The sequence below is a fragment of the Aquimarina litoralis genome (genome assembly GCF_039523995.1).
GTDB lineage: Bacteria > Bacteroidota > Bacteroidia > Flavobacteriales > Flavobacteriaceae > Aquimarina > Aquimarina litoralis.
In genome coordinates, this window is the sequence record NZ_BAAAGE010000001.1 from 1,367,727 (window position 1) to 1,425,397 (window position 57,671).

The following is a 57,671-nucleotide window of genomic DNA, read 5'->3' on the forward strand; positions in this document are numbered from 1 at the left end:
GTTACAAAAAATATTTATCTCTTTTTGGCTTATAGAAACGCCTTGTCTACGGGTTCCCAGAGCTCAATTTTATTTCCTTCAGGATCTAGAATCCAACCAAATTTTCCATAGTCGTACTCCTCAATTTCTCCTACTATTTGGACTCCTTCTTCCTTTAAGACCTTAAGAAGTTCTTCTAAGTTTTCTACCCTAAAATTCATCATGAATTGCTTTTCGCTTGGTGCAAAATAACTAGTATCTTCTTTAAAAGGACTCCATTGGGTAGAGCAATCATTATTTTCTTTGTCTTTCCACCAAAAAGTACAGCCGTAGTCATCAACTGGTAATCCCAAATGTTTTCCATACCATTCTTTGGTAGCCTTTGGATTCTTTGTTTTAAAGAAAAATCCTCCTAATCCAGTTACTCTTTTCATAATTATATGTTTTTAGTCATTCCCTTGAATAAGGGAATCTTATAAAATTGTTATTGCTTACTTCTTTTTTATATTCGCTTCATATAATTCTATCCATTGTTTTGGAGTCATTTTAGAAGCAAGTTCGCCAATTAATTCCATAGGTATGGTATCAATTTTTTTAAATCGAACGCAACTTTTGCCCATATCCAGTCTTGTTTTTACATATTTAGGGTATTCTCCAACAAACCAATCCATTAAATTTTTATCTGCATACATACCAGAATGATATACCGCAATAAAATTCTTTTGAGACGCAATATTCATAAATGGTAGTGGTAATTTAGGGTCACAATGATATCCATTAGGATATAGCTCATGAGGAACTACATACCCTATCATTCCATAACTCATTACTTCGGAAAATCCATCTGGAAGATTCTCCAAGATTACTTTTCTAAGGGTTTGCATGACCTCTTTACGTTCTTCTGGAATGGCATTGATATACTCTTCTGGTGAGTTTGCTTTATACTGCATGATCTAGTTTTGTTTTAGTTATTGGTGGTTGATTTTCTTTGTAAAATGAGACCTGAAATTAATGAAATTATAAATCCTATGATGAGAACAGTAAATGACATTAATAAAAAATTCATGACCGGACTTGAGAACAACTCCTTTTCGGCTTCAAGTTCTGCAAGTTTAATTTTAAACTCTTCTTCAGGAAGTGTTGTTTTCATTTGCTCTACCATATGGCCATAATATTCAGCAGCAAAATCTGGATTTATATATAAAATATAGATGAGATCGATAATCCCAAATGCCAATGCTGCAAATAAGGATATCAGTATTCCTATGAGTAGGGCTTTTCCAAAAGAAACAAAACCATCATTCTCATGATCTCTATAATGTTTGATCCCAAAAAAAACGAAAAGTAAAGAAACGACCATGCTTGTATAACCAATAACTTCTTGTGCGAAATAGGAAAGATCTTTACCCAAAGTAAGTGCTAATAGAAACAATATGGATATGGTGATGGCACCATAAATTCCGTAACGAATAACTGTGTTTTTCATTTGTATATGTATTTATAAGGTTGAGCTCAAAAGTAAATTAGGCTCCCAAAAAACTACTCATACTAAAGTATGAAATCTTATTTTTAGCTAAAAGTGGTGATATTGTTTGTAGTGTACTTAGTAGTACTTTAGTACTAAACATCTTTAAAAAGGGATAATTTTTAACTCTTTAGCAATTTGTATGGCTTGGGTTCTTCGTTTGGCGTCTAATTTAACCAGAATGTTAGATACGTGTGTTTTTATCGTACTTTCGGAAACAAAAAGTTTATCGGCAATTTCTTTATTCGATAAACCTAAAGCTATTTCGCATAATACTTCATACTCTCGTTTACTCAATCCAAGCTGTTTGATTTTTTTATGATCAATTTCTTTACCAGAAGTTTTATTTTTATGAAGCACCTTTCTGTTGATCATTACTCCAATAACAAAAAAGATAATTGCTATAGCAGCTAGAATAAATTCAATAGAGGTATTGCCTGAAACAAAACTGTATTTACTTAACTTAAATAGGGTAAGCAATGCCAGTACTAAAGCACCAAAAATAAAAACGGTTTTCTTCACACTATAAATGTAACAAAACTAAAGCGTAATTGTTTACAGAAATTTCCTTGCTAATTTTATTTTGAAAGGATGGCAATTTCCTTTTGAAGATTTTCTTTTGCTTGCTTTTCAAAATTATCAAAGAAATAATCGGTCTTATAAATACGAGGCATTTTTAGGAAATGTTTTAGCACCTCAATTCTTCCTTTGTTGTACATAAAATCTAGATAGTATTTGTACTCTTTTCTTACCTGTTTATAATAGATTTCATAATCATGCCAACTACTCCCTAAAATTGAAAGATCGGCATCGGTAAAGTAATTAATATCATTGATTTTAGATATTTGATGTCCCTTTGTTGCGATGATGATTTCTGTACAGAGTTCAATTCTTTGTGGATCTATTCCTAATGATTCTAGAACTTCTTTTGCCTTTAAAGCACTTTGTTCTTCATTATCTTTTTTGAGAACATTATAAACATAATCATGATAGAAAATGGAAAACAAAATCATATCCCAATCAGCTATTTTGTCTTGTACAACTAGTAATTTCTGATATACATTTTCTAGGTGTGATACGTTATGATAATAGCGATTTTTCTTATTGTGTTTTTTCAATATTTGACTCCAAAGAGGGTCTATGACTTGAGAGTCATTAGTATAAGTAGAAACCAGTGTTGTGAAAATTTCTTTTAACAAAATTGGGCTTTGATTTTATCTACAATTGTTTGTGCTAATTTTTCTTTAGATTCAATAGTCCACCCTGCAATATGCGGACTTAAGATAACATTATCGAATTGTAATAATTTTTTTAGAGGCTCTGGCATTTCGTTTTCTGAGGTAAATAGGTTTTCGAATGAAGATTTTTCATATTCTAACACATCCAATCCTGCACCTAAAATTTTTCCTGATTCCAAAGCATTCACCAAATCTTTAGTAACTACACTTCTTCCTCTTGCTGTATTAATAAGCCAAAATGGTTTTTTAAAGTTATCGATAAACGAAGCATTGACCATTTTATCGGTTAATGGAGTCCAAGGAGTATGTAGGCTCAACACATCTGTTTTCTCAAAGAGTTCTTCTAAGTCTACTTGTGTAGCATCACTATTTTCTACATCTTCTTTAATATCATAGCAAATTACTTCTACATCAAATCCTCTTAGTTTACGAGCAAATGCTCTCCCCATATTTCCGTATCCTATAATACCAACAGTTTTTAGATCCAATTCAATTCCACGATTCTCTTCTCGATTCCAAGCTCCTTTTCTTACCTGTTGGTCTGCGGTGTTTAATTTATTAAAAAGAGATAATAACATTCCTAACGCATGTTCTCCAACAGCATTTCGATTTCCTTCAGGTGCTGAAAAAAGTTGAATCCCTTTTTTCTGAGCATACTCTATATCAATACTTTCTAAACCGGCTCCGACACGTCCTATGAATTTTAGATTTGTTGCTTTATCTATGAATGTTTTGTCAATTTTAAATCTACTTCTTATAATTACGCCATCATATCGATCTATTTTTTCTTCTATTTCAGATTTTATCGCTTCATAATCCTCATCATTTTGAAATCCTAGCGCTTCTAATTGTTTAATAAGTAAGGGATGATTTTCATCTATGTGTAATATTTTCATGAATAACTATTGGTTGACTTTTGATTTTGTAAAAAGACACTTCGATGCTCAAAATACTTTTAGTTATACTCCAGCATCCACTTGGTCTACAAGATAAATTAATTTGTAAGGTATTCTTAAAAGGTCGAAAAATAGTTAATAAAAGATTAAAAGTATAACGAGTGTTAATTTTGTTGTATTCCTATGTAGCTGAGGGAATAAAAATCGTTTTTACTCTATCTATGATTCCTTGGAGAATACTAAAAATTGCATCCGAAGAAAATCCTCCTATTAATGCTAATAAACTTTTATTAAATAGATTGATATTCTTACCATCTTCCTGGTAAAATGAAATAATTTCTGACGAAATAATTCCAGCGATTATACCTAATATAATAAGAGCAGCATAATATATGGTGTCTTCGGGAACTAGAGTTCCGTTTTTAACTGCTGTACTTGCATTTTTTAGCAGATAAAAAAGTACTCCTAATCCTGATATGGATGTTAAAAAACCAAGGTTGAGCAATAAAGAAATACCTTGATTCTCCATGATGCCTTTGTCTAGCGAATCATTATTTACTTCAGGAGAAATTCCGGTAACAATAAATGCGACTAGAAAGATTAAGGATAACAGTACTAGGTTTCTTAGAATCGGTAATTTACTAAGGAAATTTTTCCCTTTACCTTGCTCTCTAATTTTTCTTATAAATTCAATGGATTTTGGAGTAGCAGGAGCAACGTTTTTGCATAATAAATTATGAGCATTAATAAGATCATCCACAGAGCTATTTTGAATTAGTGTGTTTACTTCCGTATTAATTGTAATACCATTAAAAATGGCGTAGGATAACATATTATTTATTTCATCGCTAAGAGTTTGAATGATGTTTTCCGATATTCCAGGAATTATTTTTGTTGCATTTGTCTCATTAGATGTATTAGAGGTAGGATTTTTTTTAACTGTAGTAGTCATATGGTTTTGAATTTTGAGCGTAGGTTTTAATAAGGTTAAAACTATAAAATAAGAATGAGGGAAAATATCGTATTTATACGTGTTTTTAGCGTTATGAAGATTATGCTTTTGAATAATAAGTAGTTTATAAAAACAATAGTAATAAAGAGTTTATTCAATAAATAAAGGGTATATCAAAGATCTAAGTTCTGGAGCTTATTTTGTGCGATTAGATATACCAAATAGCAAAACATATAAGTTGATTAAGAACTAAAGAAAACCGCATTTTGGTAATTATATTTTTACCAGTAGTGTTATAAATAAAAAAGAATTGCTAGTAAACCATCTAAATCTTTAGATGGTTTATATGTTTTTAAGAGGGTTCGATGAAGAAGTTGCCATTTTTTAACATATTATAAAAAAACACTACCTAAGTTATGTGAAACAAGTAATTTTATTTTGTAACTTGACCGAGAATTATAAAAAATAGCGGAAATTTCAGTTTTTTTTCACTATACTTAGCTTATAATGTACAAACCCAAAATTACTATACTATGAGAATACTACTACTATTATCATTTGTTTTATCACTACTTGTTTCTTGCAAGTCGCAACAAAAAAGCGAAGGCCTTACTGAAAATGAAGGCATAGAGGAAATAACCGAAGATGAATTACTTACAGGAAAAGTTTTAGGTAAGCGTAAAAAGAAAATCCAGTATGTTGCTGTAAAATTGGTTGTAGACGAGAATACCTGTATGAAAGCCTATACAGACGAAGATGGATTGTATGACTTTTTGGTAAACCCTAGTAAGTTAAATGAGAATAGTTATTTCGAATTTGTATACAAGGGATATGTAAAAAAACAAGTTCCTTATAGCGAAATAGCAAAAAATGGAACGGTTAGATTAAGTACAAAGGGAAACGTAGTAACTACTACAGATTATCGACTTTTTTATGAAGCTGTAAGATCTTGTAAAGAGGAGTTATAAATTCTTTATCAGTGTTGTCTTATTGTTTTTAGTATGAGCATAATAGGTGTTAACTTGTTATGTTAAGGATATTTTATGTTTAGTTTTAGCTGATTTATAAATAGCTTCCACAATTCTAATATCTTTAATTCCTTCTTCTCCCGGAACAATCATATCAGTATTGTTTATGATAGAAAGAGCATCATCATCCATTTGTTTCGCTTGCTGGTTAGCGATATAGGCATCCAACTTTTTCCCATCACTTGTCGTTCCCTTTACGCCAGAATACATAGAAAATGGTTGCAATTGATACCAGCCATTAGCTGCATCAACATGAAGTCTATGCATATCATGACCTAAACTTGTTTTTCCGTATGCGATTGCTCCTGATGGGAACTCTAGTGTAAAATGAGTAGTTTCATCAGTTTCTGTAAATATGTTTGGTCTAGTAGTCATTTGTTCAGCTATTACAGAAATAGGTTCTTCACCGGTAGCATATCGAGCAGCATTTAAGGAATACACTCCTAAATCATACATTGTTCCACCACCTAATTTTGAATCCAATCTCCAGCTTTTTTTTGGATTTCCTACGTAATAACCTATTTCAGCATGAACGGTTTTTATTTTACCATAAGGTTTAGTCGATGCCCATTGTATAACTTTTTGAGTATTAGGTTCATGCTGCATACGATATCCAATAGCTAGTTTCACTTTATTCTTTTGACATGCTTTTATAATGGATTGACATTCTTCTTCTGTTTTTGCCATAGGTTTTTCACACCAAACGTGTTTTCCAGTATTAGCAGCTTTAATTGCATATTTTGCATGTAAACCTGTGGGTAAAACGATGTAAATAACATCTATATCTGGATTGTTCGCTATGCGATCCATCGTTTCGTAGTTGTAAACATTTTTGTCCGGTATGCCATATTTTTGTTGCCAAATAGGAATTTTAGAAGGCGTTCCAGTAACAATTCCTGTAAGTTTGCAATGCTTGGTTAATTGCAAAGCAGGTGCTAACACAGTGGTACTATAGTTTCCAAGCGCAACAAGACATACGCCTAACTTTTTTTCAGATGAATTAGCAAGTAAATATTGAGAAGGAATAAGACTATATCCAGCAGCTAAACCAATGTTACGTATAAAAGTTCTTCTATTTAAACTCATAACCCCTATAATTTAAGATTCAAGATAGATGCTTTTTATAAATCAAAAGCCTTTTCTAAATATCAATATATTCAGATACAGTTCGTTCGGAAATGGTTTCTCCAGTATGTTTAGTGCTTGCCTTTTCAAATAATAATAGGTGTACTTCTTCATTATCTTTTGTGGTTGGGCAATGTTCAACACCTTTGGGTACCACAATAATTTCACCAGCTTCAACCTTTACAGTTTTATCTCTAAATTTCATGTAAAGAGTACCTTTTACTACCTGAAACAGTTCATCTTCATCATCGTGCTTATGCCATACAAAATCACCACATACTTTTGCTAGATAAATTTGATTATCATCAACGGTTGCAATACGATGCGGATGCCATTGCTTATTAAATTGCGAAAGTTTGTCTTTTATGTTTATTGCTTCCATGTTTTCGATTGATAAATTATTGATATGAAAACAAGGTACTTATTTCTTCGGTGATTCTTGTGGGTCTTAACGTTTCTTTATGTAGTAAGCACCAAGAGGTTTTGGCTGTTATTATCACCTTTTTGGTTGCTTCATTTATGATTTTGGTATGTCGTTCGCTTTTTGCACCACGATGATGATCAATCCAGGTGGTTATGATCAACTTTTCATTTTCAAAAGAGGGGTGATGATATTCTATATAATGATTAAGGACAACCCAAACATAGGTGTTTCTTAATTGGTTACTCGTCTTCGCTTCCCAATGTTTTTTGGCAATATCTTGTACCCATTGAAGATAGGTTACATTATTTACGTGATTCATATCATCAATTGCCGACGCAGGAACAGTAATATTATATTCAAATATTTCAGTATTCATATCATAAAGAATGCATTGTTCTAATGGAATAAGATACAATACTTAGCTGAATGTTATGGCTAAAATTCGAGGATTAATTTGGCAATATAAAAGAATAAGAAAATTCCAAAAATATCATTACTAGTGGTGATAAAAGGTCCGGTAGCAATGGCGGGATCTATTCCTCTTTTGTCTAAAATAATTGGTACGAAAGTGCCTATTAAAGCAGCTACAATAATTACGCTCATTAGCGAGATAGCAATGGTAAGACTAAAGGATATTTCGTATCCCATGATCATACCAAAAAGAATAATCAATAAAGCAAGAGCAGCACCGTTGATTAAGCTTAATCCAATTTCTTTTAATAAACGGTTCCAAAGACTTCCTTTTACGTTGTCGTTGGCTAAACCTTGAACGATAATAGCAGAAGACTGAACGCCTACGTTACCTGCCATAGCGGCAATAAGAGGCGTGTAAAAGAATAGGTCTCGTATTTGAGGGTTGTTCATGACATCTTCAAAATCTTGCATGATAAACACACTACCTAAACCACCAAAAAGTCCTAAAACTAACCATGGTAATCGTGCTCTTGTAAGCTCCCATACATTATCATCGGCTTCTACATCCTGAGAAATACCAGCTGCCATTTGATAATCTTTTTCGGCTTCATCTTTGATAAAATCAACCATATCATCAATGGTAATTCTACCTAATAAAACGGTCTCATTATCAACAACCGGAATTGCCTCCAAATCATATTTTTGCATAATCCTAGCAACTTCTTCTCCTTCAGTTGCTACATTTACATAATCTACTTTTGGAATATATACATCTTTAATATATGCCTTGGCAGAAGCAGTAAGTAAATCCTTTAGAGATAATCGTCCTTTAAGTCTACCTTTTTTATCAACTACATAAATAGAATGTACTCGGGTAACTTTTTCTGCTTGCCTGCGCATTTCACGCACGCAACCCGCTACTGTCCAAGTTTCTTTTACCTTCACTAATTCTTTAGCCATTAACCCACCAGCAGTATCTTCTTCATATAACAGCAGTTCTTTAATATCTTCTGCATGTTTTTCATCTTCTATTTCGGCAATTACTTCTTCTGCACGATGATCAGGTAATTCGGCAATAATATCAGCGGCATCATCCGTATCCATTTCTTCTAACTCTTCTGCAATTTCTTTTACAGATAAGTTTTCTAAAATACGTTCACGAAAATCTTCTTCTAACTCCATAAGAGCCTCAGAAGTTTTTTCACTATCTAGTAGTTTTATAATGTAGGTTGCCTGATAAAGGTTGAGTTCGCCTATTATTTCTGCGATATCCGCAAAATGAATTTCCTCAAGCATTTCTTGCAAATGAACATCCCCTTCTGTTTCCACAAGGTGCTTCACTTGGTCAATAAATTTATCGGAAATCTCAAATGCCATAGGATATTCGTTTATAGGAATTCTTTACAAACGCTCACAAAGATAACCAAAGAAATGAATTGCACTTTACAATGATGTTAAATGAATTAATTCACCGTTTTTTCTATGAGTAAGGTAAGTTCTATAAATTGAGTAACATCTAATTGTTCAGGTCTTTTGGTGAATAAGTCCATCTCTTTAATATCATCAGGTAATTGAAATGTTTTTAAACTATTTCTTAAAGTTTTTCTACGTTGGCCAAAAGCCGTCTTTACTACACTAAAAAATAGTTTTTCGTTACATGGCAATGTATAGTTTTCCTTTCTGATCAAGCGCAATACGCCACTATCTACCTTTGGAGGAGGATTGAAAACAGATGGAGGTACGGTAAATAGGTACTCAGCATCATAAAACGCTTGAGTTAATACGGATAAAATACCATACGTTTTACTTCCTGGTTTTTCACAGATACGTTGGGCAACTTCTTTTTGAAACATGCCCGTAAATTCTGGAATTCTTTCTTTCCTTTCTAAGGTTTTAAAGACTATTTGTGAGGATATATTATAAGGGAAATTCCCAGTTATCGCAAAAGGTTCGTTATCAAATAAAGTATCAAGATCAAATCGTAAAAAATCCGCTTCGATCACTGTAAAGCTACCTTTTCCATTCTTTATTTCTGGATGTTCTAAAGGGAAATTTGTATTGAGATACGCAATAGATTCTGTATCCAAATCCATAGCAACCAGATTGAGATCTTTCTGGAGTATGTATTTGGTGAGTACGCCCATTCCAGGACCAATCTCAATAACATTAGTATAGTTATTTAGCGTTAGAGTATCACCTATTTTTCTCGCTATATTTTCATCTTTTAAAAAATGCTGGCCCAAATGTTTTTTAGCACGTACAGCAGTTTTCTCATAGTTGGTTTTATCTTGAGAACCTTGCTTTTTATTTTTTTTAAATTTAGATGACATGCTATGATGGATTGATTTTCTCTACAAGAGTCTTTTCGATTTCTAATCGATCTTTTTTTCTAAACCAGGAAATTTCAAGATCAATCTTATGACCCTGTTTGGTTAGTAAATACGGTTCTGAACCTCCTTTTGCGCTATGAAAACTAGCTATAATTTCATATGGAATTTCCTGACGTCCAATACGCATATACTTCTCGTGAAAGCTTATCGATGGATTGTTCGATCTAATAATTAAAAATGCAGCTATTAAAAATGAAATGGTAAGAATGCCAACAACAATTTTTTCGAATAGTGAACTTTCTACAAAAAATGAGACGATATTAATGAATAGGCTTATAATAAATACCGCAAAGCCAGCACAAACAATGAGACCGAAAATTTTGATAGCATATAGTATGGACGCATGATATGTCTTCACAAATCTATTTTTAATTTTTTTAGGTATGAATTAGTGTTCACTAATAATTTCTAGTTCCGTTCTGAAAGCAACAAAGTGACCAGCAAATCTGTTAGATTTAGCACGCAATTGCTCTGCATTTTCTTGATAGTATTTCTCTAAAGTTTGCTTGCTATCGGTAGTGTACTGCACCGAATAAGTAATACCACCCATTTCCTCATCTACCAAAACTTTAGTCATTAGTGCTTTGCTAAATTTTCCTGTTGCTAACATATCTGGAATATGCTCACTTTTCATCCATTGTAACCACTCTTCGTTTTTGGATTCTTCAATATTGATAGTTACGTTATATATATACATGCGAATATTCTTCTTTACTATTGCTACTCCAAAAATTATTAATAGCAGACAAAGGTACAAAGAAGCTAAGACCTACTATTACTTCTTAGTTAATATTTAAAGTGACAAGTGATTAAAAGCGAATCTAATTTATAGCATCACCACGTAGTGCACGATATTTTTTTCTCGCATCTACAAAATAGATACTATCTGCATGATTAAAAATGAGCTTTTCATACAATTCTTTTGCTTTCTCAGGTTGGTTTAGTTGGTTTACATAGAGCTCAGCCAACCAATAATAAGCATCATCTACTAAAATGTCATCAGGATAGAATTCTATAATTTTTAGATAATTCACCTTCGCTTTTTCAAATTCCTGTTCTTTTTCGAATAATTTAGCTTGTCTCAGAAAGGCTTCATCTTCTATCTTTTCTCCTTTATGATTGACCAAAATTTCTTCATATTTGGCAATAGCTTCCAGGTTTTTATTCTGAAAAGATAATAAGTCTCCTTTGGCAAAAATCTTAAGAGCTGTTTGTGTAGAATCTTCTAATGAATTGTCACTAATAATGAGACTCAATTCCATTGCATCATTTGCAATCAACTGAGAAGTTGATGATTTTAAAACATCCAGTTGTGTTTGCGCCCATGCAAAATCCCCTTTATAATAGCTGGTTTTTGCCACTTTAAAACGTGCATCTTGGGCAAGAAAATTATTTTTTAGGGCATTTTGTACCTGAGAATAATAAATTAATGCTTGGTTAAACTTTTGATCCAATACCAAGATATCCGCAATTTTCATTTTTGCTCTAGATGACTGAAATCTAGATAGTTTTTCTTCCTTTAATAGGCGTTTTAAAAAATCAATTGCTTGTTGCTTTTCATCCTGATTAAAAGCTAAGAAATGAGCATAGTCTATTTGTAATCCGATAGTCTCTCGAGATTTTCCATAGGTCTTAAATACTTCTGTATACTGCTTATTAATTTCTTTATAGTCTTTTTTTTCTGCCAGATCTGTTTTTGCTTTTAGAATAATCTTATGGGCAGTAAGTTTCATGTCGTTTCCAGCGGGAGCTTTAAGGATATAATCCAAAATTTGCGTTGCGGATTTGATGTCTTTATCGCCTATGGCAATTCTGGCAAGCCCGATAATACCTTGCAGACCTTCATCTTTACGTTTGTAAATTGCTTTTTCTTGCACAAAAGCTTTTTTAAAATCCTTTTGCTGTACAAAAAGCCAACTGAGCATTTCGTTATAAATGATATCTGGATTTTGTTGTAGTTTTTTAATCAATAATTTTCTGAAGATAACATTAGCTTCGTTAAAAGGATCTTCAGTTATATATTGACTAAAATTTCGCTGTACAATATTTTTGTAATTGGGTTGTAAAATGAGCAGAGAAAGGTAACTATTGAACATCTTTTCTAGTTTTCCTTGTTCTCCATAGATCTTGGCAAGTTGTACGTTGAAATTAGAACCTGGATTAGAGGCCATACCTCTCTCATAGATCAAAGCAGCTTGATCCAAAAGGTTATATTTTTCAAAAGTCTGAGCTAAAGAATAAGCAGCATTTACATTATTACTATTAAATATTTTAATAGCCTTATCATAATACATTTTTGCTTTTTCCGGGTTTCCCTGAACTTCATAATGATGCCCAAGTTCCACTAACAATTGCGCATTACTAGGTTTTCTCTCAATCTGCTTTTTCAGAATTTCTTCTGCTTTATCAAATTGTTCTAGCTGCTGGTGAGCTTCTACAAGACCTAATAAATAAGTAGTTCTATTTGGGTTTCTAGAATGAAGCTTTTGATAAATAGAAAGTGCTTTTTCATATTGACCTTGCTGTACATAGTTCTTTGCCAATTGTTCGGATTGACCGAAAACAGGCGTTAAGAAAGCTAAAAATATAATGATAGCAATAAAGCGCATTCTGCAAGTTTTTTTGTAAATATAGCAAAATGCGCTTTGATATAATGTTATAGATACTGTTAAACTAGTATGCTAACTATTCATTATAGTATGTGTTAATCAATATATTCGAATCCACAATAAGGAACCAACACATCCGGAATTTTAATTCCATTAGGTGTTTGATAGTTTTCTAGAATTCCAGCAAGTACTCTCGGTAGAGCTAAAGAACTACCATTTAGCGTATGCGCTAATTGGTTTTTACCATTACTATCTTTGTATCTAAGTTTTAAACGATTCGCTTGATAAGATTCAAAATTTGATACAGAACTAATTTCTAACCAACGATCCTGAGCGGTAGAAAAAACTTCAAAATCGTAAGTGAGTGCAGAAGTAAAACCAATATCGCCACCGCATAATCTTAAAATTCTGTAAGGTAATTTAAGTTCGTTCAGAATTTCTTTTACATGAGCGACCATTCCATCTAATGCTTCATAAGAGTTTTCTGGTTTTTCAATACGAACAATCTCTACTTTGTCAAATTGATGTAAACGATTTAACCCTCTTACATGAGCTCCATAAGATCCAGCTTCTCTTCTAAAACAAGGTGTGTATCCAGTACAAGTAATTGGAAGATCATTTTCATTTACCAAATTATCTCTAAATAAATTTGTTACAGGCACTTCTGCCGTAGGTATCAGGTATAGATCATCTGCAGTTACATGATACATCTGTCCTTCTTTATCTGGTAATTGACCAGTTCCATATCCAGAAGCTTCATTTACCAAATGAGGTACTTGGTACTCTTTATAACCAGCCGCCGTGTTTTTATCTAAAAAGTAACTAATTAGTGCACGTTGTAATCGTGCTCCTTTTCCTTTATATACTGGGAATCCGGCTCCTGTAATCTTTACACCAAGCTCAAAATCAATAATATCATATTTCTTCGCTAATTCCCAATGAGGTAATGCCCCTTCTTCTAACACAGGAATTTCTCCTTCTCTAAATACTTCTTCATTATCTTCATCACTTTGTCCATTAGGAACAGAATCATGAGGGATATTCGGAATCGTATACAAAAGTTCAGTAAGTTCCGTTTTTACCTCTGGAAGTCGATGTTCCAAAGAATTCATACTTTCCTTTATTTGAGAAGCTTTTTCTTTTAGAATATTAGCCTTTTGTTGTTCTCCATTTTTAAATAAAAAACCAATTTCTTTATTTAATTTATTAGAATCAGCTTTTATGGTGTCTAATTTTGATTGCGTAGCACGACGCTCTTCGTCTAGACTGATAACCTTTTCTAATATCTCAGCAGCATCAAAATTTCTTTTGGCTAGAGCTTTAATGTACTCCTCTTTATTGGCTATGATTTGTTGTGCAACTAACATTGTTTTTGTTTTGGGCGATTCCACTCGTCTCCTCGTGGTCGGGCTATTCGCTATATCTTTTGTTTTTTCATTCTACAAGCTCAGAATTAAAAAACAAAAGGATGCCGCTAGTATCCCTTTCGCATTAAAGAAGCAAATTTAAATAAAGATAGAAAACGAGCATAGTATTATGTGAGTAAAAATTAGTAGGAGTCGATGAAAATTTTAATCAAGTAAACCAGACTTTATCTTTTTATATTTTTTGACAGCATTTTAGGGATAACATTTTGATATTATTGTTTGTTTAATCGATAAAAAATGTATTTAATCGATAAAATTATTTTTTATTTTGAAGTTTTTTCTTACATTTACGTAAAGAATAATCAATACACACCCCCAACATGAAACCATTATATTTTTTATTTACCGTATTTTTTATTCACACAATCTCTGCTCAGAATCTGGATGATAAAGACATAATTATTGCAGATTTTACCAAAGGATATAATTATCTTTCTCCATCAATGATTTTTGATTTATTAGACGAAAAGTATCAAGAGAAAATGACTATGGAAGAAATTGATCGTTTTCTAGACAGTACGAATCAGACCTTAGGAATGATAGAAGACTGTCGAATGATTTCAGAAAAAGATGGAGAAAAATCATATATCATGCAAGCAGAAAAATCTTCGATGATTATGAAGTTTGAGTTTTCTGTAGACAATAAAATTACGCACTATGAGAAGGAAGTTTTAGCAGCTTCTATTCCTACATTTTGAAGTTCGGTTAACAATATTTATTGTTCATATGTATCGAGATCTTTCAGTAATCTTTTAGCTTTTTGATCATTAAAATAAGAATTCTTAATTATAATTTGTAGTATTTGTTCGCATTTCTCTAGATCTTTTGCTTTTAAATATAAAAGAGCTTTGTACCAATATCCTTTTTCTGAATCAACAAGATCACTATGAATGAAAATATCCAAACTAGCCTCGGACATGGCAAATTCTCCTGTTTCGGTTAGAGATATTGCCTTATACAGATATAATGTGCTATTTTCTGTATCTACTTTGAGTAATCTATCAACGTATAGTAATGCTTCTTTATAGTTTTTATTTTTGAAATTTCTTTCAGCTAAGGTTAGATCTTTTTGTACTTCTTTGGAATTTCTAGTGACAAGAGAGGGTAGTTCATCTGTATTATAATTTGCATATATTTCATCGATAGTGAATGACTCGTCCTGAGGATAAAAGTTAATAAGTACAGCAAATATTACAGCTGCTGCAACAGCAGAAAAGAAAGTCAATCTTCGTATTTTGACTTTACGCTTTTGGGTGGTTGTAGCTTTTTGAATTACGTGCTTTAATCTATCAGAATTATCACGAAACAATGTAGCATATTCTTCTACTTCAGTGGTGTTTATTTTTGAGGCATAACTCCATTCTTTTTCATTTAGAGTTTCAAAAAGTTGTTTCTCTAAAAGAAACTTTTCTCTTAAATCAAGATCAATAGTAATTTTATCTAAAAAATCATTTCGTTCCTCTTCAGAAAGTTTATTTCTTAAAAAACGCTCAATTAATATGTCTTCTTCTAAACTCATAATTCTTTAAGTGAATTATACCTTTTATCTTTTTTAATTAACTCCGTCAGTCGTTTCTTACATTTAAATACTCGTTGTCTTACAACCAATTCGGAGGAATATTCTGTTTTGGCAACAATTTCCTCATAGGGTGTTTTTGCAAAGAAGAGTGTTAAGATCTCTTTACAATTACCAGTAATTTCCGCAAATTTTTCGATAAATAATTCTTGTCTCTTTTGCTCAATAAGTGCATATGAATTATCTATATATTCATCATGTACTTCAACTTTTTCTACATTTGTTACCCTCTTTTTATGAGAATTTAACTCTCTGCGCCATAAATTTTTACAAATGGCTATTAAATAAGCATCAAAACTACCAGAGATAGTAAATTTTTCTTTCTTGTATCTAATTATTATTTGAATAAGACCTTTCTGAAATATATCCTCTGCATCTTCAGTATTTCCACTATTGAGAAGGATAAACTTTTTAATTGAAGGAAAGTTTTTATCGTATATCTGTGTAATTATTCTCGAATCTTCTTTCGCAAGCTCTTGTAGAAAAAAATTACCGTCCATAAATAATTGTTAAAACGCAAAAATAAAATTTTATACTTTTGCTTGGGTAACTTTTCAGTTTTTTATGAAGAGTAGGGAAATAAATAACGTAAAAAAAATGAGGAAAAACATTATTTTAGGAGTGCTAAGCTGTCTGTTCTTGTTTGCTTGTGAACAAAACGAAGAACTTACAGAGACTGAAACGATTACCACAAAGAATTTTAGAAACCCCGGAGGAAATACTAATTCTGCATTTCCAGATTTAACCTTTGTAGATGGCACTCCTGTGCAGTATACGATCGAAGATATAGAAGTGGTGGTAATTTATGAAGCAGGAGCTACCGAAGCTCAGAAAGCAGAAATTAGAGCTAGACACGCGACGGAGCATGGACCAGTTACTGTAACAGCTTGTTCGCTAAACGCTAACGGAGAAACTTGGAGTTATCGAGATTTAGTTATACACAACTGGGAAGACGCTCCATATCAAGATTTGAATCGAAGAGCTACAGATCCTATTGAAGCTGAGGATCCTGTAGAAAAATCAGTACTTATTAAAATTGATTATAGAACATATACAATTAATGATCCAAATATTGTTTGTGATTAATTAAATATTGAGAATAAACAAGATTAAATATCTCATCTACTTTTGGCTGCTTATAGGATACATAGTACCTATGAGTGGCCAAAATTCTTATGAAGAATTTGTAAAACTCAAGAAAGACAAAAGGGTAGTTAGAGAGATAGAGAGTGATCGATTCTTACACTTTGCGAAAGATACTGCACATATTATAGAAATGGCGCATTTTTTTTCTGTACAATGGTACAATAAGAAAAAATACGATCTAGCTATAAAATATGCGAAGATTGAGATAAGGCATTTCAATGACCAACAAAAAAAAAGTGCTTTTTATGAAAATGCTCTTTATAATTTAGGGAGATTTTATTTTAAAAATAGAGAGTTTGGAAAAGGAGTTCATTGTTTTAAAACTGTAATAGAAGCTAATATTACACAAATAAAGGTTGCGAAGTCCTATGATGAACTTGGTAAGTATTATAGACGAAAAGGAGAATTATATAAAGCTTGGGATTATTCTAAAAAAGGAATTTACTTATTAGAAACAAAGGTAAATAAGAACTATTCATTAGAATCAAGTCTCTTATCTCTGTATATCAATACTACAATTATTTGCAATGAGCTAGATACCAAAACATCTACAAAGCATGGCATCGAATTGTTAAAAAAGGCGGATAGCTTAATTGAATCAAACCAAAGACTGCTATTTGCAAATAAATTTTATTCCTTTAATGTTACTTACGCTAATTTATATGCTAACAGTTATTTGAATGATTTTAGTAAAGCTAAATATCATTATACAAAAAATTTACAAAGAGGGATAAAAGAAAATGACTCTTCTGTGATTTCTAATTCTTACGTTAATCTCGGAGAGTTATACTATCGTCATCAAAAGGATAGCGCATTATTCTATCTACAGAGTAGTTTGCAATTTAATAGCAATGATAAAATTCGAAAAGCTGAAAGCTATAGAAATATTTCTGATTATTATAGGGAAAAAGGGAACTATAAGTTAGCATTAAAGAATATTGAAACTTCTTTGAGTTGGAGCTTTGGGCAAAATGGAAATATTACTAGTGACATTCCTTCACAATATCAATTGTTTGAAACTGGAGATCGAAGAGATGTTTTTAAGGCAATTAAAATCAAAATAAATATTCTGTTTCAGTTATACAAAAAAACTAAAGATTCTAAGTATCTGAAAGAAGTTATCCATACAGTAACAATTAGTGATCGACTTGTAACTGTTATTTTAGAGAATAGTTTTGAGATTAATACAAAATTATTATGGCGAAAAGAAGCATCAGATGCTTATGTCAAGGGTGTGCGTGCAGCTTGTCTTTTAGAGGATAAAGATGTAATGTTTCATTTTATGGAAAAGAATAAGGCTTTATTGCTAATACAAAGCATTAAAGAAAATACAGTTCAATACGATTTACCAAAAGAATTGTTGGACAAAAGATTAGCACTAAAAGAAAGCATTTTAAATCTAGAAGATAACATAAACCAAAACCAAGATGTCTATACCAAGGAGAAAGATTCTTTATTCGAATTAAAAAAAATCTATCAAGCTTTTAATGATTCACTATACAAAGTAAATCCAAAATACTTTGATGAAAAATTGAGAATAGAACAGATTTCATTGTCAGAGGTAAAGAAAAATTTAGATCCGAATACGGTAATTATCGAGTATGCCTTAGATGAACAAAATAATGAAGAGAAAAATATATTTGGACTTGTTATTACTTCTAGAAATACATTTAGTTTCGAAGTAAAAAACACTAATGACTTATTAATTAAGTTAGAGCAATATCGAAGTTTAATATCAAGACCTTTAAAGAAGAAAAAAGAACTAAACGCTTTTAGAGAAGTTTCATACTTATTATATCAACAACTTTTTCCAGGAGAACATCTTAAAAAATTGATTAAGAATAAACATTTACTATGTATTCCGGATGTTACAATGCAAAACATTCCTTTTGAAGCTTTTAACGTAAGTAAGGAATCATTAGAGTATTTAATTGAGCAAAATGACATTAGTTATGCGTACTCTGCATCTTTTTTAGAATATAACAGTAAGACTAGAAGAAATACAAACACTGATTTTATTGGTTTTGCACCGATTCAATTTTCCAATGCAAATCTTTCTGAGTTGAGTACCACCGAAAAAGAGGTTTTGTCTATAAGTGCCGTGGTAAAAGGGGAAACGTATTTATTGGATCAGGCAAGTAAAGAAATGTTTATGAAGAAGAGTGAAGAAGCTAGAATAATCCATTTAGCTACTCATGCAAACTCTGGAGAAAAACCTGAGATTTACTTTTTTAATGATACAATTAAACTTCACGAACTTTACACATATAAAAATAATTCTGATCTCGTAGTATTAAGTGCATGTCAGACCAATCTAGGAAAAATTAATAAAGGTGAAGGTGTCTTCAGTTTAGCAAGAGGTTTCTTTTATTCTGGTGCAAATACAGTTGTTTCATCTTTATGGAATGTGAATGACACATCTACTTCCAATATTATGAAAGATTTCTATGAAGATCTAAGTACTTCTTCTTCTAAAGTTACTGCACTAAGTAATGCTAAACGAAAATATCTAAAAGAGCATTCTTTATCTGAAGTTTCACCTTATTATTGGGCCTCTTTTGTGTTAATCGGAGATACGAATCAAATCTTTGAAAACAACTTCATATACTACTATATTGTAGGACTTCTAGTCCTTATCTTCTTTATTTTCATTTTTTTCAAAAAAAAAGGGTAACAAATTTCAAAAGTGTGAAGAGTAGGTAAACGAAATTCATTTTGAAAAGATTCAATAAAGATTCAATACCGTTTTATGAAAGGAATAATTTTTTAGGAAAAATCAATTTTCTAGTGCTTAAGAAAATAATTAGCTTCTTAAATGTGGTCTTCTTTCTTAGTGATTTTTGAAAACAAAGGGAATAATGAAAAAACAAAACACAGTTTATCCTCAAAGCAAAAACCAGAATATAATACTTATTACTATGTGGTAAGTGCAATATAAATCTGGAAATGCCAAATCTAGAAGGTACCTGGCTAGAAACGGCAAAAGGAGGGGAATCAAAAATCAATAGTCGTATAAGTATTACGCAGCGCAGGATTTGTTTTGTGCTTGGATGGGTATTGTCTTAGTTGTACTGGATAATTCCATAGAAAAGAAAAATAATTAACGGTTTGGTAATCGTATTGACACAAACTCTGGGTGTCATTAAATGTTCAGAGAAATTATTCAAATTTAAATTATCTATTATGAAAAAATCATTGTTAAACTTAGGAAGAGCTTTAAACAGAAATGAACAAAAAGGAATCAAAGGAGGTATTTCTTTTACTGACTCTGAGGATATTTGTGCAGGTGGTGGAGATATATACAGACCGGGACGTTTAAGAGGTTGTGCTTGTACTAGCGACTCTCAATGCGGAACTGGCAGGTGTGATACGTCTGGTTTTTACGGAGGAGTTTGTGCTTAATATTCTTAATTAAACTTTTAAAATCAGGAAAAAAAGTTGATAGAATTTGGTAAAACAATCAGTAAATCAGAACAAAAAGATATTCAATGAAGAGTGACCTTAAATTACACTAATGGTGGAGGTACACTTGGAAGAGGAAGTCTGTGTCTTAAAAATGGTTCTTACGTTTATCAAAGATGTAATGAAGGTTTACGATGTGATACTGAAGGAACTTATGCAGTTGTTATTTGCGGATAAATAGATTTTAAAAGGATGAAACATCTACTTTTAGGAATGATTTACCATCGTTCCTAAAAGTTTCTCTAACATAAGAGATGTTTTTTGAAATATAAAATTGACATACGCCTTGATTGTCATAAAATGTTCAGGGATTTAATCATTTTATTAAAATTATTACTAATGAAAAAATCATTGTTAACCTTAGGGAAAGTATTAGACAGGAATCATCTAAAACAAATCAATGGTGGTCACTTTGATCATTTAGAACACGAAGATGATGACGAGTACACTAGTGATTGTGAAGAAGGTCACTGTCATTTTTATAGAAATGGTTTAGGGTATTGTTATAGATGCTAAAGGTGACTATAAGCAATCATCATTAAACCACAGAAAAACTCTAAATAGAGAAGAGTTAAAGCAAATTAATGGGAAAGGCAATATCTAATGGTGTGCTGGGAGAAATTCATTCCCAGAAGGGTATTGTTTTGGTAGTGTTGTTATTAGACAATGCTGCGTTTAAAACTATATAATTCTTAATTAACAAATAAACTATTAAAACCATGAAAAAGTCATTATTAGAATTTGGTAAGAAACTGAGCAAATCAGAGCAATTACAAATTAACGGAAAAGGAAATATCTACTGGTGTGCTGGAGGAAATGCACATACTACAAATAGATGGTGTCCTGTGAGATGTTTTAAAGGTAATTGTCTATTATAGTTTAGTGAACAAGAGCTTCATATGTTGAAGCTCTTGTTTTTTGTCATAGCTATATGATCATCTACCATACTTGTTATTAAGTTTTGTTATATCCAACAATAAACAGGTTTTGAATTAAAAACCAATTAGGATAATAGAATTATCAAAAGTTAAGTGAATCAAAATAATCAGACTGTTACAATGATGTTTTTGTTCCTTTGTTTTTTTATAAATTATTATTTAAAAAGCATTTTTTACATTCATTTAACGTACATTTTCCAAACTATTATCAAATAAAAAGGTACCACATCTTCTTTTGGTACGATTTTCAGGGAATTTACACTTTACTTCGAAGAGTTTTACGTTTAGATCAGAATAATTATTCTTATAAGTTTTTTGCATAGAATTACTTTTGAGATACTATTATGAAAGATAAAGACACAAACCCCAAGTGTCATGAATTGTTTGGGGAAATTAATTTTTAAAACTTTTGTAAATGAAAGAATCGTTAGCAAACCTAGGGAAAACCTTAAGTAAAAATGAACTTAAACAAATTAATGGAAAAGGAAACATTTATTATTGTTCAGGAGGAAATGCTCATACCACAAATCAATGGTGTCCGGTTAGATGTTTTATGGGGAATTGCCTTCTTTAATAAACTCTGAAAGTAAATATTAATTTTAAATCTTAAATATGAAAAAACAGTTATTGAGTATAGGTGAAGTGTTGACTAGAAATGAACAAGAGCAAATAGTTGGTAGTGGGCTAATTGCCATTATCAAAAGTTGTACAGGAACAGGTACTGGTGGTGTTGGATCTGTGGGTTACTCAAGTGCGTGTGTGGGTCGCGAAAAAGGAGAGAATTGTACCATCAATGGGTACGCTGCAGCTTGTACTGGTGCAGGTGGAGGTTTTTGGTTTTATTAATAAAAAGGCTAAGTCTCTTTAATAAAATACTGTTTTGAAAGATGGTAATTATTAGGGATTGTTATGCGAAATGTTTTAATAATAAATAAACTAGTACATCATGAAAAAATCATTATTAAGTTTCGGAAAGGTGCTTACTAAAAATGCTCAAAAACAAATCAATGGAGGTTTTTCGCAAGATTGCCCAACCGTAGATTTTATTTGTGATAATGTAAGTTGTTGTTACCTTTTTAACGATACTGCATCTATTCAGTGTATTCCAGAATTTTGTTTGTATTCCTAATAAGATTCATTATCAAATCATCAAACAACAGTAATTATATACAAATCATTAATTCATTACTTATGAAAAAATCAATTCAGGCTTTAGGCAAAATTTTAGAAAAATCAGAACAAAAAAATATTAATGGAGGGTTACTTCCTATAGCAGTGGACAGATGCAGAGCACCATATTTTTCTTCGGATGGTACTTGTGAGCCTGGCTATTATATCACAGGGCATTGTATATGTTGTAAATTATAGTAGGAGAATACTTTAATTTATCATTGCCGCCTGCTGCATGTAGGCGGCTTTTTTGTGCAAAAATATAGTAAGCGTTGAAATTTATCAGAGTTGTTGTATTACAATTTCTTTAAGTCGTAATTACTCTTTGTTTTTAAAACTTGGTTTCTAAATTTTGAAGGTGTAATTTTTTCAAAACGTTGAAACGTTCTATTAAAACTAGTCTTAGAGTTAAAACCACATTCTAGAGCAATTGCTAACAATGTGTATTTAGAAAAAGAAGGGTTCACAATCTTTTTCTTTACTTCTTCTACTCTAAATTGATTTACGTAGTCATAAAAACTAATACTCATGTGTTGATTGAGTAAATAGGAAAGTTTTTTGTCAGAAATGTTAAGTTTTTCAGATACTGATTTTAAGGTTAATTCTGGAGTTAGATAACATTTTTGTTGACGAATTAATCTTTCTAATTTTTTGAATAAAATATCCAATTCTTCAGGATTATGTTTGATTTTGGTTTGATTGGAAATGATTCTGGTTTTGTTTGTATTATTTTTATAAGGGATATCCTCTTTTTTTAATAAGAAGTCTGGGAGTAGAACTTTTGTTTGTGAAATTCCTTTGTATGCCAAATAAACGATTAAAAAAACTACGAAAAGAGCAATAATTCCGATTGCAGAAGTAATATCACCAATTAGTACTTCATAAATAGTAATGGAAATATCGATACCAATAATAACTATCGTACCGTATAAAAAAATCTGGAGCCAGGCGAAATCATTAGAGTTGATATCTGAATAATAAAATTTCACTAGATTTTTAGTTTTTGATAAAATGATAAGTGTCAGTATACAATAAATTAGTGAATATATATTGCTAAGTGCCCAAAGGTTTTCAAGTCCAATCCTAAGATGACCAAAAGGTTCAGAACTATTTATGAGACTCATTAGTTTAGGAATACTAGCAAAAAGAAGATAGAGAAGAGGAAGTATAAAGTGTTTGTAATTGTTTTTGAAAACTTGTTTGTTCGAAAAGAAGATTGTTTTTACATATAAATATAGGCAAGGACCTATGCTTGTTGGAAGCGTATCCTGAAATAAAAACATAGAATAAAAAACAACTTTACTTTCATTAATAAATCCTAAAAAACTTATTTGTGTAAGAAGTATCCATAAAAAGATGATGAAAAGTACTTTAAAATGAAGTTCTTTTTTACCATTTTTCCATAAAACATAAAGCAGTAAAGAGTTGGAAAGAATTCCTAAGTGTAGCGTGAAAATCATTTAAAATTTGTTCAAAATATGAATGCGATAGGTTTTTAATAATAACATACTTAGTTAACAAGCGATATGTTATAGACAAACTGTTGTAATCTATTACACCAAGCTTATTAAGGAGATCTTTAACAAAGGCCTACTTTTAGTTTATGCAAAAACCTAATAATATGTTACTGTAAATTTCCCCTTTTTGTGTTTTGGGATTTTTATAGAAGAATAATATTGAAAATTCACCTTTGTTAAAGAGGATTAAAAACCCCTATAAAGTCATGCGTAATATTGCTCTTTAAAATAGCTGTGTTTTAATATTGTATATTTATCTATAATATGATTACATCCACAACAAAAAACTTTCTGGTATCATTATTTTCTTGGATGGGTTTTCTATATAGAAATCGTAAAACCAGAAAATATACTTTGTTCCCTCTTATTATAATAGGTGTAGGCTTTTTGATCCCTCAAAAAATGGTAATTCCTGTTCATGGTGCTACAACAAAAGATTGGGATGACAATTCTTTTTGGGCGCATCCTTGGGGAAGTTCTATAACACACAAGGGAATCGATATATTTAAAGAGAAGGGAACCGATGTAGTATCTGCTACTTATGGTTTAGTGATGTACACTTATGAAGGTAGAAAAGGAGGGAAAACGGTTATGGTGTTAGGCCCCAAGTGGCGTTTTCATTATTATGCGCATTTAGATCAAGTGGATGCTTTTCCTTTTCAACCATTAAAATTAGGAACTAAATTGGGTACTGTTGGTAATACAGGAAACGCTATAGGAAAGCCACCACATTTGCATTACTCAATTACAACACCTTTCCCTTATTGGTGGTTAAGAGATCCAGACGTTATTCAAGGAAATCGTAAGATGTTTTATTTAGATCCTGATACTTGGTTACGAAACTAAAGAATACAAAAAAAGCTATGCGAGATGCATAGCTTTAGCATAATATGACGATGCGAAATTTTGGGGATCAATATGTTTAAGTATCAAAGTATGTTTCTTTCTAGTGGCAACTCCTAGTTGCTTATTTTATGTTTCATACAAACTGTACTATTTTTTATAACTCTGGTATAAAAGTAAGAAGCATTTATATGATATATGTGTCCAAAAAGATAAGTGTACAATTACTATAGGTCAACTTAAGTTTTCTGTCGATCAATAGAAATTTACTACGATTAACTAGAAATAATACTTAAAGAGTCTTCATAAAGAAATTGGAAGAAAAGAAAATCGAAAATTAATTTAAGAAACGGGAATTTCGATATTAATTACGGTACCTCTATTAATAGTGGAGTCTATCATTAAACTACCCGAAAGGAGTTTTAGTCTGTTTCTAATGTTTTCGAAACCAATGCCTTCTCTGGTTTTTGTAGTGTCAAACCCAACACCATTATCTTCAAACAGAAGTTGTAAGATTGTTTGATATCTATTTAAATAAATATCTACTTGATCTGCTTGGGAATGTTTTAATGTATTGGTAAGTAATTCCTGAATGATTTTGAATAGTTCTTCTTTTAATGGACTTTCAATTTCATTGATTTTTTCTTCGGGATAAGGGTTAAAAGAAATTTTTTGATTACTACCATTTTCTATGTTATTTACATATTCTTTGATAAGAGAAGATACACCATTATCCTGAAACTTCTTGGAAGCTAAATTATGAGAAATATCGCGTACTTGATGGTAGGTTTCATCAATTTGTTTGATGATCTTAGATTGAAAACTTTCTTGATCATCTACACCAGAAAGTTGCAGTTTTATACTGGCTAGATTTCCTCCTATACTATCATGTAATTCTCGTGCTAATCGTTTTCGTTCATTATTCTGACCTTCCATGGTAGCATTGATAAGATTTAATTCTTGGTCAATCATTAACGCGTGAACTCTTTGAGAGTTTACTTCTTCTTGTGATTTGTTCAACGCAATTTGTGTTTTTAGTTTTTGGAAATAAACAAATAATAGAGCAATGACTGGGAGTAAAACAATTAGAAAACCTATCAAAAAAGCTTTTTTGATAGTACGTTGTCTTTCAATTTCACTTTCTTTTAATAGTTGTTCTTCCTTAAGTGCAAGTATTTCCTTTTCTTTTTCTAGAGTCTGATACTTGATCTCCATTTCTTTTACAATCGCTTTGTTCTGATCTTTAAGAATCTGGTTGGAAACAGAAAGATATTGCGTCATCAGATTGTAAGCGTTTTTATAATCGTTGTCTGCAACTTTTAAGTTTCTAAGTACATTGATTACGTCGCGTTGTAGTTCTAGTTTATTCCATTGTACCGTATTTACATAAGCAGAGGATAGTATTATTTCTGCATCTTGTGTATAGCCTTGATTGTAATAAACGATACCCATTTGGATAACCGCATCGATATATAAGTCATAGAATTTGCTTTCTAAGGCGATATCTTTTACCGATGAGAAATAGGTTAACGCATGAGAAAGATTTTTTTCGAAAAGATCTATTCGTCCTAATTTTAATTGGGTTTGTAGTCTTATTTTATTATTCTCGTAAAGTTTCAGCCCTTCTAATACTTCAAGATATATCGACTTTGCTTTGGAATATTCATTTTTGAAAAAGAATGTATCTGCTAGTAGTTTGTTGGCTAAAAGCGATAGACTTGTATCTTTTGTGTTATTGATACAATTTTCAAAAATAGGTTGTGCTTTGTCATATTCCTTTTGATATAAATACACTGTTCCTAGACCTAGCTGATGAGAATAGTGCATTCTTTCCATATTTGAAATGGGTGAGATCTCAATACCATCGAGATGATGTTTCATAGCATCGTCAAAAAGACCTTTCTGTAGCTTTCCTTTTCCGAGGATATGATAGGATTTAGAAAGATAAATATTGAATTCTTCTAATGTGCTTTTTTCTGATAAAATATGCTCTTGCAATAAGTTACCGTAATAAATAATCGAATCCGTATTTCCGGATTGGATGTGTATCGTAGCAATCGTATCCATTATGCGAGCCTTGTCTAATGGATTTTCTGAATTTTTTAATTTCTGATAATAATGTTTTGAAACTGTATTGGGTATTTTTCCAAAAAAAGAGTACCAATCTTTCTTCTCTTGGCTATTCGCCAGAAAAGAAACTAATATACATACAAGTAATATTCTTTTAGTAGAAACCCCCATTACACACTAAAATATTGCTATACAATAATAAAGAATTATTCTTTATCATATTTAATTACCCATGGATTGGTTGTAAAGTAGTTCCAACCAACACTAGTAAGGTCCACATCTGGGTCTATGAGGACTCTGGATTTTTTGCCATTTACAGACACACGACTTTTTACATATACCGCAATATCTTTCCCTTGTTTTTTGTGTTCTTTTTTAAGGAATTGAGCAAACTGCCATATGGCATCCGGTTTTGTATTTACGATTCTACGTTGTTTTTTAGACAAATATTGATTTTTGTCTACTCGTATTCTCTTAGAATTTTCATCTTTAAATTCTATGTAGAAGTTAGTATGTCCTGATCTTCCTCTCAACATCATTCTCCAACTTAATTTATGACCTTCTTCGGTCCATAAAACATCACCAGGAATAAACCAATGCCGAATAGGTAAGGCGAGTTGAATAAGAAACCATATTGATAGAGCAGGTATCAAAAACTTTCTATAAGAAGGTACAATAATTTCATTATCGGTATAGAATTCTTTTTTGGGCATAAAAATTTTATGTATTCTTTCTTTAGAAAAGAAGAATACACTAAATGCTAATGATAAATATGGGAATATACCTATTTGAAATACGAATGAGTTAAAAAGGTGAAAAAATATACTGATACAAAAAGCAGCTAATCGTGTTCTTCTCCATAATAATAATGGGATGATTAGAAGGTCGAATAGAATACCAAAATATGTAATACTAACGTGTGTCCAGTGTTTCTGTAAAATACTTCCAACAATTGGATAATCTGCTCTAGAGAGCATCAAATTTCTTGCTACAGTATAGTCCAACCAATCCGGATATAATTTTGCTACAGAAGCATAAGTGTAAACAATCCATAATTGAATGATAATAAATAAAACACACCATCTGGGCATTGATATTTTTTTGAGCGCGGGATTTCGTTTTACATCTATCGAAAAGTAATTACCAGCAGGTAATGTGCTCATAAGAATGCAAAGTAATAACAAGAGGTAATAATGGTTATTGTATGATGATTTCTGCATGTAGTATACACCAGCCCAAAGTATAGTGTAGGCAATCATGCTCCATCGATATTTGAAACCTATCATTACAAAGATTCCAAAGATTCCCATGAGCGCAAAATAGAAATACATTCCATTACCAGGTAATGGTTGTAAAAACTCAAAACCAATGAAATTAAATGTAAATTGCGGTTCTACTAATGTACGTCGCACCCATCCAGTCAAGATCGCTCCAAAGGACTCTGCAGCAATTAAAAATCCAAAAAAGACTCTAAAAATTATTAATGCACTATTGTCGATTTGTGTAAATAACCAACGATTGATCATACCATAGAATTTATATATTCTCTAGAAAAATCCTCGTCTTCTTGCATAGCCGTTTTTAAATCTTCCAAAGAATTAAATTTCTTTTCGTCTCTTATGCGTTTTAAAATTTCTATCTGAATTTTCTTTTCATATAAATTAAAAGAAGCATCAAAAAAGTGCGTTTCGATAGTCTGATGTTGTCCATTAACCGTTGGGTTATTACCGATATTCATCATCCCAAAGTATGTTTTATTATTAATTTGAGATTTTACTACGTATACTCCACGTTTAGGGATTAGTTTATATTCTTCTTTTATATAAAGATTGGCTGTTGGATATTCTAGTTTTCTGCCAAGTTCTTTTCCTTTTACAATTTTACCTGTAAGCATAAAATTATACCCTAAGTACTTATTCGCTTTGGTAATATCTCCTTCTAGCAAAGCTTCTCTAATTTTGGTAGAGCTAACAGCAACATCATCAATATCCTGTTTTGAAATTTCTTCGACAGTAAAATTATTTTGAATTCCGAAGGATGCCAAATCAGTAATATTAGAATTTCGATTACGGCCAAATCGGTGGTCATATCCTATAATTACATGACGAATATTCAACGTATCAACTAGCATTTGTTCTACATATTCTTTGGCAGTAAGTCTAGAAAATTCCGTCGTAAATGGGTGGATTACCAAGTTATCCAGACCTGTTTTTTCCAAAATTTGGATACGTTCGTCAATTGTATTGATCAGTTTGATATTGGTATCCTTTTGTAAGACCATTCTAGGATGGGGAAAAAATGTAAGAATAACAGATTCTAGATTATCTCGATTTGCGGCTTCAATTAACCGATCGATTATTTTTTTATGTCCAATATGAACTCCATCGAAAGTTCCAATAGTAACAACTGAAGGAGAATGATTATCATATGTTTTTGCGTCATTATAAAGTTTCATCCGCTTTTCTTATTGATTTTTAGAGGTAAGATGGAATTTGTATAGATGAGCAACAACTGTGGTATGTGTTATGTGTTTGTCTGATTTCAAGAAGATTAATTTTGATACAACCATGTGGCTATTCTAGTTTTATAACTCATAATTAGATACATTATGCTAGATAGCTATAAAATTAAGCAAATGTTGCGAGATCTACTATTTATTTTCCGTTAAAGGTGTTCATTGTATTGGCTAATCCTGCACCTGCAAAAGATTTAATAAGTGCTATGGATTTATCCAATCTTTCTGGCATGGCAGCTTCTTCTTCAGAATTCCATTCTCCTAATACATAATCTACTTGCCTGCCTTTGCTAAACTCTGCTCCAACTCCAAATCTATACCTACAATATTTGGAAGTATTTAGTTGTGCTTCTATATCTTTTAAACCATTATGGCCACCAGCACTTCCTTTAGCTTTTAATCGAATTGTGCCAAATGGTAGATTGATATCATCTGTTATGACTAAAAGATTTTCGATAGCTATTTTTTCTTTGGTAAGCCAATATCGAACTGCTTTTCCGCTGAGGTTCATATATGTATTTGGCTTTAGTAATAATATAGTACGCCCTTTATATTTATAGGTGGTTAGATCTCCTAATTTTTCAGTTTCGAAAGTAAGATTTTCCTCTTTTGCGAGAGCGTCTAAAATTTTAAAACCAATATTATGGCGTGTATTATGATATTTAGGTCCAATATTACCAAGACCTACAACAAGAAATTTTTTCATAGGATCTTCTTGAGTTTCTTCTTCTTTTTTTGAAAAAAGGTTTCTAAAAATAGCAAACATAGCTCATCTTTTGCGTGAGGGATAGGAGCGACATCCTTTTTTCGTCATTTCGAGTGCCACGTTTTTGGGCGTGGTGTATCGAGAAGCGGCGATAAAAAGATACAGCGAATAGCCCGACCGAAGTATAGCGGAGGACACGCCCTCATAAAATCATTGTAAAAATAAAAAAAGCACTCTGAAAAAATAATCAGAGCGCTTTTGATTGTTTTCTATGAAGAAAAGATTAAGCTTCAGCTGCTGCCGCTTCTTCTTCTTCCTCATCATCAGTATCTGCAACTGCGTTACGCGAAGTTTTCACTTGACAGATTACTGTGTTATCAGGATGAAGAATTGTATAATCTTCACTAGCTACATCAGTAACATATAATTTATTACCGATTTTTAATTCTGTAATATCTCCTTCGATTACATCTGGTAATTTTGATGCTAAACCTTTTACTTTGATACGTCTTAAGTTAAAACGTAACACACCACCAGCTCTTACACCACGAGAATTTCCAGTAGTTTTAAATGGAATTTCCATCGTAATTGGTTTGTCATCGAAAATCTCAACAAAGTCGATGTGTAAAATTTTATCCGTTACAGGATGAAATTGAATATCCTGTAGGATTGCATTTATTTTTTGACCATTATCCAACGCTATTACCACGGTATGAACGTCTGGAGTGTACACTAAATTTTTGAAAGCAATTTCTGGCGCTGCAAAGTGTACAATAGTGTCTCCACCATAAATAACACAAGGTACCTGTCCAGCATTACGTAAGGCTTTTGTTGCTTTCTTGCCTACGCTTTCTCTTTGAGATGCATTGATTGTTAATGACTTCATTTTAAATATATTAATAGTTATTAATTTACATTATAAATTTAGAGCTGATAGACTCATTATTATGAACTCTATTCATTACATCTGCAAATAAATTTGCACAAGTAATCACTCTAATTTTGTTACTTTCTTGTTTTAAAGGAATAGAATCTGTAACGATTAATTCCTCTAGTTTAGAATTTTGTAATCTTTCATAAGCAGTACCAGATAAAATAGGATGCGTACAAATAGCTCTTACGCTTTTTGCTCCTCGTTCCATCATTAAATCGGCAGCTTTTGTAAGTGTTCCGGCAGTATCCACCATATCATCTACCAACACAACATTTTTTCCGGTTACATCACCAATTAATTCCATGTGAGAAATCACATTAGCTTTGGCACGTTGCTTATAACAGATTACCACATCGCTTTGAAGTGCTTTGGAATATGCATATGCTCTTTTAGAACCACCCATATCTGGAGAGGCTATCGTGAGATTGTCCAGATTTAAGGATTGTAAGTATGGTAAAAATATAGTAGAAGCGAACAAATGGTCTACGGGCTTTTCGAAGAATCCTTGGATCTGATCTGCATGTAGATCCATAGTGATAATTCTTGTGGCACCAGCAGTTTCTAGCATTTTTGCGATTAACTTTGCTGCAATCGGAACTCTTGGTTTGTCCTTTCTGTCCTGACGTGCCCAACCATAATATGGCATTACTGCTGTAATATGTCTGGCAGAAGCTCTTTTTGCAGCGTCTAACATTAACAGCATCTCCATTAGATGATCAGAGCTAGGATGAGTAGATCCAATAATAAAAACTCTAGATCCTCTTACCGATTCTTCAAAAGACGGTTGAAACTCACCATCACTATACGTTGATGTAATAACATTACCTAATTTCGCCCCATACGCATGTACGATCTTCTCAGCTAATTCTGTACTTTGGGTACACGTAAAAAATTGCGCTTCTGTAATTGATTTAGGCATAGGGTAAATAGTTGTTTTGTAATGAGTTAAAACTTATTTTTTTAAAACAAGGTGCAAATTTAAAAATTTATTTCTACTCTGGTGAGTATTTTATTACTTATTTAATGGATCTGATGAATTATTTTTTTAATTTTGCCGTCCAATTCGATTAAAAATGCTCAAGTGGCGGAATTGGTAGACGCGCTGGATTCAAAATCCAGTTCTTTCGGGAGTGTGGGTTCGATTCCCACCTTGAGTACAAAAGCCTTTAGGATTTAATTCTGAAGGCTTTTTTTATTATTACTCTTTTTGGTTTTGCTTTTGGATTAAAAAAATAATTGTTCCATTTTATGAATTACCAGCCTTCTGTTCCTGGTTCTCCTTTAAATGGACCAACCAAATCTGGAGTGATCCAGCCTGCATAAAATTTACTGTTTTGAGCTTTTACCAGATCTCCATCGACATAACATTGAAGATATTGAGGGTAGAATGCGATATAACCTTTTAATGCTTCAAATTCAGGAAATGGTTTAAGATATGACCAGGCAATTGGTTGATAAGGATTGGTGCGTAAAGCATAGTATATTGCCTTTCCTTTCCACTCACAAAAAGAAGTTTTGGTTTGCATCAGGATCAAAGTAGATATATTTACATCGGATTTTGGAATGTAATATGTAGGAGGACTTGCAGTTTCTAATACTGCTAATGCGTTTTTTGAATCCGCAATTATGTGATCATGATCTTTGACTAGTACTGGTTTATTGACTTTTTCAATAATGGGTGGTCTAGGAAAATCCCAAACAGATCTTTGTCCTTTTTTAGGTTCTATTGCGAAAGGAGGCTTTTTGTCACCTCTATTTTTCCAATGATTACGCGCATTATCTAACCAATTCATAGTTGTTTTATAAAGGTTTTAGTTCTAGATTACCGAAACATTCTATGAAGTTACAAAACTTGCGGGCATTTTTGTCATCCATAAGTTAAATATGGAAGTTTTATAAGATTTAGCATCACAAACGTCCATAGAACTATTTGATGAGAAATGCTTTTAACAGAGTAGTTTCGGCAGAGTAATTAAATCTAAAGTAGATAAATCCTACGTTAAGGTTTCATAAAGATTAAAATTACAAATATTGAGTTTTATTTAATTTAAATCTATAGGCTCTTAAAATAAATATTTATTTGATTAAAGGATGAGGTTTAGTAAATCAGATTTTCATTGGTTTAAACAACTCAATATTTACAGTTCCGTCAATTTTCATATGAAAATTTTGATTACGTGCATGGATTATTAAATTGGTTATGAGTTTTCTGGATTCTTTTAGTTCTGCTATTCTCTTTTTTGCATGAATTACATTCGGGTCATCTTCGTTTTTTGAACTAAGGATTTGTAAGTTGTGAAATTTGATTTTATCGGCAATAAGAGATAAAAGCACATCTGCAGAGTTGATAGGAGAATAAATTCCTTCTACCAATTTTATATTGTTATACATGGAATTCATAGGTAAATAGGTTGGTGTAACTAATTGTTTTTGGAAGATAATAGATAATGTTGTTTTGGATTAATAATAATGAAAAAGGCACTTATTCATTTTTTAATTATTCTTTTGCAATGTATAGTGCCTTTTATGAATGTATATGTTTTAATATGAAATATCTTACTACTCTCCTTGACCTAGAGAGAAACCTCTTTTTCCATCAAATTCATAGAGGTTTTCCGTTTTTATAACATCAAACCCTTGATTGTTAAGTTTGGATAAAAGTGCGATTATTTGTTCTTGGTCAATACAATTATAAGATGGAATCGCTTTTTTTATGTCAGAATCATAGGCAACAAACCTACATCTCCAATGATCCGTACAGTAGGTTTCTTCCATACCATTTGGATATACCTTCACTCCTCGATTTGTAATCATCTTAAGTTTTAACTTGTAAGCCTGAATTTCAGATAACATATCACCGATTTTTTTGGGGTCAGAACCTTGCCAATCAATGAATACATCAACTCCCACAAGTTCTTTTTTGGATTTCTTACGTTTGTAGGCAAACGTCCTGATTATTCCTGATCCTTTATTAATTTTGCTTGGAGCTAATTTTTTAGGCTTTTGTCCTAGTCGTAATATTATTTCATTTGCGAACTCTCGCGTGGATACTTTCTTATAACTAGAGTCTTGTTGATAGATGTCTGCCGTATGGTATCCTGCCTCTATAGTTGATAACAAGGCATTTTTTATTTTGTCGGCAATTTTTAATTCTCCAATATGCGCTAACATAAGAATTGCTGCATTTATAAGTCCAGAGGGATTGGCAATTTGTTGTCCCGCAATATCTGGTGCCGAACCGTGTATAGCTTCAAACATGGCTATATTATCTCCAATATTAGCAGAACCTGCTAGTCCAACAGATCCGGCAATTTCTGCAGCAATATCAGAAATGATATCTCCATACAGATTAGAGGTTACAATTACATCATAGTTCTCTGGATTGGCAGCAAGTTTTGCGGATCCTATATCGATTATTTGAGTTTCAGATTGTATATCAGGATAGTCTAAAGATATTTCTTTAAACACACGATGAAACAATCCATCGGTTAATTTCATGATGTTATCCTTAACCATACAAGTAACCTTTTTTCTGTTATACGCTTTTGCATACTCAAAGGCATATCTAACAATACGTTCACATCCAGGTTTTGTTATCAACTTAAGACATTGTACAACATCTTCAGTTTGTTGGTGCTCTATTCCAGCATATAAATCTTCTTCATTTTCTCTTATGATAACAACATCCATTTGAGGGAAATGGGTTTTTACAAATGGATAAAAAGAATTTACGGGTCTTACATTTGCATATAATCCTAATGATTTCCTAAGAGTAACGTTTAGACTTTTAAACCCTTTACCTTGTGGGGTAGTTATTGGAGCTTTTAGAATAAGTTTATTTCTATTAATGATTTCCCAAGACCTGTTATCTATACCTGCAGAATTTCCAGATAAGTAGACTTTTTCTCCTAATTCAATAAATTCTGGTTCAATTTTAGCTCCAGCTTTATCAAGAATATCTAGTGTAGCAGTCATTATTTCTGGTCCAATACCATCTCCTTTAGCAACAGCTACTTTGATAGTTTTGTAAGTATCTGTTTTCGAGATCTCTTGCGTTAATATATTGTTTTTCATATAATTAATTTTTATCCAGTACAAATATCTAGATAATTATTCATAAATTTTTATTTATATATATTATGAATTAAATAAACATAATTTATGAAAAGTAATTTCTCATTAGTTCTTGCCTGTTTGATGGGAATTAATGAACAATAGTGGTTTTCAGGGTTGATTCAACTTATTTCTATATTTAGTTTCGTTAATTGGTAAAGTTTTAACTAACTTAACGTACGATCCCAATTGATTACTATGTATCCTTATAGAGTATTTCTTTTATTTTTTATTACCATTTTTTATACTGGTTTACTAGCTCAATCTTCTCATAAAGATTCTGTGGTACTTAAGAAGATAAGAGATCTTCAACAAGTCTCCCAAGCCACCTATCGAAAAGGTAATTTTGAATTGTATAAAAAATACGTAGACTCATTACAACAGATAACGGAAGATTACGGTTTTTTGGAGGATGAGATTTTGGCTATTGTAGGTCAAGGAATTTATTATAGTAATTTGGATATATATCACGAATCTCTGAAGAGATATCTGGTTGCTTTAGATAAGGCAAAAGAGTTACCCGAAAACTCTAAAACCAAGATCATTGTTTTAGCTAATTTGGGAAATATTTATAATAACCTTTCTCAATACGATAAGGCTTCTGGAACTTTTAAAAAAGTAATACGATTAGCAAAACAGCATGATAATCCGGAGCGTGTTTTGATCGCATCGTATAATGCTTTGGGGATTACTGCTATGTATCAAAAGAAATACGAAGAATCCTTAGCGTATGTTCAAAAGGTAGATAGTTTTGCGACAGCACTGGCTAGAAATGACATGAAGATTATAGCACTTAATAATATCGCAGATTGTTACACAAAGCTAAAGAAATATGAGAAAGCAAAACAAAATGCTACGGAAGCTTTAGCATTGATAACTGAAGAGGAATCAGTAGAAAGTAAGGCGAATTCTTATTTACATCTTGGTGTAGCACATGTAGGATTGAAAGAATCTCAAAAAGCGATCGATAACCTTTTGCAAGTGGAAAGAATTGCAACTGAGAATAGTTTTTTAAGGTTGACAATGTATTCAAATAAGTATTTGGCAAAAGCGTACGAGTTAAAGGAAGAATTGCAAAAAAGTATCAATGCATATAAAAAGTATGAGGAAGTTAAAGATGAGTATTTAAATAGTCTTTCTGAAGGGAAACGTATTATTGCTGAAAGAGATTTGGAAGAGCAAGAACTACAATTCGCAGAGGAAAAAGAGGTTTTGGAAAGCAGGAATAAAAGAACACTATTTCTTGGAGTCCTAGCAGTCCTTGTAATAGCTATGGGTATTTGGGTATATTTTTACAAACGAAAGGTATTACTAAAAAAGGAATCTGAAAGTCTAGCAAAGGATAAAGAACTTTTAGAAAATGAAAATCAAAGTCTAAGGGATAAGTTAAATGGAATTAGGATTAGAGAACAAAATCAAGAATTTGAAACGAGTGTCTCTAATACTTCCAATAAATACCAAAATTCTTCATTGAGTATTGAAGATAGAAACACGTATGCAGAAAGAATCCTAAAATATATGGAAGAAGAAAAACCATATCTTAATGAGGATCTAAAACAATCAGATTTTGCAACAGCACTGGAAATGAATATTCCACAGGTTTCTGAAGTTTTAAATGCTTGCTTTCAGAAGAATTTTAATAATTTTTTGAATCTATACAGAATAAATGAGGTTAAAGAATTAATGAAAAACCCAATTTACGAGGAGTATAAAATTGTAGCCATTGGCTATGAGGCAGGTTTTAAAAGCAAGACTTCTTTTAATAGAGCTTTTAAGAACCTTGTAGGAGTAACACCTTCTGAATACAGGAAAAAGAGTGCTTAAAGGACTATTTACATGTTTCAAATTATAATTTGAAACTTCTTCCCAAACATTTATAACTAGTTTTGAGATGAACTCTTTTTGGAGTGATCTTTTATCAATAAATACTTCTGTTAAGAAAGTCTAAAAACAGTGGTTTTCAAGGTTGATAGAAAAGTAAACACCAACTAGTTTTGTTTAAATCAACTGAAAAATTTCTATAAACAAGAAGTTTCTCAATGCAAAAACAAGGGAAAATAGATCTTATATATGATTAAAAAAATACACCAACGTATCTTATTGTATGTATGCGGCTTATTGATTAGTATAACTTTATTTAGTTTTTCTAATAGGAATTCTAGTGAGTTAGACTTGACAGCATTTGTTGGAGAGTTTACCTCTATTTGGGATACTACGCAAGAAGGTACCTCTGCAGATAATGAAATCACAATTCCCACGAATCCTGGATTTACGTATAATTATATAGTGGATTGGGGAGATGGATCCACAGATACGAATATTACAGGAGATATAACCCATACATATGCCACGGCTGGTACATATACTGTAAAAATAAGTGGAGACTTTCCTGCTATCTATTTTAATAACACTGGTGATAGAAGAAAGATTATTGAAATACTGGAGTGGGGGATAATTGAATGGCAAACTATGGAGGAAGCTTTTCACGGATGTGAAAATTTAAATTTTGACGCCATTGATGCTCCAGATTTATCAAGTGTAACAAGCCTAAAAAATATGTTTAGAGAGTGCAGTGTTTTTAATGGTATTGTAAATAATTGGGACGTAAGTACAATAACGGATATTTCAGGGATGTTTGCTGAAGCTGAAATATTCAATAGACCTTTGGATAATTGGAATACAATTTCAGTTACTGATATGTCTTATACTTTTCATAGAGCTAGACAGTTTAACGAACCTTTAGATAATTGGAATACAGCATCCGTTACTAATCTAGAATATACCTTTTCCGAGACATCTCGGTTTAATCAAAATATTAATAGTTGGGATGTAAGTCAGGTTATAAATATGTCGGGAACTTTTCGATATACAGGAAGTTACAATAGGCCTTTAAATAATTGGAATGTTAGTAATGCAGTGGACATGTCAGGAATGTTTCAGGGATCTGCTTTTAATTTCCCCATTGCTAATTGGAATGTGAGTAACGTTACCAATATGTCGGCGATGTTTAGAGAATCTCAATTTAATCAACCTATAGAATCATGGGATGTTTCCCAAGTTACTGATATGTCTTTTATGTTTCATAGGCATAGAACTTTTGACCATCCTTTAAATCTATGGAATGTGAGTAATGTGACTAACATGAGAAGTATGTTCGATGGGTGGATATGGGGTGCTGTATTTAACCAGCCTTTAGACCAATGGAATGTAAGTAATGTCACAGATATGAGTTACATGTTCCGAGAAAATGCACAGTTTAATCAAGATATAAGTATTTGGGATGTTAGTAATGTTACCAACATGGAAGGTATGTTTTTAGAAGCATTTGTTTTTAATCAAGATATCGATAGTTGGAATGTGAGTAGTGTTACAAATATGGCGAGTATGTTTCAAGAGACACCAATGTTTAATCAATCGTTAAATTCTTGGGATGTAAGTAATGTTACCAATATGTCAGAGATGTTTTTTGGGGCCTTACAGTTTAATTTTCCTCTTGATAACTGGAATGTGAGTGGTGTTACGAATTTTAATGGCATGTTCAGAAATTCCATTTTCAATCAGGATATTAGTGGTTGGAATGTAGGGGCAGCTACTAATATGGGAACTATGTTCTCTGGTGCTTCAGTGTTTGATCAAAATTTAGCTAATTGGAACATCGAAGGCGTTACAAACATGAACGCTATGTTATCCAATAGTGGAATAGCTCAGGAGAATTATGATAATATATTAATTGGTTGGGCATCACAAAATGTTATGGATAATATAAATCTTGGTGCAACAAACCTTAACTATTGTGATGGAAGAGATGCAAGACAAGATTTAATTAACAATCATAATTGGAATATTACTGGTGATATAGTAAACTGTTCATTTGTTTTCTGTACCCAAATTACCTCTCCAGTGGATGGAGATACCAATGTACCTGCTAATTCTGATATTCGATGGGCACCTGCACCTAATGCTACTGGATATAGAGTAAGCATACGAAGAGAAAACGGAGGGACTACCCAAATAATTTATGACAATCAGGATTTTGGTAATGTAGTGGGATTGAATTTTACCAATGAATTCACTCCAGGAGATACGGTATATGTAACTGTTGTGCCTTATAATGATGAAGGTCCAGCAACAGGATGCCCCGAAATTAGTTTTACCGTAGTTGAAAGTTGGGTAAATAGTCCTGACGCATATAAAATAACAATAGATACAAGAAATTTAGATAATAATTCTACTTCTGCAAATCAATATAGGCTAGAGCTTAATACAGGATTTCCTGATAATCTTACATATGACTTTTCTGTGGATTGGGGAGATGGACAGTATGATAATAATGTTACTGGTAATATTACACATACATATTTGACTCCTGGTATTTATACACTTTCTATTATAGGAGATTATGCAGCGCCATATCATGGTAGTTCTAATAGAGATAATCTAAAATTAATATCTCTTGATCAATGGGGAACTCAAGTGTGGAGAAGTATGTATCAAGCATTTTATTTTTGTGAAAACATGGAATATTTGACTACTGATGTACCTAATCTATCACAAGTATCAAGCACATCTCGTATGTTTAGAAGAGTTGCTTTAATGAATACGAATATTAATAATTGGGATGTCAGTAATGTTACTAATATGAGTAATATGTTTTATCAGGCATATTCTTTTAACCAACCTTTGGATAATTGGGATGTTAGTAATGTTACTAATATGAGTAATATGTTTAATACAGCCAATAGTTTTAACCAATCTTTGGATAATTGGGATGTTAGTAGTGTTACGAATATGACTTCCATGTTTAGTAGTGCAAATGTTTTTAACTCTCCTCTAAATTCTTGGAATGTTGGGAATGTTATAGATATGGGAAGGATGTTTAATAGAGCTGAATTATTCAATCAACCACTTGATAATTGGAACGTGAGTAATGTTATTAACATGGAAAGTATGTTTGATGATGCGGAAGCTTTTAATCAGAATATAGATAGTTGGGATGTTGGAAATGTAACCAACATGGAAAGTATGTTTGAAAATGCAATTGTCTATAACCAACCTTTAAATTCTTGGAATGTTTCTAAAGTTGTCACTATGGAAAGCATGTTTTCTAGATCATCTCAATTTGATCAACCTTTAGATCAATGGAATGTGTCTAATGTTACTACAATGGCTTCTATGTTTAATTCAGCAGGTAGTTTTAATCAAAATATAGATGCTTGGAATGTTACTAACGTAGTATCAACACAGCGTATGTTCAGATCTGCAGTGGTTTATAATCAACCTTTAAATGGTTGGAATGTGGATTCGGTAGTAAATATGTCCGAAATGTTTAGTAATGCTTCAAATTTTGATCAACCATTAAATAATTGGAACGTAAGTGCTGTAGCCAATATGTCATTTATGTTTACAAATGCGATTACTTTTAATCAACCCTTAGATAATTGGGATGTAAGTTCTGTTACATTGATGAATTCCATGTTTGAAGGAGCTGCTGATTTTAATCAAAACATAAATACTTGGGATGTAAGCGTAGTTACCAATATGCAAGAAATGTTTAAAGAAGCTATTGCTTTTAATGAACCGTTAAATTCTTGGAATACTATTGAACTTCAGAATACACAAGAAATGTTTAGCGGAGCGACTGCTTTTAATCAAAATATTGATACATGGAATGTTTCTTTTGTCACTACTATGGAAGAAATGTTTCGAGATGCAACAAGTTATAATCAAGCAATGGATTCATGGAATGTTGCTTCGGTTGTTACTATGGAAGGAATGTTTCGTAATGCAACGGCTTTCAATGGAAACATAAGTAGTTGGAATGTTAGAGGTGTAAATAACATGGAATCTATGTTTGACGGTGCTACTTCTTTTAACCAACTTCTGAACAATTGGAGAGTAAGTGGAGTTGAAAACATGAATTATATGTTTCGAAATGCTTCCAGTTACAATCAGGAAATGAATATGTGGATTATTGGGAGTGTGAGTATGCGATCGATGTTCGAGGATGCAACGGTCTTTGATCAATTCTTGGGAGATTGGAATGTAAGTAATGTGAGCAATATGCAAGATATGCTGGATAATACAGCTTTATCTAGAGAAAATTATGATAACACGCTTATTTCTTGGTCGGAACAATCGCTAAATTCAGGGATTAATCTGGGAGCCGAAACCTTACTCTATTGCGAAAGTATAGCCGAAAGACAATCCATGATCGATAATTATGGATGGATTTTTACAGGTGATATTCTGGATTGTCCTATACCTGTGTGTACACAACTTACTTCTCCAGAAAATGGTGATGTAGATGTGCCTGTAAATACTAATTTGGTATGGGAACCTATGCTATACGCAACATCTTATGATCTTACGATTACTTTACAACCAAGTGGCACGGTTATTACTGAAACTGTAACTACTACATCTTATGAATTTGCGGCAAATGCATTAGTAGGCTCTACTAGTGTGACTGTTTTGATAGAGCCCAGAAATGATGAAGGAGTTGCAACAGGTTGTGTTTCCGAATCATTTAGTTTATCTACAGATGTTGCATCCGTACCAGAATGTACCTCATTAGTAGATCCTGTGAATGCAAGTGCTGATATAGTCATTGATACTAATATTTCGTGGAATGCTATTCCAGATGCAGATGGTTATTTGATTACAGTTGGAACAACTTCTGGAGGAAACGATATTATCAATAATCAAGATGTTGGGAATATTACCACCTATGATTTGCCAACGGATTTACCAGAGGATACTGAGATTTTTGTGTTCATAACCCCTTACAATGAAGAAGGAAATGCCGCAGGATGTGTGGAAGAAAGTTTTACAACAGAATTAATTCCAGTTGTGCCTTCTTGTACAACTATTTCAGACCCATTAAACGGTGCTACAAATGTCCCCATAGATACTAATTTAAGTTGGAATAGTGCAGATGGAGCAAATGGTTATTTAGTTTCGGTTGGGACTACTCAAGGAGGTATTGAAATAGCCAATAGCATTGATGTCGGTAATACAACTACCTATGATTTTCCTGCTGACCTTATTGAAAATAGAACGTTTTATGTTACAATTATTCCATATAATGATGTGGGAGATGCAGTAGCTTGTGCTGAAGAAAGTTTTAGAACTGGAGACTCTACATTAAATGATCCTCCAGGATGTACAACACTTTTGGACCCTCTTAATGGGGCTATTGATGTTTTAGTAACTACAAACCTTACCTGGAATAGTAGTTCGAATACAGATGGTTATAGGTTAACTGTTGGAACTACATCGGGTGGAAGCGATATCGTAAATAATTTGGATGTTGGTAATACGACAACATACGATTTACCTGCAGATTTTCCTGAAACTACAGAAATATATGTGACTATCATTCCTTACAATGGTTTTGGTGATGCTACTGGGTGTACCGAAGAAAGTTTTACTACCGAAACTTTGGCAACTATTCCAGTTTGTACCAGTTTATCGATTCCGTTGAATGGAGCTATTGATGTTTCCATTGCCACGGATCTAAATTGGAATGCTGTTACAGATGCAACAGGTTATAGATTAATTGTTGGAACTACATCGGGTGGAACTGATATCGTAAATAATATAGATGTTGGTAATGTAACTACTTATAATATTCCAACGGATTTACCTGAAAACACCCAGATATTTGTAGCCATCATTCCTTATAATGCTGTTGGAGATGCAATGGGCTGTGCTGAAGAGAGTTTTACTACCGAAACTTTAGCAACTATTCCAGGTTGTACCAATTTATCTTCTCCATTAAATGGAGCTACTGATGTTTCCATTGCCACAGACCTAAGTTGGAATGTTGTTACGGATGCAACAGGTTATAGATTAATTGTTGGAACTACATCGGGTGGAAGCGATATCGTAAATAATTTGGATGTTGGTAATGTAACAACATATGATGTTCCAACTGATTTGCCCGAAAACACCCAGATATTTGTAACTATCATTCCTTATAATGCTGTAGGTGACGCTACTGGGTGTGCGGAAGAAAATTTTACTACCGAAACTTTGGCAACCATTCCAGGCTGTACCACTTTAACGAGTCCGTTGAATGGAGCTACTGATGTTCCCATTGCCACGGATCTAAGTTGGAATGCTATTGCTGATGTGACAGGTTATAGATTAATTGTTGGGACTACATCAGGAGGAACTGATATCGTAAATAATTTGGATGTAGGTAATGTAACAACATATGATTTACCAGCAGATTTGCCTGAAAACACCCAGATATTTGTAACCATCATTCCTTATAATTCCGTTGGAGACGCTACAGGATGTACCGAAGAAAGTTTTACCACCGAAACTTTAGCAACTATTCCGGGTTGTACCAGTTTATCTTCTCCATTAAATGGAGCTACTGATGTTCCCATTGCCACGGATCTAAGTTGGAATGCTATTGCTGATGTGACAGGTTATAGATTAATTGTTGGGACTACATCAGGAGGAACTGATATCGTAAATAATTTGGATGTAGGTAATGTAACAACATATGATTTACCAGCAGATTTGCCTGAAAACACCCAGATATTTGTAACCATCATTCCTTATAATTCCGTTGGAGACGCTACAGGATGTACCGAAGAAAGTTTTACCACCGAAACTTTAGCAACTATTCCGGGTTGTACCAGTTTATCTTCTCCATTAAATGGAGCTGCTGATGTTTCCATTGCCACAGACCTAAGTTGGAATACCACGACTGATGCAACAGGGTATCTTATTTCTGTTGGAACTAGTTCTGGAGGAGCTGATATTATAAATAATGAAGACGTTGGTAATGCAACAACATATGAATTGCAAGCAGATTTGCCTGAAAACACCCAGATATTTGTAACTATCATTCCTTATAATACTGTAGGTGATGCTACGGGCTGTACCGAGCAAAGTTTTATTACTGAGAGACTCGTAGTAGCTATTGAAGACGATACTAAATATGGATTTTCGCCAGACGGTGATGGAATTAATGAGTTTTGGGAAATTGACGGAATAGAAAATTATCCTGAGAATGTTGTTTCTATATACAACCGTTGGGGAGATATGGTATTTGAAATTTCAGGATATAATAACACTTCAAGGGTTTTTAGAGGGACAGCAAACAGGTTAACAAATCTTGGAGGTGGCGAACTACCAGAAGGAACATATTTTTTCAACATTCGTATTGCTAACCCTAATTCACTTAAAAAACTAAAAGGCTTTTTAGTTTTAAAACGATAGACTTTATGAGAAAATATATATACCTACTAATGACGGTAATGCTATCGTTATACTATAATAACGCAAGAGCTCAACAAACACCAGTTTTCTCCGATTATTACTACAATCAAGTTTTAATAAACCCCGCTCATTCAGGTTATTATTCAGATACAGAGGTAAGTTTGAGTAATTTTGGGTACCTGAGTGGGTTTGAGGGGAATCCCAGAACTTTTTCCGGAATTGTAAGTACCAACGCCTTTGAAAATAACGTTGGAATAAGTGGAGGTTTTATAAGTGATCAGATAGGAGTAACAACAGCCACAACGATTTTCGCTTCATATGCTTATAAAATATTCTTTGATCATAATTATAACAGAGCTCGTTGGTGGAATTATAATCCAAATGTGCTTTCATTTGGGTTAACGACTGGTGTGCTTTTTTTTAATGAAGATTTATCAAGATTAAATATTCAAGGTGATCCGAACTTCCAAAATGATGTAAATGTGACAGTACCAACTTTTGGATTTGGAATATTATATAATCATAATAAACTGTACATTGGATTTTCCGCGCAGAATCTATTTTCTAATAGTATTGCTTCCGATCAAAATGTGAATATTCAAACACCATATTATTTATATGGTGGATATAGATTATACTTAAGTCGATTTGAAGAAATAAGAATACAACCAAGTGCATTAATAAAGTTTGAAGCGGATGCACCAGCACAATTTGATTTGAATGTTTCGGTTAATTATAAAAATAAAATTGAAATTGGAGCTGGGTATCGCAGTAGTTCATCCTTAAATGCATTTGCAGGGCTTTACTTCTTAAAAAATTGGCGTTTCGCGTATAGTTATACTGCATTTAACAGAGATACTCCATTTAATAATACAAACGGATTTATTTTAACATACCGATCTGGAGAAGGATTTTAATAGCACGAAAAAATCGTATAAGAATTCAAAAATTATAGAACTTTTTAAGAAAGATATTTTTGAATTCAGAAATCTTTATTAATATTTCATGGTGGAATTCCAATAATAGAAGTAAGTTGTTTTCTGGTTTTTTAGTTTTTTAAAGGTATTTTAAAAAATTGATTTTCAGCTGTTTGTATTTATGTATCCCTAAATGTGAATTATTAAAGTCGTATGAAGTAGTAATATTACCATGGCTTAATTTTAACTCTTTAAAAAAATGATTCACGCAAACGATATAGTAAGTAGATCTTCATCTATCGTCTTATGTATTCTAAGTGTTATTGCACTTTGCGTGAGTTGTAACAATGATGATTCTGCTAATGACGGAATTAGAATTCCAGCTATTCTTGGTTTTTCACCAGAATCTGGTGAACCTGGTGATGAAATAACTATAGTAGGTACAGATTTGTTAAATGCAACCGAAGTTTCTTTTAATGGGATTACGTCGACTATTAGTGATAATAAATTAAGATCACTTACAACAATAGTCCCAGAAGGAGGGACAACTGGGAAGTTGTCTATTACTACCGAAGGCGGTATAGCGATTAGCGTAGAAAGCTTTGAGGTTGTTGTTCTTGGTGCTGCTCAGGTAATAGATATTACACCAAAGTCTGCTCAGGTTGGACAGGAGATTACCTTAACAGGAACAGCGATGGCTACCGTAAATAAGGTTACTGTTGGAGGAATTGAAGGAACGATTATAAGTACATCAGAAACAGAGGTAGTTTTTACCTTAGGTGCATCTCCGATTGGTCTTAGTGCAATCGAATTAACTAGCGAAGGAGGTGTTTCTTCTACGGATGTTAATTCAAATGAATTCTATGTTGTTGAAGTTATGATTCCATATTTTGAAACTTTTGATGAAGAAACCGTTCTTTTTAGTTCTGGTGGCGATGCAGAGATTTCAAATCTTGGTGTTAGTGATATGTTGCCATCAGATGCTACTTTAGTCCCTAATCCTATAGATAATATTTTTTATTACATCGGAGGAACTAGCGATACAGGAGATTCAGGATCCTACACAGGACAAATAGGTCATTCTAGAGAATCCTCTGGATTCTTCGCAGATTTTTTTAATGAAGATAGTAGAGAATTAACACAACTATATTTTAATATTCAAATTAATTTTCAAGGTGTTCCAAACGATTATAGTGGTCCATTAGCCGGTTTTAGGTTACGATTCGATGAAGGTTATGATGCGGATGGTGATGGATCTACAACAGATGAATATGTAGAATTTAGACCAAGTTTACAAAACCTTGAAGATTTAGGTTATATACCTAATGATGATGGCTGGTATACTTTATCGATAAGTTTTGATCAGTTTGTTAATTCTGGACCATCAGGAGGAACAGGAACTTGGTCGGTATATGCAGTTGAAACCTTAACAAGATTTGCAATTGCCTCAAGAAGAGAGCATGATGGTGAATACTCACTGAGTATTGATAATATCTACATTACTAAAGGAGGTCCTTTACATGTAAGATAGGTAATAATAAACGAATAAATGTGCTGTTTTTTTTAATGAAAGAAACATCAAAGGCATACTAAAAACAAGTAAAATGAGTTATAAAACCGTCGAGAACAATGTCTTAGACGGGAAACAAAAAACATTATTTAAGTGTTCTTTAAAATTAGACAAACTTAAATAGAAGTATTTAAAATCAGAAATAAGTATATAATTGAGACTATGAGTTTATTAGATTAGTAAGCTTAGGTTATAATTATTCCAGATCTTACGAATATTTCTGAATTAAATATGATTGCAAGTAAGTTCGATATCTAAATTCTATCTACCACCCTTCCGGAGTTTAGACATATCATTTTTTAATTATTGGATCATACCAGAAGAGTATCTGGCATGGTATAATGAATACTGTTGTGTAATACAGTTAAGGTATGCGTTGTTTTAGTTCTTTCAATTTCTAAAACAAAATCATGCTTACTGATATTTTCGAGAGTAACATCTATACCTGTCAATTTCTTTTCAAGGTAATTACGATACGCTACAAAACATTTGATACTGTTTTGTGTAACTAAGTGTATCTGATCACTTATAACTATAAATAACACAAACAATGTAATTATGAGAATGCATTACACACACAAGAAACACTTTTTAGTAAAAAGATTGCTATGGCTGGCAATATTCTTATTTGTCACGGCAGGAGCGTTTGCTCAAACTATTGTTCAGAAACATGGAAGGTTAAAGGTACAAGGAAATCAAATAGTTGATAAGAATAATAATCCAGTGAGTTTAGCAGGAAATAGTCTGTTTTGGAGTAACGCTACCGACACATCAGATTTTTATGATGCAGAAACTGTTGAACATTTGGTGAGCAATTGGAACAGCTCAATAGTTAGAGCAGCTATGGGAGTAAAAGAATCTTGGGATGGAGGAACTGGTTATATAGATAGCCCTAATTTTCAGAAAAATAAGGTTCGAAAAATAATTGATGCTGCAATAGCTCAGGGAGTGTATGTAATTATTGATTGGCATACTCATGAAGCAGAACAGTATACATCTGAGGCTGCAGATTTTTTTAGAGAAATGGCATCTTTATACGGTAACCAGCCTAATGTAATTTATGAAGTTTATAATGAACCTATAAATCAATCTTGGTCACAAGTAAAAAGCTATGCAGAAACCGTTATTGCTGCTATCCGATCTGAGGATCCAGATAATTTGATTATTGTTGGGTCTCCTACTTGGTCACAAGATGTGGATATCGCATCAAATAATCCTATTAACGACTCAAATACAGCATATACACTGCATTTTTATTCAGGAACACACACGCAGTTTTTAAGAAATAAAGCACAGACTGCAATGAATAATGGAGTAGCATTATTTGTAACAGAGTGGGGAGCTGTAAATGCTAATGGAGATGGAAATGCAGATGTTCAGGAGACAGAAAGATGGATGGAATTCTTTAGAGATAACAATATTAGCCATGTAAATTGGGCGGTTAGTGATAAATCTGAAGGATCATCTATAGTGAAGCCAGGCCAAGGAATAAATGGCTTAAAAAACAATCAACTTACTGATACAGGAGTATATATTAAAAGTCTTATAGAGAATTGGACTGAAAATTCTGATGGTGGTGGAGACGGAGATAATGGAGAGCCAGGAATAATCAATTGTAATACAGTAGATTGTATTAGAAATGCAATGCAAAATGCACAACCAGGAGACGAAATTATTATAGCTTCTGGTACGTATGAAGCTCCAGACAAGATTAATATTGGAGGAAGAGCAACAAGATATGCTTCAGACAAAAATGGAACGCAGTCCAATCCAATTATCATGAGAGCTCAAAATCCATCGAATCCACCAATACTAAAAGGTGAAAATGGAAAATATGATGGTTATGTTTTACATATGCTTGGAGATTATTGGGAAATAAAGAATATCATTTTTGAAGAAGGTTCTAAAGGGATTGTATTTGACAATGCCAATCACGGTCTTTTGGAAAATGTAACAGTAAGAGAATTGGGAGAAGAAGGAATACACCTTAGAGATGGATCTAGTTTTAACTTAGTAAAAGATTGCAGAGTTTACAATGTAGGAATTAAAAAACCAGGAATTGGCGAAGGATTATACGTTGGATCAGACAAAGGACAACATGACCAATATGAGAGAGAATGTAATAATAATACGATCGATGGTTGTATTGTTGGTCCTAATGTAACAGCAGAAGGTGTAGATGTAAAAGAAGGAACTAAAAATACGATTATCCGAAACTGTACTTTTTCTGCGGAAGGAATTTCAGGAGAAAATAGTGCCGATGCATTTATAGATCTTAAAGGAGCATATGGTTTTGTATACAATAATACCTTCAACATCGATGGATCTAATATCCTTAATGCAGGAGTGGATTTCTTAGATAGAGGAACAGGATTTAATACAGGCTATAGAAATGCTATTTTTAATAATACATTTAATTTAGGAAGTAGAGCAAACGAAATCCCAACAGCGCGAAAAAAACAAGGAGATCCTTCCGAAATTCATGTATGGAATAATACGCGTAATCCAAATTCTCCAGATTTTCCTATAAGCGATGGAACTACAAATTTCGTAACAGAATCATGTCCTAGTTGGAATATCGTTCCTTGTAATGGAGGTGGTCCAAATCAAGCACCTAATGTATCTTTTGCCTCACCATCAAGTAATTTCTCATTGGAAGAAGGATATGCTAGTTTACTGGTAGTGGTAAACGCTTCCGATGCTGATGGTTCTGTAAGCAACGTAAAATTATATGTAGATAATAACCTAGTTCGTCAAGAAAATTCAGCACCTTATGAATGGGGACAAGGAAGTAATGCTAATGAATTACTAGGATTATCCGTAGGAACACATACATTTAAAGCAGAAGCTACTGATAATGATGGAGCCAAAAGTTCAACCACAATCACGTTAACGGTAACTAGTGGAGATACTGGAGGTGATCAAGGTCCTTCTATTTCATTTGCTTCTCCATCTTCTAATATTACGGTTGATGAAGGATATAATAGCCTTTATATAAAGGTAAATGCAAGTGATAGTGATGGATCTATAGATAATGTAAAATTATATATCAACGATAATTTTGTAAGACAAGAAAGATTTGATCCTTATGAATGGGGTCATAATACTTCTCCAAATCCAGCAGAAACGACGAATCTACCTGCTGGTAACCACACTTTTAAAGCGGTGGCAACCGATAATGAAGGAAATACCTCTGAAACATCATTTGTATTAACCGTAAATGGCGGAGATGGTAACGGTGACGGAGATGGAAATGGTGATAGTTGTGCTTTTGGAGCACCATTAAACAGTGCATTGCCAGCATTTGATAATATTTCCTATACCGAAGCACATGTACTTGGAAATGGAGGACCATCCTTAAGTAACTTCAGAAAATTTAGTATTAATTGGAATCCTCAGTACAATGGATTGTATCAATTTGCAATGAATACGAATAATGGTAATCCAAATTGGTACGTGGATCTTAGACCTTTTAGCAATGCTAATTTTAATGGAAATAATCCAGAGGTTACTATTAGCAATTCTGGAATAAGCGGTTTTGATGGATCTTATTGGGTAGCAAAAGATGGAGCTAATTTTGTAATGGTTTCCAAGAACGGAGGTTATACAATTTACTTTAGTAATTCAAGCTCAGCACCTAATTGTGACAATAAATCACCTATTGAAGAAGACAAGATATCTGATATCAAATTGTTCCCAAATCCTGTAAGTGATAATATCTTGAATGTAAGAGGTATTTCTCAAGAAAAATCTACTTTAGAAATAGCAGATATGCAAGGTAAAATTGTACTACAAAAACATATAGAAGGAACCGATACAGGATTAGATGTCTCGAATCTAAAATCAGGAATGTATGTCCTTATTATCAAAGGACTAAAATTCAGAAAATCTATACTATTTACTAAGCAATAAATTGTCTTAGCCAAGTTAATCATCAGGTAGTTGTGAGTACTACCTGATGATTATTCTCATGATTTTAAAATAAACGTCCCATGAAATCAATATACTATTTATTAACAGGTTTATTGATACTATTATCTAGTGTTGCCATGGCTCAACAAGATTTAGTATATCAATACGATTTTGATCATTTGCCTTCAGGTCAATATGATAGAGACATGATACGAGATGCTCTGGATGTCTCTTTTTGTAAAGGAGCTGATGAAGGAAGAGTTTTTATAGAAGATTTCCCAAATCAAGGAAAAGTTCTAAAAGTTAAATATCCCAAAGGAAAAGTAAAAACCAATGATAGTGGAATGCACACTAAGGTGTATTGGGAGGATACAGGAGAAAACCTAGATGAATTATACATCAGTTATATGGTATATTTTCCTAATGATTTTGAATTTAGAGCAGGTGGAAAATTACCAGGATTATCCTATCAAACCTCAGAAAGAAATATGTCACTTCGACTCATGTGGAGATATGATGGTCTTGCAGAGTTTTATGTGCATTACAATACCGAACCTAGTTGGGATGGCTGGCATGCCTCTATTAATTGGAGTTTGATAGATCCCTACGAGGAACCTAACGGGAATCCTCAACCAGATCAAGTAAAGTTTAAAAAAGGACAATGGAATAAGATAGAATTGTATAACAAATTAAATACTCCTGGTCAAAATAACGGTATTATGAGAGCTTGGCTTAATGGTCAATTAGCCATAAATATTACCGATAATGGTGACTATCGCCAGGCTGATGAAGGAGATATTCATTTAAATTCGATCTATTTATCTACCTTTTTTGGAGGTAGTGATGAGACTTTCCAACCGACCAAAGATATATATGCATATTTTGATGAGTTTAAAGTATCAAAAAACAGAATTGACGATTCTGGAGATAATGGAGGTGATGGGGACAATGGCGGTGATACAAATCAGAACCCTTCAATTTCTTTTAATACTCCATCAAGCAATAATCTTGAGGTCGAGGAAGGGTATAGTCTATATGTAGATGTAAATGCTTCGGATAATGACGGTAGCATCAATAATGTGAAATTATATGTAGATGATAATTTTATAAGACAAGAAAATGTAGCTCCTTACGAATGGGGGCATGCGAATTCTCCAAATCCCAATGAAATAAATAATTTACCTGTAGGGACACATATAATAAAAGCAATTGCTACTGATGATGAAGGTGCAACCGCCGAAACCACTTTTACGCTTACTGTTACCAATGAAGATGGAGACGGTGATGGTGATGGTGATATTGGAGGTGATGGAAATTGCTATTTCGGGACACCTATAAATAATAGTATTTCTAGTATCGATAAAACATCTTTTTCTAATGTATACATTTTAGGTGATAATGGACCCGCGCTAAGTAATTTTAGAAAGATGACAATCAATTGGAATGCGGCTAATAATGGGTTATATCAATTTGCTCTTAATACGAATAATGGTGTGCCTGCTTATTATGTGGATCTAAAAAATAAACTTACCCATACATTAGGGCAATCAAACCCCTCGATTACTTTAAATAATTCTGGAATATCAGGATTAGATGGTTCTTACTGGATTACAACAAATGAGGAAGATTTTGTAATGGTATCTAAAAACAGAGGATTCACTTTATATTTTAGTAATACTAACCAAAGTCCTATTTGTGATAATAAACAAAATCCAGACTTAGAAAATATATCGGAATTCTCTTATTATCCCAATCCGGTAAAGAGTTCACTTCTTTTAAAAGGTCTTGATACTGATATTCAGGAAATCGTCATATATAATATTAACGGTCAAAGAATTAAAGCTCTTAAAATCAGAACTAAAGAAAGCTCTATGTCTATTGATGTTACCTCACTAAACAACGGAATTTATTTTATGGAACTCAAATCTTTTAAAGGCAAATCTAAAAGATACAAACTAGTAAAAATCTAAACACAAACTTAACTTATTAACTAACAAAAATTTTATGATTATGAAAGAAAGTATAATCTATAAACCGAATAAAAATAAAAATGTTTTTGTGATGTCATTTCTAATGATATGCCTTGCATTTCTTTTTAATAACGAACAAGCTTTTGCACAATGTAATACCATTATTGATGTTGATTTTAATAATTGGAATAACAGGAGATATTCTATTTCAGATATAAAAAGTGATTTTAATAATAAAGTAAAACCTTGGACAGCATCTACATATAGAGGTGTAGAAGGGCCAGGAGCAGCAAGTAATTTGATAGAAAACACTCCTCAAGAAACAAGAATTGTCAACGGAACACTACGAGCTCAATATCTAAAGAACGATGCATCTGGTAGATCAGGTGGATTTTTATTTGATCCTTATTTCGATGCAGTGGATGAAGCCTATCTAGAATACAAAGTAAAATTTGATGATAATTTCTTCTGGGCTACTGGTGGTAAATTACCAGGTCTTGGAGGTTCCACAAGAGGTGTCAATAGTGAAAGTAGTGGTCGTGGTGCTATCCCATCAGGATGTAAGTATAATACAGATGGATGGTCTGCACGTTTGATGTGGCGAAGAAATAGAGCACAAACAGACCAACCTTATTTTATTTTGTATAGTTATTTCGCTGATAAAACAAATGGACAACCACGACAAGATGGAGATTGTGGAGATGCAAAAAGAATTTATTCTAACCTGAAGGATAATAAATGGTATACGATTCGCCAGTATATCAAAATGAACACGCCAGGACAGAGAAATGGTAAAGTAATCATGTGGATCGATGGTGTAGAAACATATCGTGATAACAATGCTAAAATTCGTAACTCTGGGAAAAGCAATTTGAAAATCAACGCTTTGATAATGAATACATATCGAGGAGGAAGTAGAACTGATCCTGTTTGGCATTCACCTAGAACCGAATATACTTTTTTCGATGATTTCAAAGTGTGGACAGGTTGCGGTAACCCACCTGATGGAGGAGAGAATACACCACCAAACGTGTCTTTTGCAACTCCTTCTGGAAATACAAGTGTACAAGAAGGATATAATGATTTCCAGGTTACTGTAAATGCTTCAGATAATGATGGTTCCATTAGTAATGTAAAATTGTATGTAGATGGAGATTTAATTCGTCAAGAAAGTGTAGCTCCATATACTTGGGGACAAGGAAGTAATACTAATGAACTTCTTGGATTGTCAGTAGGACAACATACATTTAGAGCAGAGGCTACTGATAATGACGGAGCAAAAACTAGTAAAACTTTTGTGCTCACTGTTAATGGCACTAGTAACAATCAAGCACCAAATGTTTCTTTTGGCTCTCCATCGGGCAACATAACAGTACAGGAAGGATATGATCTTACAGTGGTAGCGAATGCTAACGATCCTGATGGAAGCATATCTAATGTAAAATTATATATCAATAATAGTTTAGTACGTCAGGAAAATGTAACTCCTTACGAATGGGGTCATGATAATTCTCCAAATCCAAATGAAGTAAATGGACTTTCGGCAGGAACGTACACCATAAAAGCAGTTGCTACGGATAACGATGGAGAAACTGGTCAGGCAACATTTACCTTAACTGTGCAAGGAGATAATGATAATGGAGGCGGAGACGGTGATGGAAGTGGTAATAACAACTGTTCATTTAATACACCTGCAAACAGTGGTTTATCTGCAATGGATAAAGTAACGTATTCTGATGTTCATGTTATTGGTAATGATGGACCTAAACTTGGTAATTTTAGAAAGTTTACTATCAACTGGGTACCTCAGAATAATGGATTATATCAATTTGCTATTAATACCAATAATGGATCACCAGACTGGTATGTAGATTTTAAGAGTACAATGACATTCCAGCTCGCGAATGCAAATCCAGAAGTAACGCTGAATAATACAGGATTTGCCGGATTAGATGGATCTTACTGGGTAACCATGGATGGAGCAAACTTTGTACTGGTATCTAAAAACAAAGACTTTACTATATACTTTAGTAATTCATCTTCAGAACCTAATTGTAATAGATCTTCAGATTTAGAAGATATTGAAGAAAAAATGTTGGTATATCCTAATCCAGTAGATGGAAATATCATAAATGTTGTGGGGTTATCAGCAAAAACTAAAGTACTACAGATCGTAGATCTTCAAGGAAGAGTAATCCGAGAATTAGACTCTAAAAACATATCAGAAACACTGGCACTGGATGTTTCAGCGTTGCCAAAAGGGCCTTATTTGCTGATAAGCAGAGGTAAGAACTCTAAACAATCTACTTTATTTATTAAGTAAAATAATTCAAGACATACCCGCCAAACAAATCACAAATACATAGGTTGGTTCCATAAGATGACCAACCTATGTATACTAGTATGCTGTTCCCTTATATGAAGAGTTAATACCGGAGAAAATGTTTGTTGATGTTCTTGTTATTCAGTCAAATATCTTAAAACCAAATATCTGATTCTTCGGAATCACAATCTAATTTATTAACCTCAAAATATATTACACAATCATGAATGAACGTAGTAAAATTTCAAAAAAAATTTTATCGTTTTTTTTGTACGGCATGTTACTCTTTTTTGTCGCAGATCCTGTGTTAGGACAAGTAAGTTTAGTTGATGAGATCAAAATCTCTAATCAAGCTTTATTTTTTGATGGATCAAAAGTACCAGAGGAAGAGCGTTTAACCTACCCTAATAGATCAAAATATGACTATGCTTTTGGTAGTAGGATTACTCCACATGGAGATTGCATTTATACCTACAAGGAATACGTTTTTATGACTTGGTATAAAGGTGGAGAATCTAATAGACATGTAATGCTAACCCGGTATAATATGAATACCAAAACCCAAGTAACTATTCAATTTCCGCACAAGCATACCGGATTTCAAAACAGACCTCATATTGGCGAATCTCATAATACCATTGCAGTTGGTATCGCTCCGGTTGATGGAACAGTACATTTGTTATATGATATGCACGCATATTCTAAAAATCGACCATCAAATGGTAGTCTTAGTAATGATTACTTCAGGTATAGCTATTCTAGGGATAATGTTGCAACATTACCAGATGAAGAATTTACATTAGATAAATTTTTTCCAAAACGCTTATTTCTTAAAAATGGAGACAACTATGAAGGCCTAACTTATCCTACTTTTTTTAATAATGAAGCGGGAGAACTCTTTGTTTCTATGAGAGAAGGAGGTAATAATAATGGGAAATACATGACAGCCAAGTACAATGGTAATTCTTGGAGTAGTTTTAAAGATTTTAATGTGCTAAATGCTAAAAATAGAGGAATCAACTATAATTGGGGTTTGTATGGCGATTTTAAGTTTATCAATGGTAAAATGCATATTGGTTTTCATACAAGAAAAAATATTAGCAATGATAAGTTTTCTCTTAATAATGGATTCTATTATGCTTATGCAGAAAATTCCAATAACCTTACCAATTGGAAAGATCATAAGGGTAGAAGTGTAAGCACTCCTCTTATAGATCCTGAAAAAATATTCATATCAGAACCTGGTAATACAGTGTCTGGGTCAGCAAGAAATTCTGTTAAGATATCCAGTGGCGCGGATTGGACCATTACAGAAAATGGCAGTATTCACTTTAGAACTAGAGTAATAGGTGCATCTGAAACTAAAAATGTGCATACTTATAAAAAAGCAGGGGATGATAATTTTAGAACATCTACGAATTTTCCTGGTGGGGACTTTCATTCTATCGGAAATGATGTATACCTCATAGGATTGGAATCGGGTAGACCAGTTATTTATAAAGCTAAAGGAGGAACAAACTCATGGGACAAAATTTACAATGCTTCATCAGGAAAAAGTTTTAGACATGGTGTAGTACATATCAAAGATGGAATATTGTATTACTATCTAATGGAAAGAGGATCCGGAAGTGGACAGCCAATATATCTTCAAGTAATAGACTTAGGTTTGAACGCAGTCGCTAATACTGCTCCTAATGTTCAAATTACGGGTTTAAATAATTCATACAATGTAGGAGAAGATGTAAGCATAACTATTAATGCAAGTGATTCTGACGGTAATATAGCTAAACATGAAGTTTTTGTTAACGGAAACCTAGTAGATACCGATGGAGCCAATTACACTCCTCATCAAATTACGAATGTACAAGCGGGAAGTTATACTGTAAGAGTAGTAGTAACTGATAATGATGGAGCAACAGATGAAGATACGGATAGTTTTACAGTATCAGGATCTTCAGGTGGAGGAGATACTTGTGATACTTATGAAGAAGAAAACGGATTAGTAGTAATCGAAACGGAAAATCTATCTGCTTCTGGAAATTGGAGTGAGAGAAGTGCTATTTCAGGATTTACTGGAGGAGGATATTTAGAATGGACAGGTCCTGATCACTTTAATGATCCTGGTAATGGAGTTATTACTACAAAAATTAAAATTAATTCTCCAGGTAGATATAAGTTTCAATGGAGATCTAAAGTTGGTGAAGGTAATAGTCCTACAGAAGCTAATGACACTTGGTTGAAGTTCCCTGACGCAAGTGATTTTTATGCACAAAAAGGAAATGAAATAGTATATCCGAAAGGATCTGGTAAAACTCCAAATCCAGAAGGTTCTGGAGGAGAAGGATACTTTAAAGTATATTCTACAGGAACTACCAATTGGACTTGGACAACCAAAGTAAGTGATAATGATCCCCATGATGTGTTTGTAGAATTTGATGCTCCTGGCACTTATACCATGTTAATTTCTGGTCGTTCTAAGCATCATATTATCGATAGAGTGACATTAAATAAATCAAGTGTCAACGCTACTGATACTTCATTACAAGAAACTACCTGTGATGGTAATGATGGAGGTGGAAGTGATGGTGATGGAAGCGTTGTTATTAGTGGAGAACGTAAAAAATGGCATAAGGTCACCTTAACTTTTGATGGGCCAAATACTTCAGAAACTGCTGGTGACAATCCATTTTTAAATTATAGACTAAATGTAACGTTCACGCACCAGAGTGGTTCTCCATCCTACGT

The 57,671-nt window shown here is 32.8% G+C and carries 49 protein-coding genes and 1 tRNA gene (1 of these 50 only partly in view); 22 read left to right on the forward strand and 28 right to left on the reverse strand.

Annotated elements, in window-relative coordinates; all coding sequences use genetic code 11:
• Positions 1 to 29 precede the first annotated feature (29 nt).
• From ABD077_RS05580 to ABD077_RS05610, 7 genes are all read right to left on the reverse strand, one after another.
• Positions 30 to 416, reverse strand: coding sequence for a VOC family protein (locus ABD077_RS05580; RefSeq protein WP_343911969.1), 387 nt, complete (start codon positions 414 to 416; stop codon positions 30 to 32).
• Positions 417 to 470: 54 nt separating this feature from the next.
• Positions 471 to 929, reverse strand: coding sequence for a DUF1801 domain-containing protein (locus tag ABD077_RS05585; protein WP_343911290.1), 459 nt, complete (start codon positions 927 to 929; stop codon positions 471 to 473).
• Between the two features lie 14 nt (positions 930 to 943).
• Positions 944 to 1,465, reverse strand: a complete 522-nt coding sequence (locus ABD077_RS05590) for a DUF4199 domain-containing protein (protein ID WP_343911292.1) — start codon at positions 1,463 to 1,465, stop codon at positions 944 to 946.
• A gap of 144 nt (positions 1,466 to 1,609) precedes the next feature.
• Positions 1,610 to 2,026 (reverse strand): response regulator transcription factor, encoded by a 417-nt coding sequence (locus tag ABD077_RS05595; protein ID WP_343911294.1) that lies wholly within the window; start codon positions 2,024 to 2,026, stop codon positions 1,610 to 1,612.
• A gap of 56 nt (positions 2,027 to 2,082) precedes the next feature.
• Positions 2,083 to 2,703, reverse strand: coding sequence for an HD domain-containing protein (locus ABD077_RS05600; protein WP_343911296.1), 621 nt, complete (start codon positions 2,701 to 2,703; stop codon positions 2,083 to 2,085).
• A complete protein-coding gene (locus ABD077_RS05605) occupies positions 2,697 to 3,638 on the reverse strand; it encodes a 2-hydroxyacid dehydrogenase (protein WP_299894508.1) in 942 nt (313 codons plus the stop codon). The genes ABD077_RS05600 and ABD077_RS05605 overlap by 7 nt, the downstream gene beginning before the upstream one ends.
• 181 nt (positions 3,639 to 3,819) lie before the next feature.
• The gene (locus ABD077_RS05610; RefSeq protein ID WP_343911298.1) at positions 3,820 to 4,590 is read right to left on the reverse strand and encodes a hypothetical protein; all 771 of its coding nucleotides are present in this window, start codon (positions 4,588 to 4,590) and stop codon (positions 3,820 to 3,822) included.
• 533 nt (positions 4,591 to 5,123) lie between these two features.
• Here ABD077_RS05610 and ABD077_RS05615 point away from each other — a divergent pair.
• A complete protein-coding gene (locus tag ABD077_RS05615) occupies positions 5,124 to 5,558 on the forward strand; it encodes a hypothetical protein (protein ID WP_343911300.1) in 435 nt (144 codons plus the stop codon).
• Between the two features lie 57 nt (positions 5,559 to 5,615).
• Here ABD077_RS05615 and ABD077_RS05620 read toward each other — a convergent pair whose 3' ends face one another.
• The 9 genes from ABD077_RS05620 to serS all read right to left on the reverse strand — a co-directional run bounded on the left by ABD077_RS05620 (position 5,616) and on the right by serS (position 13,947).
• A complete protein-coding gene (locus ABD077_RS05620) occupies positions 5,616 to 6,704 on the reverse strand; it encodes a Gfo/Idh/MocA family protein (RefSeq protein WP_343911302.1) in 1,089 nt (362 codons plus the stop codon).
• Positions 6,705 to 6,759: 55 nt separating this feature from the next.
• Positions 6,760 to 7,125: a cupin domain-containing protein gene (locus tag ABD077_RS05625; RefSeq protein ID WP_299604250.1), complete on the reverse strand. Its 366-nt coding sequence runs from the start codon at positions 7,123 to 7,125 to the stop codon at positions 6,760 to 6,762.
• A 16-nt stretch (positions 7,126 to 7,141) separates the two neighbouring features.
• Positions 7,142 to 7,543 carry an acyl-CoA thioesterase gene (locus ABD077_RS05630; RefSeq protein ID WP_343911305.1) on the reverse strand — a complete coding sequence of 134 codons (402 nt, stop codon included), beginning with the start codon at positions 7,541 to 7,543 and terminating at the stop codon, positions 7,142 to 7,144.
• Positions 7,544 to 7,602: 59 nt separating this feature from the next.
• The gene (gene mgtE / locus ABD077_RS05635) at positions 7,603 to 8,958 is read right to left on the reverse strand and encodes a magnesium transporter (RefSeq protein WP_343911307.1); all 1,356 of its coding nucleotides are present in this window, start codon (positions 8,956 to 8,958) and stop codon (positions 7,603 to 7,605) included.
• 86 nt (positions 8,959 to 9,044) lie between these two features.
• Positions 9,045 to 9,911: a 16S rRNA (adenine(1518)-N(6)/adenine(1519)-N(6))-dimethyltransferase RsmA gene (gene rsmA / locus ABD077_RS05640; protein WP_343911309.1), complete on the reverse strand. Its 867-nt coding sequence runs from the start codon at positions 9,909 to 9,911 to the stop codon at positions 9,045 to 9,047.
• 1 nt (position 9,912) lies between these two features.
• A complete protein-coding gene (locus ABD077_RS05645) occupies positions 9,913 to 10,329 on the reverse strand; it encodes a hypothetical protein (protein ID WP_343911311.1) in 417 nt (138 codons plus the stop codon).
• A gap of 30 nt (positions 10,330 to 10,359) precedes the next feature.
• Positions 10,360 to 10,668: a DUF4286 family protein gene (locus ABD077_RS05650; RefSeq protein ID WP_299604239.1), complete on the reverse strand. Its 309-nt coding sequence runs from the start codon at positions 10,666 to 10,668 to the stop codon at positions 10,360 to 10,362.
• Between the two features lie 124 nt (positions 10,669 to 10,792).
• Positions 10,793 to 12,580 (reverse strand): tetratricopeptide repeat protein, encoded by a 1,788-nt coding sequence (locus ABD077_RS05655; RefSeq protein ID WP_343911314.1) that lies wholly within the window; start codon positions 12,578 to 12,580, stop codon positions 10,793 to 10,795.
• Positions 12,581 to 12,675: 95 nt separating this feature from the next.
• Entirely contained in the window at positions 12,676 to 13,947 is a 1,272-nt protein-coding gene (gene serS, locus ABD077_RS05660; protein WP_343911316.1) for a serine--tRNA ligase, read from the reverse strand.
• 380 nt (positions 13,948 to 14,327) lie between these two features.
• On the opposite strand from serS, the gene ABD077_RS05665 reads away from it, so the two are divergent.
• The gene (locus ABD077_RS05665) at positions 14,328 to 14,705 is read left to right on the forward strand and encodes a hypothetical protein (RefSeq protein ID WP_343911318.1); all 378 of its coding nucleotides are present in this window, start codon (positions 14,328 to 14,330) and stop codon (positions 14,703 to 14,705) included.
• Between the two features lie 17 nt (positions 14,706 to 14,722).
• On the opposite strand, the gene ABD077_RS05670 is transcribed toward ABD077_RS05665, so the two are convergent.
• Positions 14,723 to 15,526: a tetratricopeptide repeat protein gene (locus ABD077_RS05670; RefSeq protein WP_343911320.1), complete on the reverse strand. Its 804-nt coding sequence runs from the start codon at positions 15,524 to 15,526 to the stop codon at positions 14,723 to 14,725.
• Positions 15,523 to 16,083, reverse strand: a complete 561-nt coding sequence (locus ABD077_RS05675) for an RNA polymerase sigma factor (RefSeq protein ID WP_343911322.1) — start codon at positions 16,081 to 16,083, stop codon at positions 15,523 to 15,525. The genes ABD077_RS05670 and ABD077_RS05675 overlap by 4 nt, the downstream gene beginning before the upstream one ends.
• Positions 16,084 to 16,180: 97 nt before the next feature.
• On the opposite strand from ABD077_RS05675, the gene ABD077_RS05680 reads away from it, so the two are divergent.
• The 10 genes from ABD077_RS05680 to ABD077_RS05725 all read left to right on the forward strand — a co-directional run bounded on the left by ABD077_RS05680 (position 16,181) and on the right by ABD077_RS05725 (position 22,497).
• On the forward strand, positions 16,181 to 16,669 hold the full coding sequence (locus tag ABD077_RS05680) for a hypothetical protein (protein ID WP_343911324.1): 489 nt from the start codon (positions 16,181 to 16,183) through the stop codon (positions 16,667 to 16,669).
• A 70-nt stretch (positions 16,670 to 16,739) separates the two neighbouring features.
• Positions 16,740 to 19,403: a CHAT domain-containing protein gene (locus ABD077_RS05685; RefSeq protein WP_343911326.1), complete on the forward strand. Its 2,664-nt coding sequence runs from the start codon at positions 16,740 to 16,742 to the stop codon at positions 19,401 to 19,403.
• A gap of 509 nt (positions 19,404 to 19,912) precedes the next feature.
• Complete coding sequence (locus ABD077_RS05690; protein ID WP_343911328.1) at positions 19,913 to 20,131, forward strand: hypothetical protein; 219 nt, start codon at positions 19,913 to 19,915, stop codon at positions 20,129 to 20,131.
• Positions 20,132 to 20,224: 93 nt separating this feature from the next.
• A complete protein-coding gene (locus ABD077_RS05695; RefSeq protein WP_343911330.1) occupies positions 20,225 to 20,368 on the forward strand; it encodes a hypothetical protein in 144 nt (47 codons plus the stop codon).
• Positions 20,369 to 20,530: 162 nt separating this feature from the next.
• Positions 20,531 to 20,707: a hypothetical protein gene (locus ABD077_RS05700; protein WP_343911332.1), complete on the forward strand. Its 177-nt coding sequence runs from the start codon at positions 20,531 to 20,533 to the stop codon at positions 20,705 to 20,707.
• Positions 20,708 to 20,910: 203 nt separating this feature from the next.
• Positions 20,911 to 21,069 (forward strand): hypothetical protein, encoded by a 159-nt coding sequence (locus tag ABD077_RS05705; protein WP_343911334.1) that lies wholly within the window; start codon positions 20,911 to 20,913, stop codon positions 21,067 to 21,069.
• 475 nt (positions 21,070 to 21,544) lie between these two features.
• Complete coding sequence (locus ABD077_RS05710; RefSeq protein ID WP_343911336.1) at positions 21,545 to 21,703, forward strand: bacteriocin; 159 nt, start codon at positions 21,545 to 21,547, stop codon at positions 21,701 to 21,703.
• 38 nt (positions 21,704 to 21,741) lie between these two features.
• Positions 21,742 to 21,975: a hypothetical protein gene (locus ABD077_RS05715; protein WP_343911338.1), complete on the forward strand. Its 234-nt coding sequence runs from the start codon at positions 21,742 to 21,744 to the stop codon at positions 21,973 to 21,975.
• Positions 21,976 to 22,075: 100 nt separating this feature from the next.
• Entirely contained in the window at positions 22,076 to 22,258 is a 183-nt protein-coding gene (locus tag ABD077_RS05720) for a hypothetical protein (protein ID WP_343911340.1), read from the forward strand.
• 62 nt (positions 22,259 to 22,320) lie between these two features.
• On the forward strand, positions 22,321 to 22,497 hold the full coding sequence (locus ABD077_RS05725; RefSeq protein ID WP_299894543.1) for a hypothetical protein: 177 nt from the start codon (positions 22,321 to 22,323) through the stop codon (positions 22,495 to 22,497).
• A 98-nt stretch (positions 22,498 to 22,595) separates the two neighbouring features.
• Here the strand turns inward: ABD077_RS05725 and ABD077_RS05730 are convergent, their stop codons facing one another.
• Complete coding sequence (locus tag ABD077_RS05730) at positions 22,596 to 23,288, reverse strand: helix-turn-helix domain-containing protein (protein ID WP_343911342.1); 693 nt, start codon at positions 23,286 to 23,288, stop codon at positions 22,596 to 22,598.
• 792 nt (positions 23,289 to 24,080) lie between these two features.
• Here ABD077_RS05730 and ABD077_RS05735 point away from each other — a divergent pair.
• Positions 24,081 to 24,662: a M23 family metallopeptidase gene (locus ABD077_RS05735; RefSeq protein WP_343911344.1), complete on the forward strand. Its 582-nt coding sequence runs from the start codon at positions 24,081 to 24,083 to the stop codon at positions 24,660 to 24,662.
• Positions 24,663 to 25,001: 339 nt separating this feature from the next.
• Here ABD077_RS05735 and ABD077_RS05740 read toward each other — a convergent pair whose 3' ends face one another.
• From ABD077_RS05740 to ABD077_RS05765, 6 genes are all read right to left on the reverse strand, one after another.
• A complete protein-coding gene (locus tag ABD077_RS05740; protein WP_343911346.1) occupies positions 25,002 to 26,900 on the reverse strand; it encodes a tetratricopeptide repeat-containing sensor histidine kinase in 1,899 nt (632 codons plus the stop codon).
• Positions 26,901 to 26,935: 35 nt separating this feature from the next.
• Positions 26,936 to 28,255, reverse strand: a complete 1,320-nt coding sequence (locus tag ABD077_RS05745; RefSeq protein ID WP_343911348.1) for an HTTM domain-containing protein — start codon at positions 28,253 to 28,255, stop codon at positions 26,936 to 26,938.
• Entirely contained in the window at positions 28,252 to 29,184 is a 933-nt protein-coding gene (locus ABD077_RS05750) for a bifunctional riboflavin kinase/FAD synthetase (RefSeq protein WP_343911350.1), read from the reverse strand. Before ABD077_RS05750 ends, ABD077_RS05745 begins: the two co-directional genes overlap by 4 nt.
• Positions 29,185 to 29,383: 199 nt before the next feature.
• Complete coding sequence (gene pth, locus ABD077_RS05755) at positions 29,384 to 30,010, reverse strand: aminoacyl-tRNA hydrolase (protein ID WP_343911352.1); 627 nt, start codon at positions 30,008 to 30,010, stop codon at positions 29,384 to 29,386.
• 223 nt (positions 30,011 to 30,233) lie between these two features.
• A complete protein-coding gene (locus tag ABD077_RS05760; RefSeq protein ID WP_299894562.1) occupies positions 30,234 to 30,836 on the reverse strand; it encodes a 50S ribosomal protein L25/general stress protein Ctc in 603 nt (200 codons plus the stop codon).
• A gap of 25 nt (positions 30,837 to 30,861) precedes the next feature.
• Positions 30,862 to 31,803 carry a ribose-phosphate pyrophosphokinase gene (locus ABD077_RS05765; protein ID WP_343911356.1) on the reverse strand — a complete coding sequence of 314 codons (942 nt, stop codon included), beginning with the start codon at positions 31,801 to 31,803 and terminating at the stop codon, positions 30,862 to 30,864.
• Positions 31,804 to 31,959: 156 nt separating this feature from the next.
• Here ABD077_RS05765 and ABD077_RS05770 point away from each other — a divergent pair.
• Positions 31,960 to 32,041, forward strand: a tRNA-Leu gene (locus ABD077_RS05770).
• A gap of 96 nt (positions 32,042 to 32,137) precedes the next feature.
• On the opposite strand, the gene ABD077_RS05775 is transcribed toward ABD077_RS05770, so the two are convergent.
• From ABD077_RS05775 to ABD077_RS05785, 3 genes are all read right to left on the reverse strand, one after another.
• On the reverse strand, positions 32,138 to 32,677 hold the full coding sequence (locus ABD077_RS05775) for a DUF427 domain-containing protein (protein ID WP_343911358.1): 540 nt from the start codon (positions 32,675 to 32,677) through the stop codon (positions 32,138 to 32,140).
• Between the two features lie 313 nt (positions 32,678 to 32,990).
• Positions 32,991 to 33,284, reverse strand: a complete 294-nt coding sequence (locus tag ABD077_RS05780; protein WP_343911360.1) for a hypothetical protein — start codon at positions 33,282 to 33,284, stop codon at positions 32,991 to 32,993.
• A gap of 159 nt (positions 33,285 to 33,443) precedes the next feature.
• On the reverse strand, positions 33,444 to 34,958 hold the full coding sequence (locus ABD077_RS05785) for an NADP-dependent isocitrate dehydrogenase (RefSeq protein ID WP_343911362.1): 1,515 nt from the start codon (positions 34,956 to 34,958) through the stop codon (positions 33,444 to 33,446).
• 237 nt (positions 34,959 to 35,195) lie between these two features.
• On the opposite strand from ABD077_RS05785, the gene ABD077_RS05790 reads away from it, so the two are divergent.
• The 8 genes from ABD077_RS05790 to ABD077_RS05825 form a co-directional block, all read left to right on the forward strand.
• Positions 35,196 to 36,821 (forward strand): tetratricopeptide repeat protein, encoded by a 1,626-nt coding sequence (locus ABD077_RS05790; protein WP_343911364.1) that lies wholly within the window; start codon positions 35,196 to 35,198, stop codon positions 36,819 to 36,821.
• Positions 36,822 to 37,067: 246 nt separating this feature from the next.
• Positions 37,068 to 44,234: a BspA family leucine-rich repeat surface protein gene (locus ABD077_RS05795; RefSeq protein ID WP_343911366.1), complete on the forward strand. Its 7,167-nt coding sequence runs from the start codon at positions 37,068 to 37,070 to the stop codon at positions 44,232 to 44,234.
• 5 nt (positions 44,235 to 44,239) lie between these two features.
• The gene (locus ABD077_RS05800; protein WP_343911368.1) at positions 44,240 to 45,151 is read left to right on the forward strand and encodes a PorP/SprF family type IX secretion system membrane protein; all 912 of its coding nucleotides are present in this window, start codon (positions 44,240 to 44,242) and stop codon (positions 45,149 to 45,151) included.
• A gap of 259 nt (positions 45,152 to 45,410) precedes the next feature.
• Entirely contained in the window at positions 45,411 to 46,682 is a 1,272-nt protein-coding gene (locus ABD077_RS05805; RefSeq protein WP_343911370.1) for an IPT/TIG domain-containing protein, read from the forward strand.
• A gap of 597 nt (positions 46,683 to 47,279) precedes the next feature.
• Entirely contained in the window at positions 47,280 to 50,633 is a 3,354-nt protein-coding gene (locus ABD077_RS05810; protein ID WP_343911371.1) for a cellulase family glycosylhydrolase, read from the forward strand.
• Between the two features lie 80 nt (positions 50,634 to 50,713).
• Complete coding sequence (locus ABD077_RS05815) at positions 50,714 to 52,603, forward strand: polysaccharide lyase (protein WP_343911373.1); 1,890 nt, start codon at positions 50,714 to 50,716, stop codon at positions 52,601 to 52,603.
• A gap of 40 nt (positions 52,604 to 52,643) precedes the next feature.
• Positions 52,644 to 54,926: a polysaccharide lyase gene (locus tag ABD077_RS05820; RefSeq protein WP_343911375.1), complete on the forward strand. Its 2,283-nt coding sequence runs from the start codon at positions 52,644 to 52,646 to the stop codon at positions 54,924 to 54,926.
• A 223-nt stretch (positions 54,927 to 55,149) separates the two neighbouring features.
• A protein-coding gene (locus ABD077_RS05825) for an Ig-like domain-containing protein (protein ID WP_343911377.1) crosses the window boundary here: on the forward strand, positions 55,150 to 57,671 show its start. The gene runs 2,890 nt beyond the window's last position; only the first 2,522 of its 5,412 coding nucleotides appear in the window; the start codon lies at positions 55,150 to 55,152; the stop codon falls past the right edge of the window.

Coding starts and splice junctions, on each gene's coding strand:
- ABD077_RS05585 (WP_343911290.1), bottom strand. CDS start 929: ATGCAGTATAAAGCAAACTCACCAGAAGAGTATATCAATGCCATTCCA.
- ABD077_RS05590 (WP_343911292.1), bottom strand. CDS start 1,465: ATGAAAAACACAGTTATTCGTTACGGAATTTATGGTGCCATCACCATA.
- ABD077_RS05605 (WP_299894508.1), bottom strand. CDS start 3,638: ATGAAAATATTACACATAGATGAAAATCATCCCTTACTTATTAAACAA.
- ABD077_RS05610 (WP_343911298.1), bottom strand. CDS start 4,590: ATGACTACTACAGTTAAAAAAAATCCTACCTCTAATACATCTAATGAG.
- ABD077_RS05615 (WP_343911300.1), top strand. CDS start 5,124: ATGAGAATACTACTACTATTATCATTTGTTTTATCACTACTTGTTTCT.
- ABD077_RS05620 (WP_343911302.1), bottom strand. CDS start 6,704: ATGAGTTTAAATAGAAGAACTTTTATACGTAACATTGGTTTAGCTGCT.
- ABD077_RS05625 (WP_299604250.1), bottom strand. CDS start 7,125: ATGGAAGCAATAAACATAAAAGACAAACTTTCGCAATTTAATAAGCAA.
- ABD077_RS05630 (WP_343911305.1), bottom strand. CDS start 7,543: ATGAATACTGAAATATTTGAATATAATATTACTGTTCCTGCGTCGGCA.
- mgtE (WP_343911307.1), bottom strand. CDS start 8,958: ATGGCATTTGAGATTTCCGATAAATTTATTGACCAAGTGAAGCACCTT.
- rsmA (WP_343911309.1), bottom strand. CDS start 9,911: ATGTCATCTAAATTTAAAAAAAATAAAAAGCAAGGTTCTCAAGATAAA.
- ABD077_RS05650 (WP_299604239.1), bottom strand. CDS start 10,668: ATGTATATATATAACGTAACTATCAATATTGAAGAATCCAAAAACGAA.
- ABD077_RS05655 (WP_343911314.1), bottom strand. CDS start 12,580: ATGCGCTTTATTGCTATCATTATATTTTTAGCTTTCTTAACGCCTGTT.
- serS (WP_343911316.1), bottom strand. CDS start 13,947: ATGTTAGTTGCACAACAAATCATAGCCAATAAAGAGGAGTACATTAAA.
- ABD077_RS05665 (WP_343911318.1), top strand. CDS start 14,328: ATGAAACCATTATATTTTTTATTTACCGTATTTTTTATTCACACAATC.
- ABD077_RS05670 (WP_343911320.1), bottom strand. CDS start 15,526: ATGAGTTTAGAAGAAGACATATTAATTGAGCGTTTTTTAAGAAATAAA.
- ABD077_RS05675 (WP_343911322.1), bottom strand. CDS start 16,083: ATGGACGGTAATTTTTTTCTACAAGAGCTTGCGAAAGAAGATTCGAGA.
- ABD077_RS05680 (WP_343911324.1), top strand. CDS start 16,181: ATGAGGAAAAACATTATTTTAGGAGTGCTAAGCTGTCTGTTCTTGTTT.
- ABD077_RS05685 (WP_343911326.1), top strand. CDS start 16,740: ATGAGTGGCCAAAATTCTTATGAAGAATTTGTAAAACTCAAGAAAGAC.
- ABD077_RS05690 (WP_343911328.1), top strand. CDS start 19,913: ATGAAAAAATCATTGTTAAACTTAGGAAGAGCTTTAAACAGAAATGAA.
- ABD077_RS05700 (WP_343911332.1), top strand. CDS start 20,531: ATGAAAAAATCATTGTTAACCTTAGGGAAAGTATTAGACAGGAATCAT.
- ABD077_RS05705 (WP_343911334.1), top strand. CDS start 20,911: ATGAAAAAGTCATTATTAGAATTTGGTAAGAAACTGAGCAAATCAGAG.
- ABD077_RS05710 (WP_343911336.1), top strand. CDS start 21,545: ATGAAAGAATCGTTAGCAAACCTAGGGAAAACCTTAAGTAAAAATGAA.
- ABD077_RS05715 (WP_343911338.1), top strand. CDS start 21,742: ATGAAAAAACAGTTATTGAGTATAGGTGAAGTGTTGACTAGAAATGAA.
- ABD077_RS05720 (WP_343911340.1), top strand. CDS start 22,076: ATGAAAAAATCATTATTAAGTTTCGGAAAGGTGCTTACTAAAAATGCT.
- ABD077_RS05725 (WP_299894543.1), top strand. CDS start 22,321: ATGAAAAAATCAATTCAGGCTTTAGGCAAAATTTTAGAAAAATCAGAA.
- ABD077_RS05735 (WP_343911344.1), top strand. CDS start 24,081: ATGATTACATCCACAACAAAAAACTTTCTGGTATCATTATTTTCTTGG.
- ABD077_RS05740 (WP_343911346.1), bottom strand. CDS start 26,900: ATGGGGGTTTCTACTAAAAGAATATTACTTGTATGTATATTAGTTTCT.
- ABD077_RS05745 (WP_343911348.1), bottom strand. CDS start 28,255: ATGATCAATCGTTGGTTATTTACACAAATCGACAATAGTGCATTAATA.
- ABD077_RS05750 (WP_343911350.1), bottom strand. CDS start 29,184: ATGAAACTTTATAATGACGCAAAAACATATGATAATCATTCTCCTTCA.
- pth (WP_343911352.1), bottom strand. CDS start 30,010: ATGTTTGCTATTTTTAGAAACCTTTTTTCAAAAAAAGAAGAAGAAACT.
- ABD077_RS05760 (WP_299894562.1), bottom strand. CDS start 30,836: ATGAAGTCATTAACAATCAATGCATCTCAAAGAGAAAGCGTAGGCAAG.
- ABD077_RS05765 (WP_343911356.1), bottom strand. CDS start 31,803: ATGCCTAAATCAATTACAGAAGCGCAATTTTTTACGTGTACCCAAAGT.
- ABD077_RS05775 (WP_343911358.1), bottom strand. CDS start 32,677: ATGAATTGGTTAGATAATGCGCGTAATCATTGGAAAAATAGAGGTGAC.
- ABD077_RS05780 (WP_343911360.1), bottom strand. CDS start 33,284: ATGAATTCCATGTATAACAATATAAAATTGGTAGAAGGAATTTATTCT.
- ABD077_RS05785 (WP_343911362.1), bottom strand. CDS start 34,958: ATGAAAAACAATATATTAACGCAAGAGATCTCGAAAACAGATACTTAC.
- ABD077_RS05790 (WP_343911364.1), top strand. CDS start 35,196: ATGTATCCTTATAGAGTATTTCTTTTATTTTTTATTACCATTTTTTAT.
- ABD077_RS05795 (WP_343911366.1), top strand. CDS start 37,068: ATGATTAAAAAAATACACCAACGTATCTTATTGTATGTATGCGGCTTA.
- ABD077_RS05800 (WP_343911368.1), top strand. CDS start 44,240: ATGAGAAAATATATATACCTACTAATGACGGTAATGCTATCGTTATAC.
- ABD077_RS05805 (WP_343911370.1), top strand. CDS start 45,411: ATGATTCACGCAAACGATATAGTAAGTAGATCTTCATCTATCGTCTTA.
- ABD077_RS05810 (WP_343911371.1), top strand. CDS start 47,280: ATGAGAATGCATTACACACACAAGAAACACTTTTTAGTAAAAAGATTG.
- ABD077_RS05815 (WP_343911373.1), top strand. CDS start 50,714: ATGAAATCAATATACTATTTATTAACAGGTTTATTGATACTATTATCT.
- ABD077_RS05820 (WP_343911375.1), top strand. CDS start 52,644: ATGAAAGAAAGTATAATCTATAAACCGAATAAAAATAAAAATGTTTTT.